The 57,671-nt window shown below is 70.4% G+C and carries 41 protein-coding genes (1 of these 41 only partly in view); 16 read left to right on the top strand and 25 right to left on the bottom strand.

The window, feature by feature from the left end:
- The 7 genes from ACWEKR_RS25835 to mftA all read right to left on the bottom strand — a co-directional run.
- A protein-coding gene (locus ACWEKR_RS25835) for a non-ribosomal peptide synthase/polyketide synthase (protein WP_452356658.1) crosses the window boundary here: on the bottom strand, positions 1 to 13,973 show its 5' portion. Its footprint begins 11,323 nt before the window's first position; the window shows 13,973 of its 25,296 coding nt (coding positions 1-13,973); its start codon is at positions 13,971 to 13,973; its stop codon lies beyond the left edge, outside the window.
- A complete protein-coding gene (locus ACWEKR_RS25830; RefSeq protein ID WP_452356657.1) occupies positions 13,973 to 17,416 on the bottom strand; it encodes an amino acid adenylation domain-containing protein in 3,444 nt (1,147 codons plus the stop codon). The genes ACWEKR_RS25835 and ACWEKR_RS25830 overlap by 1 nt, the downstream gene beginning before the upstream one ends.
- 967 nt (positions 17,417 to 18,383) lie before the next feature.
- Positions 18,384 to 18,824: a GAF domain-containing protein gene (locus ACWEKR_RS25825; protein WP_452356656.1), complete on the bottom strand. Its 441-nt coding sequence runs from the start codon at positions 18,822 to 18,824 to the stop codon at positions 18,384 to 18,386.
- A 484-nt stretch (positions 18,825 to 19,308) separates the two neighbouring features.
- Complete coding sequence (gene mftG, locus ACWEKR_RS25820; protein WP_452356655.1) at positions 19,309 to 20,760, bottom strand: mycofactocin dehydrogenase MftG; 1,452 nt, start codon at positions 20,758 to 20,760, stop codon at positions 19,309 to 19,311.
- Positions 20,761 to 20,857: 97 nt separating this feature from the next.
- Positions 20,858 to 22,258, bottom strand: a complete 1,401-nt coding sequence (gene mftF / locus ACWEKR_RS25815) for a mycofactocin biosynthesis glycosyltransferase MftF (RefSeq protein ID WP_452356654.1) — start codon at positions 22,256 to 22,258, stop codon at positions 20,858 to 20,860.
- A gap of 231 nt (positions 22,259 to 22,489) precedes the next feature.
- Entirely contained in the window at positions 22,490 to 24,031 is a 1,542-nt protein-coding gene (mftC, locus tag ACWEKR_RS25810) for a mycofactocin radical SAM maturase (RefSeq protein ID WP_452356653.1), read from the bottom strand.
- A gap of 16 nt (positions 24,032 to 24,047) precedes the next feature.
- Entirely contained in the window at positions 24,048 to 24,146 is a 99-nt protein-coding gene (gene mftA, locus ACWEKR_RS25805) for a mycofactocin precursor MftA (protein ID WP_452356685.1), read from the bottom strand.
- 397 nt (positions 24,147 to 24,543) lie between these two features.
- Here mftA and mftR2 point away from each other — a divergent pair, with 397 nt between their 5' ends.
- Both mftR2 and ACWEKR_RS25795 read left to right on the top strand, forming a co-directional pair.
- Entirely contained in the window at positions 24,544 to 25,182 is a 639-nt protein-coding gene (gene mftR2, locus ACWEKR_RS25800) for a mycofactocin system transcriptional regulator MftR2 (RefSeq protein ID WP_195085619.1), read from the top strand.
- A 61-nt stretch (positions 25,183 to 25,243) separates the two neighbouring features.
- Positions 25,244 to 26,299, top strand: coding sequence for a 2Fe-2S iron-sulfur cluster-binding protein (locus tag ACWEKR_RS25795; protein WP_452356652.1), 1,056 nt, complete (start codon positions 25,244 to 25,246; stop codon positions 26,297 to 26,299).
- Between the two features lie 70 nt (positions 26,300 to 26,369).
- Here the strand turns inward: ACWEKR_RS25795 and ACWEKR_RS25790 are convergent, their stop codons facing one another.
- From ACWEKR_RS25790 to ACWEKR_RS25780, 3 genes are all read right to left on the bottom strand, one after another.
- Positions 26,370 to 27,107, bottom strand: coding sequence for a DNA alkylation repair protein (locus ACWEKR_RS25790; protein ID WP_452356651.1), 738 nt, complete (start codon positions 27,105 to 27,107; stop codon positions 26,370 to 26,372).
- Positions 27,108 to 27,479: 372 nt separating this feature from the next.
- A complete protein-coding gene (locus ACWEKR_RS25785; protein ID WP_452356650.1) occupies positions 27,480 to 28,241 on the bottom strand; it encodes a glutamate racemase in 762 nt (253 codons plus the stop codon).
- 258 nt (positions 28,242 to 28,499) lie between these two features.
- A complete protein-coding gene (locus ACWEKR_RS25780; protein ID WP_452356649.1) occupies positions 28,500 to 29,696 on the bottom strand; it encodes an NAD(P)/FAD-dependent oxidoreductase in 1,197 nt (398 codons plus the stop codon).
- A 217-nt stretch (positions 29,697 to 29,913) separates the two neighbouring features.
- Here ACWEKR_RS25780 and ACWEKR_RS25775 point away from each other — a divergent pair, with 217 nt between their 5' ends.
- From ACWEKR_RS25775 to ACWEKR_RS25755, 5 genes are all read left to right on the top strand, one after another.
- Positions 29,914 to 30,270 carry an SPW repeat domain-containing protein gene (locus ACWEKR_RS25775; RefSeq protein ID WP_195085624.1) on the top strand — a complete coding sequence of 119 codons (357 nt, stop codon included), beginning with the start codon at positions 29,914 to 29,916 and terminating at the stop codon, positions 30,268 to 30,270.
- Between the two features lie 5 nt (positions 30,271 to 30,275).
- Positions 30,276 to 30,899, top strand: a complete 624-nt coding sequence (locus ACWEKR_RS25770) for a TetR/AcrR family transcriptional regulator (protein ID WP_452356648.1) — start codon at positions 30,276 to 30,278, stop codon at positions 30,897 to 30,899.
- Positions 30,900 to 30,987: 88 nt separating this feature from the next.
- Positions 30,988 to 31,941 carry a type IV toxin-antitoxin system AbiEi family antitoxin domain-containing protein gene (locus ACWEKR_RS25765; RefSeq protein ID WP_452356647.1) on the top strand — a complete coding sequence of 318 codons (954 nt, stop codon included), beginning with the start codon at positions 30,988 to 30,990 and terminating at the stop codon, positions 31,939 to 31,941.
- A gap of 286 nt (positions 31,942 to 32,227) precedes the next feature.
- Entirely contained in the window at positions 32,228 to 33,238 is a 1,011-nt protein-coding gene (locus ACWEKR_RS25760) for an adenylate/guanylate cyclase domain-containing protein (RefSeq protein WP_195085627.1), read from the top strand.
- A gap of 38 nt (positions 33,239 to 33,276) precedes the next feature.
- Positions 33,277 to 34,044, top strand: coding sequence for an RluA family pseudouridine synthase (locus ACWEKR_RS25755; RefSeq protein WP_452356646.1), 768 nt, complete (start codon positions 33,277 to 33,279; stop codon positions 34,042 to 34,044).
- Between the two features lie 63 nt (positions 34,045 to 34,107).
- Here ACWEKR_RS25755 and ACWEKR_RS25750 read toward each other — a convergent pair whose 3' ends face one another.
- Positions 34,108 to 34,272 carry a hypothetical protein gene (locus tag ACWEKR_RS25750; RefSeq protein WP_452356645.1) on the bottom strand — a complete coding sequence of 55 codons (165 nt, stop codon included), beginning with the start codon at positions 34,270 to 34,272 and terminating at the stop codon, positions 34,108 to 34,110.
- Between the two features lie 369 nt (positions 34,273 to 34,641).
- On the bottom strand, positions 34,642 to 35,241 hold the full coding sequence (locus ACWEKR_RS25745; protein ID WP_452356644.1) for a TIGR03086 family metal-binding protein: 600 nt from the start codon (positions 35,239 to 35,241) through the stop codon (positions 34,642 to 34,644).
- A 51-nt stretch (positions 35,242 to 35,292) separates the two neighbouring features.
- Between ACWEKR_RS25745 and ACWEKR_RS25740 the strand changes: the two genes are divergently transcribed.
- From ACWEKR_RS25740 to ACWEKR_RS25730, 3 genes are all read left to right on the top strand, one after another.
- Positions 35,293 to 35,730 carry a MarR family winged helix-turn-helix transcriptional regulator gene (locus ACWEKR_RS25740; RefSeq protein ID WP_195085630.1) on the top strand — a complete coding sequence of 146 codons (438 nt, stop codon included), beginning with the start codon at positions 35,293 to 35,295 and terminating at the stop codon, positions 35,728 to 35,730.
- Between the two features lie 168 nt (positions 35,731 to 35,898).
- On the top strand, positions 35,899 to 36,684 hold the full coding sequence (locus ACWEKR_RS25735) for a metallophosphoesterase (RefSeq protein ID WP_452356643.1): 786 nt from the start codon (positions 35,899 to 35,901) through the stop codon (positions 36,682 to 36,684).
- Between the two features lie 66 nt (positions 36,685 to 36,750).
- Entirely contained in the window at positions 36,751 to 37,428 is a 678-nt protein-coding gene (locus ACWEKR_RS25730; RefSeq protein ID WP_159843374.1) for a phosphodiesterase, read from the top strand.
- Here ACWEKR_RS25730 and ACWEKR_RS25725 read toward each other — a convergent pair.
- Entirely contained in the window at positions 37,425 to 38,486 is a 1,062-nt protein-coding gene (locus ACWEKR_RS25725) for an AraC family transcriptional regulator (RefSeq protein ID WP_452356642.1), read from the bottom strand. The two genes, ACWEKR_RS25730 and ACWEKR_RS25725, sit on opposite strands and share 4 nt — an antisense overlap.
- An 84-nt stretch (positions 38,487 to 38,570) precedes the next feature.
- Here ACWEKR_RS25725 and ACWEKR_RS25720 point away from each other — a divergent pair, with 84 nt between their 5' ends.
- The 4 genes from ACWEKR_RS25720 (at position 38,571) to ACWEKR_RS25705 (ending at position 44,242) form a co-directional block, all read left to right on the top strand.
- Positions 38,571 to 40,037: a flavin-containing monooxygenase gene (locus ACWEKR_RS25720; RefSeq protein WP_452356641.1), complete on the top strand. Its 1,467-nt coding sequence runs from the start codon at positions 38,571 to 38,573 to the stop codon at positions 40,035 to 40,037.
- A 75-nt stretch (positions 40,038 to 40,112) separates the two neighbouring features.
- A complete protein-coding gene (locus tag ACWEKR_RS25715) occupies positions 40,113 to 42,230 on the top strand; it encodes an ATP-binding cassette domain-containing protein (RefSeq protein WP_452356640.1) in 2,118 nt (705 codons plus the stop codon).
- Positions 42,230 to 42,967 (top strand): energy-coupling factor transporter transmembrane component T family protein, encoded by a 738-nt coding sequence (locus ACWEKR_RS25710; RefSeq protein ID WP_452356639.1) that lies wholly within the window; start codon positions 42,230 to 42,232, stop codon positions 42,965 to 42,967. The genes ACWEKR_RS25715 and ACWEKR_RS25710 overlap by 1 nt, the downstream gene beginning before the upstream one ends.
- Positions 42,968 to 43,588: 621 nt before the next feature.
- Entirely contained in the window at positions 43,589 to 44,242 is a 654-nt protein-coding gene (locus tag ACWEKR_RS25705; protein ID WP_195085632.1) for an ammonium transporter, read from the top strand.
- A gap of 234 nt (positions 44,243 to 44,476) precedes the next feature.
- Here the strand turns inward: ACWEKR_RS25705 and ACWEKR_RS25700 are convergent, their stop codons facing one another.
- Positions 44,477 to 45,733, bottom strand: coding sequence for a lipase family protein (locus ACWEKR_RS25700; RefSeq protein ID WP_452356638.1), 1,257 nt, complete (start codon positions 45,731 to 45,733; stop codon positions 44,477 to 44,479).
- Between the two features lie 245 nt (positions 45,734 to 45,978).
- Between ACWEKR_RS25700 and ACWEKR_RS25695 the strand changes: the two genes are divergently transcribed.
- Positions 45,979 to 46,623, top strand: a complete 645-nt coding sequence (locus ACWEKR_RS25695; protein ID WP_195085634.1) for a cysteine hydrolase family protein — start codon at positions 45,979 to 45,981, stop codon at positions 46,621 to 46,623.
- Positions 46,624 to 46,662: 39 nt separating this feature from the next.
- Here the strand turns inward: ACWEKR_RS25695 and ACWEKR_RS25690 are convergent, their stop codons facing one another.
- Genes ACWEKR_RS25690 through ACWEKR_RS25670 form a run of 5 tightly spaced genes read right to left on the bottom strand, consistent with a single transcriptional unit; the run spans position 46,663 to position 51,343 of the window.
- Complete coding sequence (locus tag ACWEKR_RS25690) at positions 46,663 to 46,839, bottom strand: antitoxin (protein WP_452356637.1); 177 nt, start codon at positions 46,837 to 46,839, stop codon at positions 46,663 to 46,665.
- A gap of 43 nt (positions 46,840 to 46,882) precedes the next feature.
- On the bottom strand, positions 46,883 to 49,180 hold the full coding sequence (locus tag ACWEKR_RS25685; protein ID WP_452356636.1) for an ATP-dependent DNA ligase: 2,298 nt from the start codon (positions 49,178 to 49,180) through the stop codon (positions 46,883 to 46,885).
- Between the two features lie 47 nt (positions 49,181 to 49,227).
- Positions 49,228 to 49,434, bottom strand: coding sequence for an antitoxin (locus ACWEKR_RS25680; protein ID WP_063024726.1), 207 nt, complete (start codon positions 49,432 to 49,434; stop codon positions 49,228 to 49,230).
- Positions 49,435 to 49,472: 38 nt separating this feature from the next.
- Positions 49,473 to 50,615 carry an MBL fold metallo-hydrolase gene (locus ACWEKR_RS25675; RefSeq protein ID WP_452356635.1) on the bottom strand — a complete coding sequence of 381 codons (1,143 nt, stop codon included), beginning with the start codon at positions 50,613 to 50,615 and terminating at the stop codon, positions 49,473 to 49,475.
- Positions 50,615 to 51,343, bottom strand: a complete 729-nt coding sequence (locus ACWEKR_RS25670) for an enoyl-CoA hydratase (RefSeq protein ID WP_452356634.1) — start codon at positions 51,341 to 51,343, stop codon at positions 50,615 to 50,617. The genes ACWEKR_RS25675 and ACWEKR_RS25670 overlap by 1 nt, the downstream gene beginning before the upstream one ends.
- A gap of 89 nt (positions 51,344 to 51,432) precedes the next feature.
- On the opposite strand from ACWEKR_RS25670, the gene ACWEKR_RS25665 reads away from it, so the two are divergent.
- Entirely contained in the window at positions 51,433 to 52,536 is a 1,104-nt protein-coding gene (locus tag ACWEKR_RS25665; RefSeq protein ID WP_452356633.1) for an NAD(P)-binding domain-containing protein, read from the top strand.
- A 19-nt stretch (positions 52,537 to 52,555) separates the two neighbouring features.
- Here the strand turns inward: ACWEKR_RS25665 and ACWEKR_RS25660 are convergent, their stop codons facing one another.
- The 6 genes from ACWEKR_RS25660 to ACWEKR_RS25635 form a co-directional block, all read right to left on the bottom strand.
- The gene (locus ACWEKR_RS25660; RefSeq protein WP_452356632.1) at positions 52,556 to 53,413 is read right to left on the bottom strand and encodes an aldo/keto reductase; all 858 of its coding nucleotides are present in this window, start codon (positions 53,411 to 53,413) and stop codon (positions 52,556 to 52,558) included.
- 100 nt (positions 53,414 to 53,513) lie between these two features.
- Entirely contained in the window at positions 53,514 to 55,106 is a 1,593-nt protein-coding gene (locus tag ACWEKR_RS25655; protein ID WP_452356631.1) for a carboxyl transferase domain-containing protein, read from the bottom strand.
- Between the two features lie 51 nt (positions 55,107 to 55,157).
- Positions 55,158 to 55,760, bottom strand: a complete 603-nt coding sequence (locus ACWEKR_RS25650; protein WP_174186021.1) for a GTP-binding protein — start codon at positions 55,758 to 55,760, stop codon at positions 55,158 to 55,160.
- Positions 55,741 to 56,115, bottom strand: coding sequence for a DUF742 domain-containing protein (locus ACWEKR_RS25645; protein ID WP_014981573.1), 375 nt, complete (start codon positions 56,113 to 56,115; stop codon positions 55,741 to 55,743). The genes ACWEKR_RS25650 and ACWEKR_RS25645 overlap by 20 nt, the downstream gene beginning before the upstream one ends.
- Before the next feature lie 7 nt (positions 56,116 to 56,122).
- The gene (locus ACWEKR_RS25640; protein WP_011207200.1) at positions 56,123 to 56,536 is read right to left on the bottom strand and encodes a roadblock/LC7 domain-containing protein; all 414 of its coding nucleotides are present in this window, start codon (positions 56,534 to 56,536) and stop codon (positions 56,123 to 56,125) included.
- A complete protein-coding gene (locus ACWEKR_RS25635; RefSeq protein WP_452356630.1) occupies positions 56,533 to 57,513 on the bottom strand; it encodes a hypothetical protein in 981 nt (326 codons plus the stop codon). Before ACWEKR_RS25635 ends, ACWEKR_RS25640 begins: the two co-directional genes overlap by 4 nt.
- Between the last annotated feature and the right edge of the window lie 158 nt (positions 57,514 to 57,671).

The following is a 57,671-nucleotide window of genomic DNA, read 5'->3' as shown; positions in this document are numbered from 1 at the left end:
GTGTGTGCCTCGGCCAAGAAAACACCCAGCATGGCGGGTACGAAGTGCACCGTGGTGACACGTTGCCCCGCGATCAGCCGGGCCAGATACCGGGGGTCGCGATGTCCATCTGGACGTGCGACCACCAAGCGCGCGCCGAATGCCAACGGCCAGAAAAGCTCCCAGACGGAAACGTCGAAGGTGGCCGGGGTCTTCTGCAGCACCACGTCGTCCGTGGCCAGCGGATACGCCGACTGCATACAGGTGAGCCGATTCACAATCGCCGCATGGGTGACCGCGACTCCCTTCGGACGGCCGGTCGACCCCGAGGTGAAGATCACATACGCGGTGTGGCCGGGGGCAGGCGAACCGAGCCGGTCCAGGGCGGTCAACGGAGTGGCGGCGTAGCCGGCCAAGTCGAGCCGGTCGACGCGAACCTGCCGCGCCGCGCCCGCGTCCAGATCCGCACCCGAGGTGAGCACGCACACCGGCCGGACCGTCGACAAGACGTACTCCAGCCGCTCGGCCGGATGGTCGGGGTCGAGCGGGACGTACGCGCCGCCCGCGAGGGTGACCGCGTAGATGCCGACCACCAGCTCCAGCGACCGCCGCATGCCGAGCGCGACCGGCGCGTCCGGGCCGACGCCCTGCCCGCACAGCCAGCGCGCCAGCCGCCGCGCCCGTCCGGCGAATTCGGCATAGGACAAAGTGCGTCCCTCGACGGTGACCGCGGGCGCGTCCGGGGTCTTGGCCACCTGCGCCTCGAACAGCGAGATCAGCGTGGCCGCCGGGTCGATGGGGACGGCGGTGTCGTTCCACCGGTCGAGCACCAGCGCTCGCTCCGCGTCGTCCAGGAGCTCGAGGTCGCCGACCCGCGCCGACGGATCGGACACCACGGCCCGCAGCACGCGCACGAACCGAGCGCCGAACGTCTCGACGGTGGCCCGGTCGAACAGGTCGGTGGCGTAGCGCAGCACGCCGCGCAGCGCGTAATCGGTCTCCGCGCGATACTCGGTCAGCTCCACGGCCAGGTCGAACTGGGCGACGCGGTTGTCCAGCGGGTAGACCGACACGGTGAGGCCGGGCAGGCGCAGCACGGTGTCGTCGTGCTGCTCGAAGGTGAGCAGCGTCTGCACGATGGGCGAATGCGCCTGCGAGCGGACGGGGTTCAGCTCCTCGACCAAAAGCTCGAACGGCAGGTCGGCGTGGGAGAAGGCGCGCACGTCGACCTCGCGCACGCGGCCGAGCAGTCCGGCGAAGGACGCCTCCGGCGCGATCGGCGTGCGCAGCACGAGGGTGTTGACGAACATGCCGACCACGTCGTCCAGCGCTTGCTCGCCGCGGCCCGCGACCGGCGTGCCGATGGCGACGTCGTCCACTCCGGTGAGCCGGGCCAGCAGCGCGGCGTAAGCGGCATGCAGCACCATGAACATCGAGACGCCGCGCCGCCGAGCGAGATCGGCGATGGCGCCGGTGAGGTCGGCGGGAACCGCGAATTCGACGGTGGCTCCGCGTCCGGAGGCCACCGCGGGGCGGGAACGGTCGGCGGGCAGCTCCAGCACCGGCGCGAGTCCGTCGAGTTCGGCGCGCCAGTAGGCGATCTGGCGCGACAGCGGCGAGTCCGGATCGTTCGCGGAACCCAGCGTCGCGCGCTGCCAGAGGGTGAAGTCCGCGTACTGCACCGGCAGCGGCCGCCACGACGGCGCCTGCCCGGCGGCGCGCGCGGTGTAGGCCGTCATCAGGTCGCGGGCCAGCGGCGCGGTGGAGACGCCGTCGGCGGCGATGTGGTGGATCACCACGGCGAGCACGTGGTCCTCCGGCGCGACGCGGAACAGACTCGCCCGCAACGGAATATCGGTGCGCAGATCGAAGCTGCCCGCGACCGCCGCCAGCACCGCGGCACGCAGTTCCGGCTCGGGCACGTCGATCGGAGCCAGGGGCGGTTCCGGCACGTCGGTCTCGGCCAGCACCACCTGGGTGGGGCCTTCGGCATCCGCAGGGAAGACGGTGCGCAGCGATTCGTGCCGATGGATCACGTCGCGCACGGCCGCCCGCAACGCCGCCGCGTCCAGTGCGCCGGTGAGCCGGATGGTGATCGGGATGTGGTACACCGGCGAGTCCGGATCCAGCCGGTGCAGCAGCCACATCCGGGTCTGCGCCGGCGACAACGGGATTCGCGCCGGACGCGGCGCCGGGGCGAGCGCGGGCCGAGCGACGTCGGGCGGCTCCGCCCCCGCGATGCGCAGGGCGAGCCCGGCCACGGTCGGCGCCTCGAACACCTCACGCACGGTCAGCGCGCAGCCGAAGGCGGCGTCGACCCGGGCGACCAGCCGCATGGCCAGCAGCGAATTGCCGCCGCGGGCGAAGAAGTCGTCGTCCGCACCGATCCGCGCCGCGCCGGTCAAGTCGGCGATCAACGTGGCGAGCACCGCCTCGGTCCCCTCCCGCGGCGCGCGGAATTCCGCGGCCGCGCCGGGGAGCGCGACGGCGGGCAGCGCCGCGCGATCGAGCTTGCCCACGGTGGTCAGCGGCATCTCGTCGAGCACGACGACGTGGGCGGGCACCATGTAGGCGGGCAACTGGGCACGCGCCGCGCTGAGCACTGCCGAAGGCGTCAGGCCCGCTCCGGTGACGTAGCCGACCAGGCATTCTCCTCCCGCGTGGTCGCGGGCCACCAGCACGGCCGCGCTGGTCACGCCCGGCGCGGCGGCGAGGACGGCCTCGATCTCGCCCAGCTCGATCCGCTGGCCACGCAGTTCGACCTGGGAATCGTTGCGGCCCAGATACACCAGATTGCCGTCGCGATTCCAGCGCACCAGATCACCGGTCCGGTACATGGAGCGGCCGGGCACGCCGAAGGGGTCGGCGACGAACCGCTCGGCGGTCAGCGCGGGACGGGCGTGATAGCCGCGCGCCAGCTGATCGCCCGCGAGATACAGCTCGCCCGTAACGCCGATCGGCACCGGGCGCAGCCGGGGGTCAAGCACATAGGCCCTGGTGTTCCAGCACGGGCGGCCGATGGCCACGTCCCGCCCGGGTGCGGCGTCGCCGTCGGTGAATTCGTGATAGACCGCCGAGATCGCCGCCTCGGTCGGGCCGTAGGCGTTGTGCACCGCGCCGTCGACGCTGCCGCGCAGCGCGGCGAGCAGGTCGGGCGTGATCGCCTCGCCGCCGCAGTGCAGGTGCCGGAACGAGCGCAGCGCGTCGCCCATGCCCTCGCCGATCAGCGCCGCCGGCACCGAGGGCACGTACTCGGCGATGGTGATCCGGTGCTCGCGCAGCAGACCCGCGAAATAGGCCAGGTCCAGATGCCCGCCGGGACGGGCGATCACCAGCGGCGCGCCGACGGCGATCGGCAGGAAGCACTCCCACACCGACACGTCGAAGGTCAGCGGCGCGCGTTGCAGGATGCGGTCGGACGCGGTGACCTCGTAGCGGGACTCCAGCCACCGCAACTGGTTCATGATCGCGCGGTGGCTGACGGCCACGCCCTTCGGACGTCCGGTGGAGCCGGAGGTGAACAGCACGTAGGCGGTGTTGTCCGGCCGCAGCGCGGCGCGGCGCTCGGCATCGGTGACCGGTCCGTCGGCGATGCCGTCGAGATCGAGCTCGGCGAGGTCGAGCACCGGCACACCGGGCGGGACGGGCGGCGTCGCTCCGCCCGCGGTCAGCATCAGCCGTGGCGCGGCATCGGCGAGGACCTGGGCCAGGCGCTCGGCCGGGTGCGCCGGATCGATCGGCAGATACGCCGCGCCCGCACGCACGATCGCGTACATCGCCACGAGCATGTCGATCGAGCGTGCCGCCGCCAGCCCGACGATGTCCTCCGGGCCCGCACCCGCGTCGATCAGCCTGCGAGCCAGCCGGTTCACCCGGGAGGCGAACTCGGCGTAGGTCACCGCCGTGTCCTCGTAACGCACGCCGACGCGGTCCGGGCTCGCCGCGACGCGGGCGGTGAGCAGGTCGTCCAGCGTCTCGGCCGGCAGCGCGTGCGCGGTGGCGTTGCGGTCCGACAGCAGCAGGCCGCGTTCGGTCACCGACATCAGTTCGACCGCGCCCACCTCGGTGCGGGCGTCGCGCACCATGGCGCGCAGCACGCGTTCGAAGGCGGCGAGGAACCCGGACACGGTCGGCTCGTCGAACAGATCGAGGGCGTAATGCAGGTGCACGTCGATGCCGTCCGGCGCGCCGTCGGTGGTGTAGCGGTCGGTCAGCGTCCAGTCCAGGTCGAGCTGGATCGGCGCCGCGCCGACCTCGAGCGCGGCGATGGCCAGCCGATGCAGCCGGAATTCCGGCGCGGCCTGATTCTGCAAAGTCAGCGCGACCTGGTACAGCGGGGCGTGCGCCTGCGAGCGGACCGGGTTCAGCACCTCGACCAATTGCTCGAACGGCACCGCGGCGTGATCGAAGGCGGCCAGGTCCGCGTCCCGCACGGAGGTCAGCAGTTCGGCCAGGGTCGCGTCCGGGCGAACCTCGGTGCGCAGCACCAACGTGTTGACGAACATGCCGACCAATTCGTCCAGCGCTTCCTCGCCGCGACCGGCGACCGGTGCGCCGAGCACCACGTCCCGGTCCGCGCCGTAGCGGCTCAGGAGCACGGCGAGTGCGGTGTGCAGCACCATGAACGGCGTCGCCCGGTGCGCGGCGGCGAGCTCGCGGATCTGCTCGTGCAGGTCGGCGTCCAACCGGCCGGTCAGCGCGGCGCCGCGGTTGGTGGCGACCGCGGGCCGGGGCCGGTCGGACGGGAGCGTCAGCACCTGGGGCAACCCGGCCAGCCGATCGGTCCAGTAGGCCAGCTGCCGCGACAGCACCGAAGCCGGGTCATCGGCGGAGCCGAGCGCGGCGCGCTGCCAGATGGCGAAGTCGGCGTACTGCACCGGCAGCGATCCCGGCGCGGGCGCCATGCCCGCGCACCGCGCGACGTACGCGTTGGCCAGGTCCCGGGTCAGCGGTGCGAAAGACCAGCCGTCGGCGGCGATGTGGTGCACGACGAACAACAGGATGTGTTCCCGCGGCCCGCCCGGCCGCTCGTCGTCCTCGACGCGCAGCAAGCGGACGCGCAGCGGCACCTCGGCGGTCACGTCGAATCCGGCGCGCGCCGCGGCGGCGACCAGTTCGGGCACTTGCGTCACGGGCACCGGCCGTGCCACCAGCTCGACCAGTTTCGTCCCGGCGGGCAGCACCAGCTGGGTCGCTTCGCCGTCGTGCTCGGGGTAGATCGTGCGCAGCGTTTGGTGCCGGGCGATCACGTCGGCGATCGCCGCCTCCAGGGCGGGCACGTTCAGCGCGCCGGTGAGGCGCAGCGCGAACGAGATGTTGTACGCGCCGCTGGCGGTGTCGAAACGGTTCAGGAACCACATGCGCTGCTGGGCGATCGACAGCGGGATCGGCTCGCCGCGCTCCTGCGGCGTGAGCGGCGGCAACGCGACGGGTCCGGTCGCGGCCGGGCCGTCGACGGTGAGCCGCCGCGCCAGTCCGCGCACCGTGGGCGCGTCGAAGATCGTGCGCACCGCCACCTCGGCGCCGGTGGCTTTGCCCAGCCGCGCGGCGAGCTGGGTGGCGCTGAGCGAGTTGCCGCCGAGGGCGAAGAAATCGTCCTCGGCGCCGACCTCGGTCACCCCTAGCAAGGCCGTGAACGTCTCGGCGACCAGCTTCTCCGCCTCCCCCTGGGGAGCCTCGAACACCGCCGGAGCGATCGCGGGCGCGGGCAGCGCCGATCGGTCCAGCTTCCCGGACGCGTTCACCGGGAACCGGTCCAGCACCACGAACGCCTGCGGCACCATGTAGCCGGGCAGCCGCTCGGCCACCGCGTCGCGTACCGCGGCGATCTCCACCGGCGCGTCCGCCACCAGGTAGGCGACCAGGTGCTCCCCCGCGCCGCGATCGTCGCGGACCACGACGGCGGCCTGGGCGACCGCGGGCGTCGCGAGCAGCACCGACTCGATCTCGCCGAGTTCGATGCGCAACCCGCGGAGTTTGACCTGGAAGTCGGTGCGGCCCAAGTATTCCAGCTCGCCCGTGCGGGTCCACCGCACCAGGTCGCCGGTGCGGTACATTCGTTCGCCGGGCGGGCCGAAGGGGTCGGCGACGAACCGGTCTGCGGTGAGGTCGGGGCGGCCCAGATAGCCGCGCGCCAGTTGCGCGCCCGCGAGATACAGCTCGCCCGGCACACCCTCCGGCACCGGCCGCAGCCGCGCGTCGAGCACGTAGGTCCGGGTGTTCCAGATCGGCTTGCCCATGGGCACGGTCTCGAAGTCGGTGTCGCACACCGTATGGAAGGTCACTTCCACGGCGGCCTCGGTGGGCCCGTAGCCGTTGTGCACGCGCGCCCCGGTGAGTTCGCGCATCCGCTGGGCGACGCCGACGGGCAGCGCCTCACCGGAGCAGAAGACTTCCCGCAGTGCGGGCACGTCGTACTCGCCCGCGAGGAAGACGGCCAGCATGGACGGCACGAAGTGCGCCGCGGTGACGCCTTCGGCGCGGATCAGGCGGGCCAGGTACGCCGGATCCCGATGACCGTCCGGCCGCGCCAGCACCATGCGCGCGCCGACCTGCAACGGCCAGAAGAACTCCGGCACCGACACGTCGAAAGTGGCGGGCGTCTTCTGCAACAGCACATCCCCCGGCCCGAGCGCGACGTGCGCGGACTGCATCCAGCGCAGCCGGTTGACGATGCCGCGGTGACTCATCGCCACGCCTTTGGGCGCGCCGGTGGAGCCGGAGGTGAACAGCACGTAGGCGGTGTTCGCCGGGCGCAGCGGCGCGCGCCGGTCGGCGTCGGTGAGCGGGGTGTCCGGGTAGCCGGACAGGTCCAGCCGATCGATCCGCGTCTCGGGCAGACCGCAGTGCAGGTCCGCGCCCGCGGTCAGCACGCATACCGGCGCTGCCGTGGCGAGGATGTGGGCGGTGCGCTCGGCCGGGTGGTCCGGATCGATCGGCAGGTAGCCGCCGCCCGCGGCGACGACCGCGTACATGCCCACCACCAGATCGACGGACCGGCGCATGCCCAGCGCCACCAGCGTTTCCGGGCCGACGCCACGACTGACGAGCCACCGTGCCAGCCGGTTGACCCGGCCGGCGAGTTCGGCATAGCTCAGCGTCGCGGACGGAGTGCCGGGCGACGGTCGGGCCGGGGCCGTCGAGAGACTATCGGGTGCCGTGGCGAGGCGCGCCGCAAGCTGGTCGGCCGCGGCCTGCGGCGGTCTCGTCGCCTCGAAGGTGACCGCGGGCGCGTCCGGCGTGCGTTCGACTTGCGCGGCGAACAACGAAGCGAGCGTGTCCGATTCGGCGACCGGGTGCGCGGTGGCGTTCCATTCCCCCAGCATCCGCCCGCGTTCGGCGTCGGACAGCAGCTCGATGTCACCGATCCGCGTCCCGGGATCCACCGCCGCGGCGACGAGCATCCGCCGGAAGCGGTCGGCGTACGACTCGGCCGTCGCGGGGTCGAACAGATCGGTGGCGTAGCGCAAGGTGGCCGACAGTCCCGCCGATCCCGGCCGCTCCGCCACCACCAGGTGCAGATCGAATTTCGCCCCGTCATCGGGGATTTCGACCGGACGCACCGACAACCACGGCACCTCCACGGCCTTCCCGTCCAAGGCGGGCGTCGCGGTCTCGAAGCTGAACATCACCTGGAACAGCGGGTGCGCACCGGCGGAGCGATCCACCGCCATGGCGTCCACCAGCCGCTCGAACGGCAGATCGGCGTTCGCGAACGCGGCCAGGTCGGCGTCGCGCACCTCGCTCAGCAGAGTGGCGAACGAGGCGTCGGCGGCGACTCGCGTGCGTAGGGCGAGGGTGTTGACGAACATGCCGACGAGGGGGTCGAGCGCCCGTTCGCCGCGTCCGCCGACCGGCGAGCCGATCACGATGTCGGCGCTGCCGCTCATCCTGGCCAAGGTGGCGGCGAAGGCCGCGTGCAGCGTCATGAACAGCGTCGCGCCGGTGCGCCGGGCCAGCGCGCGCAGGCCCGCGGACACCTCGGGCTCGATCACGAAGTCGACGGCGGCTCCTTCGTGCGACGCGACGGCGGGGCGCGGCCGATCGGCCGGGAGCGGCAGCTGCGCGGGGGCGCCGTCCAGTACGGCGCGCCAGAAGCGCAGTTGCCGGTAGGCGAGGTCACCCGGGACGTCCTCCGCGCCGAGCAGCTCCCGGTGCCACAGGCTGTAGTCGGCGTACTGCACCGGCAGCGGCTCCCAGTCCGGCCGTCGGCCGGTCAGGCGGGCGAGGTAGGCGCGGACCAGATCGGTGACCAGCGGCGCCATCGAGAGAGCGTCGGCGGCGATGTGGTGCACGACGAAGACCAGCACGTATTCGTCGCCGGTGACGCCGCGCGCCTCGTCCACCCGGTCGACCGACAGCAAAGCGACCCGGCACGGCAACTCGTCGGTCACGTCGAATCCGGCGCGGACGATCCCGGCCACGGCGTCCCGCACCGCGCGTCGGTCGATCGGTACCGGATGCAGGCTCAGCCCGATGTCGGCGGCGGCGAGCACGGATTGGCAAGGGCCGCTGTCGGTGTCGGGATATGTGGTGCGCAGTGTCTCGTGCCGGGCCAGCACGTCGAGCACTGCGCGCTCCAAGGCGGTCACGTCGAGGCGGCCGGTCAGCCACAGCACGATCGGCAGGTTGTAGACGCTGTCGGCGCCGTCCTGGGTCTCGACGCGATTGAGGAACCACAGCCGCTGCTGCGCGGGCGAGAGCGGCACCCGCGCGGGCCGCTTCCGGCGGACCAGCGGGAGCCGCTCGGCCCCCGCCGCGCCGAGCCCCTCGACCGCGGCGGCGAAGCCCTCCACCGTGGGTGCGTCGAACAGCGCGCGCACCGGCACGCGCACCCCCGCGGCCTCGCCCGTGCGGGCGGTGACCTGGGTGGCGTCGAGGGAACTGCCGCCGAGGGCGAAGAAGTCGTCGTCCAGCCCGACCCGCTCGGCCCGCAGCACCTCCGCGAAGACCGCCGCGACCAGCCGTTGCGCGGCGCGCACGGGCGGACGGAAGCGCTCGGCCGCGAGCTCGGGGACCGGCAGGGCCGCGCGGTCCAGCTTGCCGCTGGTGTTCCGGGGGAATTCGGGCAGCTCCACTACCGCCGTGGGCACCATGTAAGCGGGAAGGCGCTGCGCCACGTACGCTTTCACCGAGCCGGGATCGATAGTCGAGCCGGGCGCGGCGATCACGTAGCCCTCCAGGAACTCCCCCGCCGGTCCGGAGACCAGCCGCGCCGCGGCCTGGCCCACCTCGGGCGCCGCCAGCAGTGCCGCCTCGATCTCGGCGAGCTCGATGCGCTGACCGCGGAACTTCACCTGGAAATCGGTGCGGCCCAGGTAGACCAGTTCGCCGTCGCGGCTCCACCGCACCAGGTCACCGGTGCGGTACATGCGAGCGCCCGGCGCGCCGAACGGGTTGGCGACAAAACGGTCGGCCGTCAGGTCGACGCGACCGTGATAGCCGCGCGCCAGCTGCGCGCCCGCCAGGTACAGCTCGCCGGGCACGCCGATCGGCGCGGGCCGCAACCGGCCGTCCAGCACGTAGACCTGCGCATTCCACTCCGGCTCGCCGATCGGGACGTACGGTGCGTCCACCTCGGTGACCGCACGGTTGGTGATGGACACCGCCGCCTCGGTCGGGCCGTAGAGGTTGTGCAGGCCCGCGTCGCACACCTGCCGGAACGCGGCGACCGTCGCCGGCGGCAGCGGCTCGCCGATGACGAAAACCTCGCGCAGCGAGTCGAGTTCGCCCGGTTGCGCGTGCGCGGCGAACGCCGCGAGCATCGACGGCACGAAGTCGGTGAGCGTCACGCCCTCGCGGGCGATTGTTTCGGCGAGGTAGCGCGGATCGCGATGCCCGTCCGGCGCCGCCAGCACCAGGGTGGCGCCCGCCCGCAGCGGCAGGAAGTAGCCCCACAGCGAGACGTCGAAGGTGCTCGCGGTCTTCTGCAGATACACGTCGCCGGGGCGCGGACGGTATTCCGCGTGCATCCAGGCCAGCTGGTTGGCGATGGCCTGGTGGCTCACCGCCACGCCCTTCGGCTTGCCGGTGGACCCGGAGGTGAAGATCACGTAGGCGGGATGCGATGGGTGCAGCGCGCCGTGGCGCTCGCGGTCGCCGATCTTGCCCGAGGGATACGCGGACAGATCGAGTTCGTCCAGGTGGTAGACCGGCGCGGATGCGTTGCCCGCAGCGAATTCGGCCGCCCTGCTGGTCAGGATCGCGTGCGGTCGCGCGGTGTCGAGAACGTGACCCGTGCGTTCGGCCGGATGCTCCGGATCCACCGGAACGTACGCGCCACCCGCCCGCGCCACCGCGTACATGGCCACGACCAGCTCGACCGAACGCGGCAAGGCCAGCACGACCAGCGCTTCCGGGCCGACCCCGATCCCGATCAGCATCCTGGCCAGCCGGTCGGCCCGGTCGGACAGTTCGGCGTAGCTCGACCGCTCGGTGCCGGCGATGAGCGCCACGGCATCCGGGGTGCGGCGTACCTGCGCGTCGAATCCCTCGTGCAGGAAGCGGTCCGGCACTCGGTGCCCGCTGGCGTTCCAGCTCGCGGTGAGGTAGTCCAGTTCCCCCGCGTCGAGCAGCGGAAGGTCCCCGACCGGCACGTCCGGGTCGTCCACCGCCGCACGCAGCAGCCGGACGAACTTCGCCGCGAATTCGCGCACCGTCGACGCGTCGAACAGGTCGGTGGCGTAGGTGAATTCGGCGCGATAGCCGTCGGCGGCGTCGGAGACCGTGAGCTGGAGATCGAACTTCGCGAAGCCGGGATCGACATCGACCGGCTCGGTGTCCAGACCGGGCATGGCCGGCGCGATCGGTCCGATGTTCTGCATGAACAGCGCGACCTGGAACAGCGGATGCCGAGCGGCCGACCGGGCCGGGTTCAGCGCCTCCACCAGTTGCTCGAACGGGAGGTCGGCGTGCGCGAACGCGCGCAGGTCGCGGTCGGCGGCATGCGCGACCAGGTCGGCGAAGCCGCGCGCGGCGTCCACTTCGGTGCGCAGCACGAGCGTGTTGACGAACATGCCGACCAGATCGTCCAGGGCGGCCTCGCCGCGGCCCGCGATCGGCGTGCCGATCGCGATGTCGACGGTCCCCGACAACCGCGCCAGCAGGGCCGCCAGGGCCGCGTGCAGCACCATGAACGGCGTGGCGCGAACGCGCGCCGCGAACGCCGCCACGTCGGCGCGCAGGGCGGGGTCGAGGGCGAACTCGTGGGTGGCGCCCCGGAACGAGGCCGCGGCCGGACGGGGTCGATCGGCGGGCAGATCCAGTTGCGCGGGCAATTCGGCCAATTCGTTTCGCCAGAAGGCGAGTTGGCGCGCGGCCAGGGAATCGGCGTCGGTCTCCACGCCGAGCACCCGCTGCTGCCACAGCGCGTAGTCCGCGTACTGCACCGGCAGGGGGGCCCATTCCGGGGCCCGGCCCTCGCGGCGCGCGGCGTAGGCGGTGGCCAAGTCGCGCATCAGCGGACCGAGCGAGAAACCGTCGGCCGCGATGTGGTGGACGACGAGCACCAGCGTGTGGTCCTCGGGCCCGCAGCGCAGCAGGCGCACCCGAACCGGGATCTCCTCGGCGACGTCGAAACCCTGGCTCGCCGCCCTACGGATCGCCGCGCCCAGCCGGTCTTCCGGCACATCGACGGGCGTCAGGTCGAACACCGCGTGCACCCGCCGCACCGATTGCGCGGGTCCGGCGGCCGTCTGGGGGTACACGGTGCGCAGCACTTCGTGCCTGGCCACCAGATCGGTGATCGCCGCCGACAGCGCGGCCACCTCCAGCGGGCCGCGCAGGCGCAGCGCCACCGGAATGTTGTCCACAGCGGCCGCGCCGAGGTCGCGGGCCTGCTCGGCGTCGGCGTCGAACCGATTGAGGAACCACATGCGCCGCTGCGCGGGTGAGAGCGGCACGTGGTCCGGGCGTGGACCGGCCACCAGCTGCGGGCGCGGCGCGACCGGGCGCGCCGGCGCGGCCACCGCGGCCACGGTCGGGCGGTCGAAGAAGTCGCGCACGTCCACGGTCGCGCCGAGGGCGGCGGCTATCCGGGCGAGAGCACGGGTGGCGAGCAGCGAATTGCCGCCGAGCGCGAAGAAATCGTCATCGGCGCCCACGCGCGCCACGCCGAGCAGCTCGGCGAAAACAGCGGCCACCGCCGTTTCCGCCTCGGTTTCCGGCGCGCGAAACACTGGTGCGCCGGAGCCGAATTCGGGTTCCGGCAGCGCCCGGCGATCCAGCTTGCCGTTGGCGTTCAGCGGCAGCGCGTCCAGCGGGACGAGCAGCGCGGGGACCATGTACTCGGGCAGCTCGCGCCGGAGGCGGTCGAGCACCTCGGCGACATTTATCGAGTCGCCGACGACGTAGCCCACCAGGTGATCGCCGTTCGCCCGCCGGTGCAGCGCCGCCGCCGCCCGGGTCACCCGCGGGTGCCGCAGCAGTGCGGTCTCGACCTCACCGAGTTCGATCCGCAGGCCGCGCAGTTTCACCTGGAAGTCGGTGCGGCCCAGGTATTCCAGTTCGTCCGGTCCGCCCTCCACCCCAGGGGTCCAGCGCACCAGGTCACCGGTGCGATACATCCGTTCCCCCGCCGGGCCTTCCGGATCGGCCACGAACCGCTCGGCGGTCAGGCCGGGCCGTGCGACATAGCCGCGGGCCAACTGCACGCCCGCCAGGTACAACTCGCCGACCACCCCGCGCGCGACCGGGCGCAAACTGTCGTCCAGTACCAGCAGCTCGGTGTCGTCGGCGGCCACGCCGATCGGGACCGCGGCCACGTCCGCGCCGGTCACCTCGTGCGCGGTCACGTCGACCGCGGCCTCGGTGGGCCCGTACAGGTTGTGCAACGTCGCGCCGCAGATGTCGCGGAAGGCCGCGGCGGTGGCGGCGGGCAGCGCCTCGCCCGAGGCGAAGACCAACCGCAGCGAATCCACCGCGGCCGCCCGCGGCTCGGCGACGAAGACGGCGAGCATGGACGGCACGAAATGCGCCACCGTGACGCCGCGCTCCCCGATCAGCCGCGCCAAGTACGCCGGGTCCCGATGACCGTCCGGCTCCGCGACGACCAGGCGCGCGCCGACCTGCAACGGCCAGAAGAACTCCCACACCGACACGTCGAAGGTGAACGGCGTCTTCTGCACCACCGCGTCGTCGGCGCGCAGCCGGTACATCCGCTGCCGCCAGCGCAGGTTCGCCACGATCGCGCGATGCGACACGGCGACGCCCTTCGGCCGGCCGGTGGAGCCGGAGGTGAAGATCACGTAGGCGGTGTGATCGGCCGAGCGGGCGACCGTGGGCGCGTCCGCGGTGGGCGGGCTCGCGAATTCGTCGATCCGCAGCGTGGCGACCGCAGGCCCGAAGCCGGGCTCGTCGGACGTGGTGGTCAGCACGACCACCGGCGCGGCGACCGCGAGCACATAAGCGATGCGGTCGGCCGGATGGTCCGGATCGATCGGCAGGTACGCGCCGCCCGCCTTGAGGATCGCGTACATGCCGACCACCAGGTCGATCGAGCGGCGGACGGCCAGACCCACCGGCCTGTCCGGCCGGACGCCGAGTCCGACCAGGTGGTGGGCCAGCGCGTTGACGCGGCCGTCGAATTCGGCGTAGGTCAGGGTGGCCCCCGCGTAGTCGAGCGCGATCGCGTCCGGGGTGCGCCGCACCTGCTCCTCGAACACGCTCACCAGCGTCTCCACCGGCACGGCGGCGACGGGGGCGGCCGGCGCGGCCGCGAGCGCATCGTCGAGCAGCGCGTCCAGCACCGCGCCGAGCGCGCCGTCACCGGAGTCGAGCAGCGCGGGCAGCCGCCCGGACACCACCACCGGGACCAGCGCGTCCGCGCCCATGACGGCGGACAGAGCCGCGATGTCCGCGGCCAGTTCCGCGTAGGTGACGGTCTGCTCCCCGTGGCGCAGCGCCACCCGCTGCGGCTCCCGTCCGGCGACGGTCGCGACGAGGCCGGGCAGGTCGTCGATGCCGTAGCCGCGGCGCACGGCGTCTGCGTGGGTCATCAGCGGTTTCCTTCCGAATCGAGGGCCGCCGCCGGGTCGGCGAGCACCGCCTCCGCGGCGGCGGGCAAGGTCCGCAGCAAGGCCGCGAGGCCGTTGCCGCCGAGCACCGCGACCGCGCCCGGCGTGCGTCGCATCTGTGCCTCGACGGCGGTGAGCAGCGTCTCCGCCGGGTCCTGGACGCCGACGGGAGCCTGCCCTGCCGTAAGAGCGCGCGCTCGCCCGTCGTGGTCGAGCAGGGGCAGATCGCGCACCGCGATCCCGGGATCGGCGGTGATGGCGTCCAGGAAGCCGATCAGCGCACCGGCGTAGCCCGCGACGGTGGCCGAGTCGAACAGATCCGTGGCGTAAGTGAATTCGGCGGGAACCCCCGCCGGTGCCGAACCTTCCCCGAGTCCGGCGCCGGCGGAGTTCTCGGTGACCGTGAGCTGGAGATCGAGCTTGGTCACTCCGGTCTCCAGGGTACTGGTGGCGACCGACAGTTCGGGCAGTTCGACGGCGATTGCCTCGGCGTTGTCGAAGGCGAGCAGCACTTGGAACAACGGATGGCGGGCCTGCGAGCGCGGCGGATCCAGCGCCGCGACCACCTGCTCGAACGGCAGCGCGGCGTGGCCGAAGGCGGCGAGATCCCGCTCGCGCACGTGGGCGAGCAGCTCGGTGAACGGCGCGGCGGCGTCCACCCGGGTGCGCAGGGCCAGGGTGTTGACGAACATGCCGATGAGTTCGTCGAGCGCGCGGTCGCCCCGGCCCGCGACCGGGGTACCGATCACGATGTCCGCGCTGCCGGACAGGCGCGACAACAGCGCGGCCAGTGCGGCGTGCGTCAGCATGAAGATCGAAACGCCCTGTGCACGGGCGAGTTGGCCCATGCGCGAGATCACTTCGCCGGGCAGCTCGAAGCCGAATGTCGCGCCCCGGCCGGAGGCGACCGCCGGGCGGGGCCGGTCGGCGGGCAGGTCGAGCTGGTCGGGCGCGCCCGCCAGCGCTCCGGTCCAGAACGACAGTTGGGCGGCGGCGAACGGATCGCTCGCGGAGCCGAGCAGTTCGAGCTGCCAGAGGCTGTAGTCGGCGTACTGGACCGGCAGCGGGGCCCACGCGGGCGCGACACCGCCGCGACGCGCCCCGTAGGCGGTCATCACGTCGCGGGCGAGCACCCGCAGCGACAACCCGTCGGCGGCGATGTGGTGCAGGACGAGAGCCAAGGCGTGGCTGCCGTCGTCCACCGCGAAGATCCGGGCCCGGATCGGGATCTCGCGCTCCAGGTCGAAGCCGCGCGCGGCGAACGCGCGCAGACACGCGCCGAGCTCGTCGGCGGCGATCGCCTCCGGTGCGCCTGCCACCTCGGCCACCGACAGCACGACCTGCTGTGCGGCCGGGCCGCCGCGGTCGCCGGGCGGCAGCGCGGGGAAGATCGTGCGCAGCACCTCGTGCCGGATGACCACGTCCGCGAGCGCCTGACGCAGGGCCGTCGCGTCCACCACGCCGCGCAGCCGCACCACGAACGGCATGTTGTAGTTCGCGCCGGAGCGCTCGAACCGGTTGAGGAACCAGATGCGCTGCTGCGCCGGGGAAAGCGGAACCAGCGGCGGCCGTGGCCGTGCCCGCAGCTGCGCGACCAAGGACGCGCCGCCGGATCCACCGGCCCGCTCGACGACTCCGGCGAGTTCGGCCACCGTGCAGGCGGCGAACACGTCGCGGACCCCGAGCGGGCAGTTCAGGTCGGCGGACAGCCGGGCGGCGACCTGCGTGGCCACCAGACTGTTTCCGCCGAGTGCGAAGAAGTCGTCGTTACGACCGACCTGCTCGTTACCGAGCACTTCGCCGAACACCCGCGCGACCGCCCGCTCCACCGCGTCCACCCGGGCCAGCACGGCCTCGATCTCGCCGAGTTCGATGCGCAGGCCACGCAGCTCGCCCTGGAAATCGGTGCGTCCGAGGTACTCCAGTTCGCCGTGTGTGGTCCAGCGCACGAGGTCACCGGTGCGATACATCCGGTCTCCCGCCCGTGCGGGCCCGTTCGGTCCGCCGAACGGGTCGGCCACGAAACGCGCCGCGGTCAGGTCCGGGCGCGCGACATAGCCCCGGGCGAGCTGTACCCCCGACAGATACAGCTCACCCGGCGCCCCGACCGGCACCGGCCGCAGCCGCGAATCGAGGACGTAGAGCCGGGTGTTGAACACCGGCGCGCCGATCGGCACCGAGAGGGTATCGGTGTCGGTGACTTCGTGAAAGGTGACGTCGACCGCTGCTTCCGTCGGACCATACAGATTGTGCAGGCGAACGCCGGTCAGGACGCGCAGCCGCTGGGCGAGCGCGGCGGGCAGCGCCTCCCCGGAGGCGAACACCGTGCGCAGCGGCGTACGGAGCACGGCGTCCTGATCGGCGAGGAACGACTCGAGCATCGACGGCACGAAGTGCGCTGTGGTGACTCGGTATTCGTCGATGACGCGGCGCAGATAAGCGGGATCGCGGTGCCCGTCCGGCTGGGCGAGCACCAGCGTCGCGCCGATCTGCGGCGGCCAGAAGAATGCCCACACCGACACGTCGAACGTGGCCGGGGTCTTCTGCAGCACAACGTCTTCCGTGGATAGTCGAAAGGTCTGCTGCATCCACACCAGCCGGTTCACGATGGCGCGGTGGGTGATCGCGACGCCCTTGGGCAGACCGGTCGATCCGGAGGTGAAGATCACATACGCAGGATGCTCCGGCCGCAGGGCCGCGACGCGTTCCCGGTCCCAGATCGGCCCCGCTGCGACCGTCCCGTCGGCCTGGTCCACCCGCACCGCGGGCAGACCCGACAGCTCCTGCGGCTGGTCGGGCCCAACGGTCAGCACGCAGGCCGGGCGGGCCGTGGCCAGGATGTGCGCGGTGCGCTCCGGCGGATGGTCCGGATCCAGCGGCAGGTAGGCGCCGCCCGCCGCGAGCACCGCGTACATGGCGATCACCAATTCCGGCGACCGCGGCAGGCGCAGCGCGACCAGTGTCTCGGGTCCGACGCCGAGCGCGATCAGCCGCCGGGCGAGCCGGTTGCTGCGCGCGGCGAGTTCACCGTAGGTCAGGTCCGGCGCGCTCGCGTCGGCGCGCATCCAGGCGTGCGCGGCCGCCACCGGGTCCCCCTGGTCGCGCAGGTCGATCAGCGGGATGTCGACGGACAGCCCGGAGTCGACGCACTGGTGCGGGACGCCGCCGGATTCCCCGAGCCGCACCGGCACCGACTCGTACTCGCGCGCCGCCTCGACCGAGACTTCCTGCAGCAGCGCGGCGTTCAGCTCGCCGCGCACGTCCACGTACTGGGCGACATTGATCGGCACGTCCGGCTGGAGCAGCTGCGCGTACCAGACGCCGAGTTGCGCGGGCGCCAGGGCGAACGGCTCGGGTGCGTCCTGGGAGGGCTGTGCGGAACGCTGCGGCAACGCGCTGAACCCACCCAACTCCGTATCGTGCACCAGAGCCTCCTACCCGGCGGAACAACGGCTGTCGCCAATGCTTTTGGGCAGCACGAAGAAGCCGCCACACCCGGCTGCCCAGGCCGGGCGCATGGCGTCGCCCACCACGTGCGATTCGATGAGAGCGCGAGCGGTGCGAAGCGCACTCGCGCGAAAGCCGCCAATCCTCCAACGTCATCGCCGTGGAGCGGGCGCCACGGCTATGTCAGCTACGTCACACGGTCCTCATCCGTGCAGTGCGAACATTAGGCGCTTCATTAATAAAAGGGAACCATTTGCACTAAAAACTTCTGGACGGTCGTCCAACGCGGCTACCAGGGCCGGAAGTCGGAGGCACACCGCTCGGCGCGATCGGCACACGATCGCGGCGACGCGATGCCACGCCGATGGCTGTGCAGATTATGAGCCGAAACGTTGCATTCGCGTTGCATCGGCGCCCAGGCGGCGGTCCAGCACCCGGATCTTGGCCTCGATCTGCGCATACAGCGGCGAATCCCGGTCCACCGTAGCTCGATAGGCGCCCACGCGGCGGCGTCGTCGCGCGCCTCCGGACCCGCCGTCCATCGGCGCAGCCCCGCGGTGTCTCCCGACGCCAGCACCGCGGTGCGCAATCGGACTCGGAGCTCGTCGCGAATGTCGATGACGCCCGGCGCGGTCGAGCGCGGCAGCACCGGCCCGGCATAAAGGCGCAATGCGGAATCGACATCGCCGGAATCGAGCGCGGCGCGCAACGCCTCCACATCGGTTGCGACCGGAACGCACAGACGGTAAGGCCGCGAGCCGAAGACACTCGGGCCCACCACCGCCCGCAGCCGGGACACGGCCGCGCGGATGGTGCCGTTGTCCAGATCGGTGTCGTCGAGCAGCAGGGCGAGATGATCGGCGCCGAGCCCTTCGGGGTGTTCGGCCAGCAGCAGGAGGATCTCGGCGTGCCGCTGGGACAACGGCACCCGATCGTCCGCGACGCTCAACTGCGGCTGCCCGAGACCCAGCACGTCGAGCCCGAGCCGGCCCGCAGGATGCGGCTGGGCGGCGTCGCGCCGCCCGTGACCGTCGGTTCCGCGCTCCCCGGCGCGCATGGCGCTGAGCAGCAAGTCCATTTCCGCGGCTGTGGCGTCGCTTTGACCAGCGCGAGGATTTCCGGCTTCGCCACACGGACACCGCCCGCGATCATCAGCACCCCGACCAGCCTGCCGTCCGGATCGTGCACCGGCGCCGCGGCACCGGTGAGCTGGTGCATCCGATGCAGGAAGTGCTCCGGGCCGTGAATCCACGCGGCGCGCCCGGTGCGCACCACCAGGCCGACCGCGTTCGTGCCGATGCGTCGTTCACTGAGGTCGTCGCCGGCGCGCAGGCCGATCGCCGCGGCGGCGGCGACCTGCTCGGCTCCGCCGTGCACCGAGAGCACCGGCCGAACTGATCGGCGGTCACGACGATCAAACCCGTTCGGGCCGTGTCCTGTACGAGCAATTTGTCGATCAGTGGCATCAGCGCGGCGATCGGATGGGCCTGCAGATAGCGCTGCAGATCGGCGCCGCGCAGACCGCGCCCGTCGATCGCGTCCATCGGGTCGACGCCGCCGCGCAGGCTACGCAGCCAGGACTCCAGTACGGCAGGGCGCAGCGAACCGGCGAGCCGGGCAAGTTGATCGCCGCCCGCACTGAGATATCCGTGCGCCTGCGCGGCGTAGGCTTCGAGCGCACCGAGTTGGGCGCCCGGCTCGACGCCCGGCCGTGGGGGTCGCCCACCTGCGATGTTGCTGACCATTTGCCTTTCTTTCCGCCCCAAACTGTACCGGCGCCGATAGGGCGGTAACGACCGATGTTCGGCTTTGTCCGCCAGGTCACACCCGGTGCGCATCCCGGAATAACGTGACCGACTCTTCTTTCACTTCACTCGGTCAGGTGTGCGGCTGCCTTTTCCGCGATCATCATGGTCGTGGCCTGCGGTCCGCGGCTCAATGGCACAGGCACGATGGACAGATCCACCACAGACAACCCGGTGACGCCGTGCACCCGGCACAACTCGTCCACCACGGCCGCCGGATCGTTCTCCCGGCCCATCCGGCAGGTTCCGGACAGATGTTGCGACGTGGCGAGATTCGCGCGTAACCACGCGTCGAGTTCCCCGGGCTGCGGTATCGGGTCCACCGGCCGCGCGTTCATTCGTCGCAGCAACCCGCCCGCGGTCGCCACCGTGTCGCGCAGCCGCGCGCGATCCGGCTCGGCGGTGAGATAGCGGTAATCGATCAGCGGCGCGACGTCCGGTTCGGCCGATCGCAATCGGAGCACTCCGGCCGACCACGGGCGCATCAGCGTGACGCCCAACCTGTGCACGCCGGGGGTGAACGACACGGCGTACGGACGTATTTCGACGTCGTCGAGCTCGAGCACGGCCTCCAGTGGGACGGCGGGCGGCTCGGCCAGTTCGAGCAGGTAGGAGATCCCCACTTCCGGATGGTCGCCGAGCCAGGCGCCGACCGGGGCGGCGTGCACCACCGGGACGCCCAACGGGCGAAGCTGCCCCGGGTCGCCGATGCCCGAGCGCAACAGCAACGCGGCCGACTCGATCGCCCCGGCGCACAGCACGATGCGATCGGCCCACTCGACGCCGCTCTCGCCGTCGCGCACGCACTCCACGCCGACCGCCCGGGTGCCGTCGAAGCGAATGCGTGTGACGAACGTATCGCCGGCGACGGTCAGGTTCGGGCGGGTCAGCGCGGGCAGCAGATAGCCGATCGACGGCCCGATCCGTCTTCCTCCGTCGCAATTGCACGGCACGAGGCCGACCCCTTCCCCGCTGTCCGGGGCATTGAGATCGGACACCTCGGCGAACCCGGCGGCGCGGCAGGCGTCCATGAACGCCGCGCTGACCGGAGCGGGAGTCGAAGTGCGCGCCACGGGAATCGGGCCGTGCGCACCGTGCCAGGGCCGATCGCCGAAGTCCAGGTCACGTTCGACCCGGCAGTAGTACGGGAGCACCGACTCGAACGACCAGCTGTCCGAGCCGCCGAGCACCCGCCCCCAGGCGTCGAAATCCGCCGCCGGGGCGCGGACGAAGTAGCCGCCGTTGACCGCCCCCGAGCCGCCGATCAGCTTGCCGCGCACGATCGTGCCCGGCACCGGCGGATCCTCGGCGAGGACGACCTCGTAGCGCCACAGCCACCCCGCCTCCGGGCCGATCGGCAGTGCCGCCGCGTCCAGCAACTCGGCGGGCATCGCGTCGAGGCCGGTCCACAGCGGGCCCGCCTCGAGCACCCGCACCGTCTGCGCCGGATCGGCGCTCAGCCGCTCCGCCAGGACACACCCGGCGGTACCGCCCCCGACGATGAGCGTGTCGGCCATTCGGACTCCCGTTCAGTGTCTCGGCCCGGTCCGCCGCGCCGGGCGGCTGGGCGAGGGGGCGGGCAAGATCCAGGTCATCGTGGACGGTCCAGGTCGATCAGCGCGACGGTGTGGTGGGTTTCAGCGCTTCCACGCTGCGCGCTCGGTACGCGCCGAGCCACAGGCCGGTGCCATAGGCGATGTCGTCGAGGCGCTTGTAGACCACATAGCGCACCGGATCCAGACCGCCCGCGTCGCGGTGGGTGAACCAGTCGGCCAAGCCGTCCGCCACGGCCATGGTGATGGCGATGCGGCGGACGCGCCGCGAGAAGATCATCGCCAGCAGTGTGATCGGCCAGTAGTGCCTGCACATCGCCGAGGCCACGCGCCAGAGCCCTGCGAAGAAACCGCGGGCCAGATAGATCGCGGCGATCCGGGTGGGGTTGTCGAGCCCGGCGAAGACGCGGCGCAACCGGGCCAACGCGGTGATCAAAGTGACGATGCCGCCGAACAGTCCCCACTTGGTGAGCGTGGCGAACAGGAACGTGGCCAGCAGCGTCCAGGACGGCACCGACAGGGGTGACACCGTGCCCGCGTGCCGTTCACCCAGCGGCGCGGCCCCGGTGCCGTAGAAGAGCTTTCGGCCGAACCAGGCGCGGAAGCAGACCCGATGATCGTGCGCCACGTGTGCCGCGGGCTCGTAGCGCAGCCGCCACCCCGCCCGCTCCAGCCGCCAGCACAGGTCGACGTCCTCGGCGACATGCATGGAGTCGTCGAAGCCGCCTTGTTCCAGCAGCGCCCTGCGCCGCGCCAGCAGCGCCGCGCTCGGCACGTAGGACACCAGTCCGCGCGAGTGCACGGCGGCCTCCCGCCTGCCCAGATCGAGCGAGGAGCGGGTGTGCTCGTAGCGCGCCAGCGCGGTGGACTCCGGGTCCAGCGCGACGATGCGCGGGGCGACCAGGGCCACCCCCGGATCGCTGAAGTGACCGAGCATCACTTCCAGCCATCCGCTGCGCGGCACCACATCGGAGTCCAGGAAGGCGACGAAGTCGGTTGTCGCCGCCCGTAAACCGGCGTTGCGGGCGGCAGCGGGGCCTTGTTTGCGGTCGTGCCGCAGCACGGTCACCCGGCACCGGGTGCCGCGGTTGCGGGGGATCCGCACCGGCTGGTCGGACCCGTCGTCGACCACGATGACGTTGTGCCCGCGCAGCGCGGCCAGCAGCCGCGCCAGCCCCTCGGCGTTGTTGTGCAGCGGCACGATGACGGTGACGTCCTCCGGCGAGGGCAGCAGCCGCGGGCGGGGATTGGCCACTCCGGAGTCGAGCAGCCGTCTGGCAACGACGGCAGACTTCGGGCCGGTCACCTCGAGGTACCCGTCGCCGATCATCTCGGCGGCCTCCGGGGCAAGTCGCAGCAACCTGGTCGGCGAACCGCCGATCAGGACCCGCCCGCCGGAGTATGCGCGTACCCGAGGATCGATCCGCACCCCGAATCCGTCGGGCAGGCGATCATGGCGCATTCCTGGCATGCTAGGCGGACTTTCGCGGGTAGACATCAACAGTCCGGAAAAAACGGCAGATTTCCGGGCGAAACCGGCCCGGCACCGGAAGCGACGCGCGCCGCACCGGATGCCGGGAGTTCGCCCGGTACCGATCCCCAGCATCCGGCAACGCAACGGCTACCACCCGGTCGGCGAACGGACAACGCCCACTTCCGCACAATCAGCACACTTTTGGCAAACTATGTGGCGTCATGCCAGCGGACTCTCGTCGCAGGCTCGCGCCGGGCGGCGCTCGGGCGTGAATCCGGCCGGGCGCGTCGCGCTCAAGATCAACGGGACCGGCCCGCTCCCGCGTCCGCCCGCCCGCGGCGTGACCCGTCGGGAGTGGTCGACCGACGAACGCGGGATCAGCCGCTCGGAGTCGGCCAGCGCCGCCTCGCCGTAGCCCTGCACGCACTCCGGGTCCGGACCGTCGGCGGGCAGCCCGGTGAAGAATTTCGCCGCCATGCAGCCGCCCCGGCAGGCGTCGTAGTGGCTGCACGACGCGCACGCGCCGCCGCCGCTGGGCTCGCGCAGCTCGCCGAACAGCTCCGAGGAGCGCCAGACCGTCTCGAAACCACCATCGGTCACCACGTTTCCGGCACGGAACCGGTCGTGGATGGCGAACGGGCAGGCGTAGACATCGCCCACCGGGTCGACCAGGCAGACCACCCTGCCCGCGCCGCACATGTTCAGGCCGGGCAGCGCCTGGCCGAATGCCGACAGATGGAAGAAGGAGTCGCCGGTGAGCACGCCCTCGCCGTTGCGCAGCAGCCAGTCGTAGAGCACGCGCTGCTGGTCGGGCGTCGGATGCAACTCGTCCCATACGTCCGCGCCCCGCCCCGAGGGCCGCAGCCTGGTCAACCGCAAGGTGGCGCCGTACCTCTCTGCGATGGCGCGGAACTGGTCGAGCTGCCCGATGTTGTGCCTGGTCGCCACGACCGAGAGTTTCGCGTCCCGGAAACCCGCCGCCGCGAGGTTCTCCAGCGCTCGGATGGCCATGGCGTAGGAGCCGGGGCCGCGCACGGCGTCGTTGACCGCGGCGTCGGCGCCGTCCAGCGACACCTGGACATCGACGTAGTCACTGGCCGCCAGCTTGGCCGCGACCTCGGGCGTGATGCGAACCCCGTTGGTGGAGAACTTCACGCCCACGTGGTGGGCGGTCGCGTAGTCGACCAGCTCCCAGAAGTCCGGGCGCACCGTGGGTTCGCCGCCGCCGATGTTCACGTAGAACACCTGCATGCGCTCGAACTCGTCGATCAGCGCCTTGCACTGCTCGGTGCTCAGCTCGCGCGGATCCCGGCGACCCGAGGAGGACAGGCAGTGCACGCAGGACAGGTTGCAGGCGTAGGTGAGCTCCCAGGTCAGGCAGATCGGCGCGGCGAGGCCGGACTCGAAGCGATCCACCAGGCGCACGGCCGCGTCCGACGGCGCGACCGCCGACGCCCGGGGCTCGCGCGGCCCGGCAGCCGGTGCAGGCGCACCGGCGGGCGCGCCGACGATCATGTCCGAATCGGCGAGCTGGGTCAGCGCTTTCAGATACACGCCTGCACTGGCCTCCGGTACGCCCGCGGCGCGCAGGGCGGTGCGGGCCGACGCGTGCTCCGGCAGCGACCGGACGATCTCGACGATCCGCGGATTCTTCAGGAAGGACAGCTTGCGCGTGCCGAAGTGGTAGAGCAGCGCGCCGAACGGCTCCGGACGCAGCGCCACGCGCGGGTGCAGCTGCCAGCGGGTATCGAGATCGAACATCGTCGTCGACCGCCCGTCAGTAGACGCCGCACATGCCGTCGATGGACACCTCTTCGATGAGGGTCTCCTCGATCAGCGGCGCCTCTTCGGCCGACCGCGCGGCGGCGGTCTCCATCCGTCCGGTGTTGTCGGTTTCCGCGTGCCCGATGGACCCGTATTCCGGCATGGCTACCTCCGCGAGGACGATCCGTGTGCGGACTGCACGGCGCAGTCCGTGCCCACACAATAACGTCATCAACTGACAAAAGAACAGGTTTCAGCCATCGAATCGGTGGCCCGCAGGTCCGGCGGCCGCACGGCGCGCTCGACCGGGTGTTCGGCAGCGAGCCGAGTGCAACAGGCGGCGACGGCACCGATACCCGGCGCTCTAGACTGCGCATTGCAAGCAGCTGAACAGAATGTGACGGGCAGCACACGCCCGCGGTGGTCGAGGTGGCATGGGAGTCGGACGAATGCAGGCGAACGGGGGCGGCAACGCACGCGGTGCGAGCGCCAGGCCCGGAGGCGGAAGCTTGCGTAACCACGGAGGGCCCGCGAGCACCACGAATCGAACCCTGTCGGAGTCCGAGATCGTCGAGGCCGCACTGCGGGTGGTGCGGGAGGACGGCGTGGAGAAACTGTCGATGCGGCGACTGTCCCGCGAACTCGGCGTCTCCCCCATGGCGCCCTACTACTACGTCGCCGACAAACGGGAGCTGCTCGACCTCGTCGCCAGCGCCGCGCTGACCGGAGTGCGCACTCCACCAGCGGAATCGGGACCATGGCAACACCGGCTGCGCGATCTCGTCGACCAGATCGACGAGAAGCTGCGCAAGTATCCCGGCCTCGGTGACATCCTCATCGAGCAGATGCTCGGCAAACAGCTCGATCTGATCGCCGCGATCATGGACATCCTCGACGAGGCCGGTTTCGGGGACCGAAACATACTGGCCGCCTACGCGACCATCCACACCTACTTGTTCGGCCGCAGCCGGGTGAATCCACGCGACCGCTCGGCGCCGGCCGATGTCACGCTGCCCCCCGTGGTCGAGCGGGCCACGCGGTACATCGGCGACCTGCGCGGACGGTACTCCTACGACTTCGGCATGGAGGTGCTGATCGCCGGTCTGGAGGCTCAGCTTGTCCGCCAGGCGACGCCCGACGTACGATGAAACTGAAACACGTTCTAGTTTTTGCGTCGCGGCTCGCCCGTGCCAGGTTCGAGAGGACGACATGACCACTGTCGAGGTTCCCCACGGCTCGCGCTCGGTCGTGCTGCGGGTGTCCGCGGTCATCACCGAGACGGCCGACACCCGTTCGCTGGTCTTCGACGTTCCCGACGAGCTGGCCGAGAAGTTCCGCTACCAACCCGGGCAATTCCTCACCCTGCGCATCCCCAGCGAGCGGACCGGCTCGGTGGCACGGTGCTACTCGCTGGCCAGCTCGCCCCACACCGACGACCGCCCCAAGGTGACCGTCAAGCGGACCGAGGGCGGCTACGGGTCGAACTGGGTGTGCGACAACGTCAAAGCGGGCGACCGGATCGAGGTGCTGCCGCCCTCGGGCGTCTTCACCCCGAAGGATCTGGACGAGGACCTGCTGCTGTTCGGCGCGGGCAGCGGCATCACGCCGGTCATGTCCATCCTCAAATCGGCGCTGGCCCGCGGCACCGGCCGCATCGTGCTGGTCTACGCCAACCGGGACCACGAGTCGGTGATCTTCGCCGGTGAGCTGCGCGAGCTGGCCGACAAGCATCCGCAGCGTCTCACCGTGATCCACTGGCTGGAGTATCTGCAGGGCCTGCCCACGGCCGACGCGCTGGCCACTCTCGTCGCCCCGTATCGCGGCTATGACGCGTTCATGTGCGGTCCGAAGCCATTCATGGACCGGGTGCACGACGCGCTCGCACAATTGGGCGTCCCCCGCTCGCGCACGCACGCGGAGGTGTTCAACTCCTTGGCGGGCGATCCGTTCGCCGATCAGGCGCCGGTGGAGGTCTCCGACGAAGAGGCGGCCGACGCGGCGACCGTCGAGGTCGAACTCGACGGCGAGGTGCACGAGCTGAAGTGGCCGCGCAAGCAGACGCTGGTGGACATCATGCTGGCGAAGGGCTTGGACGTGCCCTATTCCTGCCAGGAAGGCGAATGCGGCTCGTGCGCCTGCACGGTGCTGGAGGGCAAGGTCGAAATGGACAACGCCGAAATCCTCGACCCGGAGGATATCGAGAACGGCTACATCCTCGGCTGCCAGGCACATCCGGTGACCGACCACCTGAAGATCCAGTTCTGAGCGAACCGGCATTTCGATCGCAATTGTGCGTTCGCCCAATTCGCGCCATTAGCGGATCGATTGCGGTGACTTATCGCGCGCGGTAGTCGGCGCGAATCTCCGGCGGCAGATGCTCGGTCGCGTAGCTCAACGCGGTACGCCCCATGGCCGGAGCGTGCCGGTCGAGGAACTCGGTCAGCAGGCTGCGGCCGACGCGCTTGCCGACTTCGCGCAGCATCCAGCCCACCGCTTTCTGGATCAGATCGCGGCGGTCGCCGAGCAGCAGTTCGCTCAGCGCGAAGGTGGTCGAGGCGTCGCCCGCCTTGATGAACGCGAAAGTGGACAGCAGCGCGACCCGCCGCTCCCAGAGCGACTCGGCCCGCGCCAGCTGGAACAACAGGTCACGCGGCTTGTCCAGCAGCCAGGGGCCGACGACGTTCTCCGCGGACACGTCCACGAGATCCCAGTTGTTCACCCGGCCGCGACGCACGGCCGCCAGATACAGCTCCACCATGGCCGCGCGGGCGGCGTCGTCGAAGGAGCGTGGCCGGGACGCGGCGGCGAAGCGCGCGTTCAGGATCACCAGCGCGGTGAAGCGGTCCTCGTGCACGTCACTGTCGAGCAGCCGGTCGATCTCGTCGAGCGGGAGCGCCGCACAGCGTTTCGCGACACCGCGGCTCGCCGGGACCCGGACCCCGAGAAACACGTCACCCTCGGCGTACTCGCCCGGTCCGGTCTTGAAGAACCGCTGCAGGTTCGCCGCATCGGCCGGATTCGCCAGCTCCCGCAGCGCGGCCTGCACATCGGCAGCGGTCACCGAGTCGCTCATCGAACCACGCTCCTGTTCCGGTCTGCGCTGCGCGCGAGAGGAATGATGTCACCAGGACTGGCGCCGCGCCGGGCCCGGTCGCGACGGATACCTCTGTCGAGGCGATTACGACGGACGGTACCGGCGGGCTACGACATCTCGGCGAGACCGGTCCACACCCGGAAGTGACGCGGAAAGCCGCCGCCGCACGGCCGGATCAGGCGGAGTCCTCCCGCGGCCGCCCGCGCGCCGACGGCCTCGGCTGCGCAGCAGCGGGCACCGGCCGCTACGGCGCTCACTTCGGCGTCTCGCGCTTCGACATCCCATCGTCCCGGCACGACCGTCGGCGTGGCGCGGATCCGCAGCGACGCGAACGCGATACCGGGCAGCGCATCAGCCCAGCGCGCCGAGGACCCGTCCCGACTCGAAGGCGGCCGCACTGGCGGGCAGCGCACCGGGGCGTCCGCCGTTCAGGACCCTGACCTCGCCGTTGCCGGTGCTCCGGCGCCCCAGTGCCTCGATGCGCCGAATGGTCTGCGCGGCAACGGCTTGCGCGCTGTCGAACAGTCGGACGCCGTTCGGCAGCGCTGCCACGATCGCGTCGGTCACCAGGGGGTAGTGCGTGCAGCCGAGCACCACGCCTTCCACGTCCGGCGGCGTTCGCTCCGCGGCGTCTGCGATCGCTTCGTGGGCGGCGGCCAGATCACCGCGGTCGATCGCGTCCGCCAATCCGTGGCAAGCCACTCCCACCACGTCGGCGTCCCCGCCGAACTTCGCGATCAGGTCGGCCTGATACCGGCTCGCCGTGGTCGCCGCGGTGGCCCAGACCGCCACCGACCGGCAGACGGCCGCCGCGGGCTTGATGGCGGGCACGGTGCCGATCACCGGCACGTCGGGCCCGACGTCGGCGCGCACGTGCTCCAACGCCGTGACGCTGGCGGTGTTGCACGGCAGGACGATCACCTCGGCGCCCGACCGGAGCGAGGTCCGCGCGGCGTTCACCACGCGCTCGACCACCCAGTCCTCCGGCTTCGGCCCCCACGGCGCGCCCTCCGGGTCCAGTTGCAGCAGCAGATCCACATCGGGCCGCAACTTGCGCAACCAAGCGGCGGTGGGCAGCAACCCCAGACCCGAGTCGATGAGCGCGACGATCACCGCACCACCGTATTACAGCCGCATGACGCCCCCGCATACCGTGCACGCCCCGGGCGCACGCTCCGCAACAGCCGCGGGCACGCCTGCCGCACGCCCCGGCGCGGAGTTCCCACTGCCGCAGTGCGACGGGAGGCCAGTGCCCCCGAACAAGCGATCGTCCATGTTCACCCGACGGCTTCGGTGCTCGATCGCAGATCTATTTGCTTCTCGGCACCCGACCGCACCGGTCCGAGTGTCCGCGCCGTCCCCGGCACGCGGTCAGCTGGGCGCGAGCAATTCGGTCACCGGAGCGTTCGCCGCGATCTTGGCGCGCGCCTTCATCACCTGGGCGGTCATGCCCGCGCCGACGACGCCGGTGAGGTTGCCGCTCTGGGAGTAGTAGGCCAGGAACTTGCGACCGTCGTCGGCGGCGATGTGCACCTCGTCGGTCGCGCCCGGGGTACCGAGGGCCTGGATCTTGACGTCGTACTGGTCGCTCCAGACGTACGGGACGCGAGCAGCCGTGGGCGGTTGCGCCCCCAGCAGCGCGCAGGCCACCAATTTGGCCTGCTCCCCCGCGTTGGTCCAGTGCTCGACACGCTTGCGCAAACCGGTTTCGTGCAGCCAGGCCGCCACGTCGCCGACCGCCCACACGCCTTCGGCGGAGGTCCGGCCCACCTCGTCGGCGAGCACGCCGCCGCCGGCCGACGGTTCGGCGAGCGCGATCGCGGATTCGCTCAGCCATTCGGTCACCGGCCGCGAGCCGACCCCGATCACGACGAGATCGGCGGCCACCTCCGCGCCGTCGGACAGGCGTGCGCCGCGCACCCGCCCCGCGTCGTCACCGAGGAGGGTGTCCACGCCGACGCCGCAGCGCAGATCGACCCCTTCCGCCCGGTGCATCCGCGCGACCAATTCGCCCACCTCCGCGCCGAGCACCGAGGCCAGCGGCGTCGCCTGCGGTTCGACCAGCACGACGTCCACTCCCTGCGCCCGGAAACTCGCGGCGAGCTCGCAACCGATGAAGCCCGCGCCGACGACGAGCGCCGTCGCGGCGGCGGCCAGATCAGCGCGCAGGGCGACGGCGTCGGCATGGCCGCGCAGCACGTGCACGCCGCTGAACTCGGGCAGGCCGGGCAAGCGGCGCGGGCGCAGGCCGGTGGCGATGATCAGCTGGTCGTAGTCCAGAGTCGTGCCGTCGGCGAGGCGGAGGCGGCGGGCGGCGGTGTCCACCCCGACGGCTTCGGTGCTCAATCGCAGATCGATCTGCTTCTCGGCGTAGAACTCGCTCGGACGCAGCGTGGTGTCGTCGGTTTCGCCGCGCACGAATTGCTTGGACAGCGGCGGCCGGTCGTACGGCAACCGCGACTCGTCACCGAGGAGCACGAGTTCACCGGCATAGCCCGCGCGGCGCAATTCCTCCGCGGTGCGCAGGCCGGCGAGGCCGGCTCCGACGATCACGATCGGCGCGGTCATCCGGCCATCCCTTCTCTGGAACCCAGCGGCCGATTCCACGGAACCGGCGGCGCGACGAAAGCCCACCCTAACCTCTGCTTGGTCTATTCCTCTGTGACAGCAATCACGCCGAAGCGGGACAGCAACAGCCGCGCAATCGTATTCATTTCGATATTGATCGGGCGGTCAATCAGGGTTATACCGAGGACAGCAACACTCACAGCCTGAGGAGGTACCCATGTTCACCGAGAGCCGCGCGCAGGATTTCCTCGCTGTCGTGCTCGGAGCCTTCGCCGCGCTGTCCCCCCTCTGGGTGGACACCAACGACAACGCCATGTGGTCGCTGATCGTGCTCGGCGTGCTCATCGCGCTCACCGGTCTGGCCCAGATGGCCCGCCCCGAGATGGCGGCGGCGGACTACGCGATGGGCCTGTTCGGCGTCCTGCTGTTCCTTTCCCCGTGGGTCATGGACTTCACGGAGTACCGCAGCGCATCCTGGACCGCATGGGTAGTCGGGGTGGTGACGGCGGTGGTCGCGGTGGCGGCGCTGCCGACCGTGTCGGGACGTCTGCACGACATGGCTCCGCATCACTGATGCAGATGCCGAAAACCCGCCGCGCCGGGCGTCGCCGCAGCGCGAAAGCCGACGGTGACGCCCGGCAGCTCATTCTCGACGCCGCGGAGCAGCTCTTCGCGGCACAGGGATACGACGCCACCGCGACGGCGGCCATCGCCGCCGCGGCCCGGGTCCCCAAAGGACTCGTCTTCTACTACTTCCCCACCAAGGAGGCGATCCTGTCCGCCTTGATGTCCGAGCGGATTCCCGCCCAGCCGATCGACGACATCGGCACGGTGGTGGCCCCGGGCGACCCGGCGGCGAGCCTGGTCAACCTCGACGCCGCGTTGAACCTGCGCGACCACCACTCGTCGGTGCTGCGGGTGATCCTGTGGCGGGAGGCCGATACCCATCCGGACGTGCGACGACAGTTGCGCCGCCTGCGCGACCAGTTGCTGGAGGTCACGGCCAAGGTGCTGCAGGCCAGCGCCCCGGCCCCGGTCCGGCCGGGAACCCTGCGCGCGTGCGCCGCGGCCTGGGTCTCGGCGATGTTCGCCATCGCCAGCACCGACCGGCTGCACGCGCTCGACGGCGTGCCGCTGCCCACCGCCGACGAAGTGCTGAACGTGGCCCAGGTGGTCGCGGCCGGGATGACCCAACTGGGCTGACCCCGCGAGTTCTGCACAGCCCACGGGTTGTGCACATACGCTGCCCGGCCGGGTGTCTCGCGGCCGCCGGTCGATCACGATCGTCGGTATGGAAACACCGCAACTGATCTCGCGCAGGCAAGCGCTGGCCTCCGGACTGTCCGACAAGGCATTGCGCGGGCTGTGCAACTCCGGGCAATGGCAGCGGCTGCGCGCCGGGCACTATCTGAACGCGCCCGGCTCCGCGCTCGGCGCCACCGGCCGGCATCTGCTGATGACGCTGGCGACCGCCGAATCCACGTCCGACTCCGCCATCACGAGCCACTGTTCGGCGGCGGTGCTGCACGGGATGACCACCTGGGGCATTGCGCTCGACCGCGTCCATCTCACCAGGAATCGGATCAACGGCGGGCGGCTGAGCAGACGGGTCGTGGTCCATTCGGCCCAGGTCGAACCGGACGAGGTCACCCTGGTCGATGACATTCGAGTGACCACTCCGGCTCGGACGGTGCTCGACATCGCCCGCTCTGAGGGGTTCGACCAATCGGTCGCACTCGGGGACTCCGCCTTGCGCCAGGGCCTGACCACCACCGCCGAATTGCGGGAACACCTCCGCCGGGCCCGGCACCGTCCCGGATGTCGCCGGGCCGCCCTCGTCCTCGATCTCCTCGACGGCCGCAGCACGAGCGCAGGCGCGTCGCGCAGCCGGATCCTGCTGCACCGAGCCGGTTTCCCCGCCCCGCAGGTACAAGCACGGGTCTTCTCCGACGACCAAATCTGCGTCGGCCGCGTCGATTTCCTGTTCCCCGAGCTCGGCGTGATCGGTGAGTTCGGCACGCGGAGCGACCGTCGAACCGGTTCCCGCGCATTCTCCGTCGAAAGGGTGGTCGCGGCGGAGAAGGAGCGCGAAGACCGGCTCCGCGCCCTCGGCTGGGCGGTCGTCCGGTGGACCGGCGACGACCTCGCCGCTCCCGCCCGCCTGGTCGCACGCTTACACGCGGCCGTCCGCGCCGCCGCCGACAACCAACGCTCCGGCTACTGGACCCCAACGCCCAAGCCATGACTCTGCGCACCGACCCGGTGAAGCCGAAAACCGGTCGTCGCCGCACCGTGTGGTCACTCCGGACGCGGAGGGGGATGGAGCAAGAGGCGACGAGATCCCGCTGGGCACCGGAGTGCGAGCGTGGGCGAACGCACCGAACCGGGACCGGCCTGCGGCGGCGCCCCGAACGGGTCGCGGGGGCTGGGCGCCTGCGGTGCGGTACCGGAATCGACATGGGATGCGCGAAGGTATGTGAACCCTCCCAATGGAAGCCGAGCGGCCGGATCCGGCCCGTAAGGTACGGATCATGGTGCCTACCGATAGGTCCGAATTGGTGCGCTCGGTCGTCGAGTCCTATCTGCTCGCCGGAGCGCGGCGGTACAACCGCACCGAGGTCGCCGAGCAGTCGGGGACGACGACGGCGCTCACGCGGCGATTGTGGACGGCGCTCGGTTTCCCGTCGAGCATCGGTGACGACGCGGTCGACTATGCCGATGCCGACGTCACGGCGGTACGCAACTTCGAGCAGTTGACCGTGTTGTCCTCGGCCGACACCCGGCAGCAGTCGGCGACCGCCCGCACGCTCGGCCAGGGCATGGCGCGCCTGGCGGAATGGCAGGTCGACCTGGTGCTGGCGGAGATCGAGGAGCGCATCGCCCGGGCCGACCCGGGAGCCGACCCCGAGGAGACGGTGCGCACCGCCACCGAAGGCGCCATCGCCACCCTGGAGGAGCTGAACACCTATGCGTGGCGGCGCCATCTCGCCGCGGCGCTGTCACGCTCGCTCGACCCGGGGACCAGCGCGGGTGAGTCCGTGCGCGAACTGGCCATCGGTTTCGCCGACATGGTCGGTTACACCAGGCTGACCCGGCATCTGCATCCGGACGAGCTGTCCATGCTGCTGGAGGCGTTCGAATCCACCACCACCGCCGCCATCACCGAGAACGGCGGTTGGGTGATCAAGAACGTGGGCGACGAAGTCATGTTTGCCACGGAGACCGCCACCGAGGCCGCGCGCATCGCGCTGGCCATCCAGGAGTCGACCATGATGGTCGGCGGTACCCCGGACCTGCGCGTCGCACTCGCCTACGGCCCGGTACTGCAACGCTTCGGCGACCTGTACGGCTCGGTCGTGAACATCGCCTCCCGGCTCACCGGCGTCGCGCGACCGGGCACCGTCCTGATCGATGACGGAGCCGCCGCCGCCCTGGAGGGCGACCCGGCCTTCACCATCAAGCACCTGCGCAGCGTGCGCGTGCGCGGCTTCAACCGCCTGCGCCCGCATCTGCTGCGCCGCAACGGCAAGAACGGCAGGTAGCCGACACCGCCCGCCACCCGCCGCCCTAGGCTCGTCCGGTGGACAAGGATTGGTCACAGTTGCGCGCAGGTTGCCTGGTCGAGGAGGACGCGGCGATCCTGGCCCTGCGCAAACCCCCCGGCATCTCCGTCACCGGTGAGCGGCACGACACCGATCTCGTCGAACTGGCGGCCGCCGCGGGGGAAACACTGTATCCGGTGCACCGGATCGACAAGGTGACCTCCGGCTTGATCCTGTTCGCGAAGGAACTGCCCGCCCACGGCGAGCTGACCAGGCAGTTCAACAAGCAGACGGCGGACAAGGCGTACCTGGCCGTCGTCGCCGCCACCGGCCTGCCCGATACCGGCGTATTCGATCTGCCGCTCAGCGTGGGACGCAAGAACCGGGTGCGGATCGCGGCGCCGCGAGAACGCATCCGGCACGAGGGGGGCCGCTGGTTCGTCGATGACGCCGACCTGCTGCCCGCCAAGAACTACCCGTCGCTCACCCGTTTCGTCACGGTGCTGCGCGGCCCCGCGCACACCGTGCTCGCCCTGCGCCCGGTTACCGGCCGTCGCCACCAGATTCGCGTCCACCTGGCCTGGACCGGGCATCCGATCGTCGGCGATCCCTTGTTCGACCGCTCCGGCGCCGAACCGCGCGCCTACCTGCACTCCTGGCGGCTGGGCCTGACCGCATCGTGGCGCACCCCGCCCGAACTCATGCTGACCGCCGAGCCGGACGCCGACTTCTGGCGCCCGCTGGACGCATCCGCCGAACCGGCCGCCCTCCACCACGCCGCCGACGTGCTGCGAACCCTCGGCTAGCGCGTTCCCCACCGCCCCGGGTCGTCTCCGCATCTGCGAACGGGGTCGGTGTGCCGAGAGCGCCTACCGCCTCCGGGTGGTCTCGGCTGTGGACGACGCACCGGATGCGGTTCGACGGCCGCCGTGCTCGAGTTCGCGCCGGATCGAGTCGGCGCTGGTGCGCACCTTGCCGCGGAATCGCGCGATCTCCTCCGCGTCGGGGACATCGGCGCGCCGCTGCCCGCGCATCGAGTTCAGCGCCTTCCGGCGGGGAATCGACGGCCAGCCGGCCGATACCCGACGGTGCCGATCCCTCAGTGCGCTTTCGGTAGCCCACCGGCCGGCACCCTTGGCTCGCGACCGGACCGAGGGAACCTCCGGCGCGCATTCGAAGTCGCTGCCCGCCAACCGGTGCGTAGCGCCTGGACCGAACCGGGCGGCGGGCCGGGTCACGACGCACCGAGGTCGCGGCAACCCGCCGCTTCGCCCGGCTGTCGCCCCTGCGCAGCGTGAGGAACCGGAGCGGTGAACATCGGCTCGCGAATCGTCCACAGTCGTCCCCAGGCAGATCACCGAGGGCGCATGGCCGGTAGCACAGCCGTGCGGAGACAACCGTAATCAGTTCGGCCAGTTCGGGGAGCGACCGAGAAGCAGCAGGATCTGGTCGAGGGTCGGCGCTCGGTCCGGGACGGACAGCGCCGGGGCGAAAGCCGCGCCGGGGGCCGAGCGCTCGGGGCCGTCGGGAACGGCGAGGGAGATTGCCAGCGCCGCGGCGGCCACGTCGGGGTCGACGGTGACGGTCTCTCCGATCGATCGGGCGACGTCCCAGGCGTGCACGACGCTGTCCACGAGGTGGAAGCCGATCACCCGCGTGGCGGGAATCCGCTGATCGGTCACTTCGGGCAGCAGGAGCTCGCGCTCGAAGACGTCCTCGGCGGCGAAGGCGGCGAGGACGTCGTCGGCCGAAGCGCGGTAGTCGGCGACCGGATCCGCGGAGGCGAGGACGCTCCAGACCTCGGTGTCCTCGCTGCCGCGCGCGGCGGCGGCGAACCCGTGGTTCTGCGCGATCATGTGTTCCAGCAGGTCACGAAGACGCCAACCGGCGCAGGGGGTTTCGGCGTCCAGCCGATCGGCGCGCACGCGGGAGACGGCGTCCACGCTCAGCCGAACAGAACGGGCATGTCGGTCGCGCAAATCTTCCAGGGAATTAGTAATCATTTGCATATCATAGGATCGAGCTTACTATTTGCCAAGCAGTATCGTTGACCCATGCCGTCCGCCCGCCCCGATCTCGCCGCGATGATCGCACCGCTCGGGCGGGCGCTCATCGCCGCCGAATTGCCCATCCTGGAGCGCCACGAATTGTCGATGTGGGGCTACGTCGTGCTGCTCGGCCTCGGCGGCGAGCCCGTCTATACCCAGGCGGCGCTGGCCAAGGCGATCGGCGCCGACAAGACCCGAATCATCGGCGTGCTCGACGAACTCCAGCGCCGCGGCTTGATCACCCGCGAACCGGATCCGGCGGACCGGCGGGTCAACCTGGTCTCGCTCACCGACGCGGGCCGCGACCTGCGCGACCGAGCCCAGCGTGACATCCAGGCCGGCGAGGAGCGGCTGCTGGAGCGGCTCCCCGCAGCGGACCGCCGTGTCTTCCTGCGCGCCTTGCGCACGCTCTCCGACTCGGTGGCCGAACGCTCCGAATTCTGACCCGCAATCCGATCGCATTGTGACTTAGGGCACAAATCGATCAGTGCCCTCCGCCCGGTGGCGAGCGTCATGGCGACGCGGTATACGCAGGTCAACTAGCCTGATGACGTGCGGCGGACGCGACCCGCGCACCCTCTGACGCAATGCAGCGAACCCTAGCGAAAGCGAATGCCGATGATCCTGGTTGCTCAGGTCAGCGACACCCATTTCGATCTCGGCGCCCGCAACGCCGAGCGGGTACGACGGGTGATGGACTACTTCGCCGGATTGCGCCGCAGGCCCGACGCCATCCTGGTGACCGGCGACATCACCGATTCCGGCAAACCCGAGCAGTACGCAGAGGCCAAGCTCGCATTCGACACCGACATCCCGGTGTACGCCCTCCCCGGCAACCACGACGACCGTGCGGGCTTCCGTACCGCCCTGCTCGGCGAGCCATCCTCCGGCGCCCCCATCAACCAAGTGCGCCGCATCGGCGATCTCACCGTCGCACTGCTGGATTCGAGCGTTCCCGGGGAGCCGGGCGGACGCTTGTCCGACGAGACCTACCACTGGCTGCGCGAGGTGCTCGGCGGGGCGCCGACGGGTAAGCCGATCCTGCTCGCGCTGCACCACCCGCCCGCACACCTGTTCAGCCCGATCGTCGACGGGATCTCCCTCGCCGATCCGCAGCGGCTCGCCGACCTGGTGGCGAGTGACGACCGAATCGCCGCCGTGCTCACCGGGCACGCGCATTCCGCCGCGACCACCACATTCGGCGGCCGCCCGCTGCTGGTGGCTCCCAGCACCGCGTCGGTCCTGAGCGGGGAATGGGAACTCGACCCGCCCGATCACGTCATGGACTACGCGCCGGACCCGGCGGTCGCGCTGCACGTCTTCGCTGACGACTACCGCTTGACCACCCATTTCCGGACGGTTCCGATGGGCGGCCGGATCGGCGTGCAACCGGCCTGAGCGCGGTTTACCCGGTGCGAGCCGGGGCAATCGGGAGGCACACGACGCCTACCCGGGAGGACCACCATGGTCGACCTACCAGCCGCAGTGGTGAGGACCGCGTTCGCGACCGGTGCGCGGATCCGGCATGCGCGGGTTTTCCATCCTGCGGGCCTGCACCTGGCCGGTCGTCTGCATGCCGAGCCCGAGTTCGAGCCGCTGTTCGGGGGCGGTGATCGCGCGGTGATCGCGCGGGTGTCCAAGGGCATCGGCCTGCCCGACGGCCTGCCCGACGTGCTCGGCCTGGCGTTCCGCGTGCTCGACCGAGACGATCAGCCTTGGGATTTCGCGCTGGCCACCACCGGCCGGGGACCGCTGGGCCGGTTGGTGATCACCCCGGCGCGCGGCTGGGCCAGTGCCCGATACGGCTGCCTGATGCCCTACCGAATCGGCAATTCCGCGCCGACCTGGTTCTTCGCCGAGCCGGACAGCGTCCAGCCCTCGTCCGCGTCGCTCGAGGCGATGCAAGCTCACCTGGACGAGGACTTGGTCAGCTTCACACTCACCGCGGGCCGCCTCGGCGGGCCGACTTGGCGGGTCGCCGAACTCACGCTGCGGCTCGCCGAAACCGCCGAGTACCGCACGGATTACTTCGACCCGATGCTCAACCACCCGGCCGAGGTGGAATTGTTTCCCAAGGCCATCGGCAAAATCCGCGAGCTGGCCTATACCGGCAGCAGGAGCGGTCGGGGCGAGGAGACCTAACGCCGGACGGCGCGTTCACGGCGGTAGGCCGCCGGGGTGTTACCGGTCCACCGCTTGAACGCGAAGATGAAGGTCGAAGCTTCGGCATAGCCGAGACGGATCGCGACATCGCTCACCGATAGCGGTGTCGCCGTGAGCATTTCCTCCGCCAAAGCGCGCCGCACTTCATCCAGCAATGCGCGATAGCTGGTCCCCGCGGCATCGAGGTGCCGCCGTAGCGTGCGAGTGCTCATGTTGAGATCGTTCGCCACGGCGTCGATGCCGGGCGGGGCGGCGAATCCGTCCGCTCCGCCGCGCGGCACCAGACGTTCGCGCACCTCGGCCGCGATGCCGGTGCGGGCCCTGCGCCGGTGCACCAGCTCCCGGCACTGCGCCAGGCACATGGCCCAAGTGTGCTCGTTGGCCTGCGGCAGCGGTTTCTCCAACAGCATGGGCTCGATGGCGAACAGGTTGCGCAGCATGCCGAAACCCGGCGGCACGAGCGTGACCTCCGCGATCCGCTCGGCGTAAGCGGGCTCGGGGAAACGGAATTCGGCCCTGGTCAAGGGCAGGCGCGTGCCGAGCAGGTCGCTCATCACCTGATGCATCGCGGTGACGTCGCGTTCGACCAGGAACTGGCGCACGTCCGTCGGCACCGACTCGTCGTGTACCACCGCGACGAACTCGCTTTCGCCCCATTCGGCCACCGGTATGCAGAAGGTGAAGCTGAGATCGAGGTAGCGCAGCGCGAAACTGATCGCCTCCCCGAGTGTCGGGCTGCTGACGCAGGCGAAGCCGAAGATGCCGAAGGTGGTGATCCGGTAGCGGCGGCCGACCTCCACGCCCAGCGCGGGCCGGTCGCCGAGTTCGCGGACGAGATTGCGGATGACCGCCAGTTCGGTGTGCGCGTCGATCTGCGCGTCCGGATCGCGCAATTGCTGCTCGCCGAGCGCGGTGCCGTGCAGCATCCGCGCCGCGGGCACGCCGTGTTCGGCCGCGTAGCCGACCATCAGCGCCACGCTGGCCACGCCGCGCGGAAAATTCCAATCGCGGATATCCGGATCCTGCACCCGTTCCACGCGGACATTATGGCCGAATTTCTCTATGCGATGACACGGCGGCTCTACAGTGGAGTCATCTACGGTCGGAGTGAGGAGTCTCACATGACAGGGCGCGATCGGCCGTCGATCCTCGTCATCGGCGCGGGCTTCGGCGGTATCGGCATGGCGATCGAGCTGCGGCGCAACGGCTTCGACGACATCACCATCCTGGAGCGGGCCGCCGACCTCGGCGGGGTGTGGCGGGAGAACACCTACCCCGGCGCGGCCTGCGACGTCCCGTCCCCGCTGTACTCGTATTCGTTCGAACCCAAGCCGGACTGGCCGCAGCGATACTCCGGCCGCGCCGCCATCCACGCCTACCTGCGCGGTGTCGCCGAACGCCACGGCATCCTGTCGGCGATCCGTTTCGGCACCAGCGTCACCGACGCCGAATTCGACGACGCCACCGGCCGATGGACCGTCCGCACCGCCGACGGGGACAGCCGGATCGCGGACGTGCTGATCTCGGCGGTGGGCCAGCTGTCGCGTCCGTCCTTGCCCGCCATACCCGGCATCGACACCTTCGCGGGCCCGTCGTTCCACTCCGCCGAGTGGGACCACGACGTCGACCTGCGGGGCAAACGCGTCGCCTGCGTCGGCACCGGGGCCAGCGCCGTCCAGTACATCCCGGAGATCCAGCCCGAAGTCGCCCACCTCACGCTGTTCCAGCGCACACCGGCCTGGGTGATCCCCAAGTTCGACACCGACTACTCGCCGATCCAGCACAACCTGTTCGCACGGGTGCCGGGCGCGCTGCTGGCCGAACGGTTCGGGTGGTGGTCGATCGCGGAATTCGTCTCCCTCGGGCTGGTCGAGGTCCCCGCCATCGCCCGCTGGGTGGCCCGCATCGCCTCCCGGCACCTGGCCGAGCAGGTCGAGGATCCGCAGCTGCGCGCGAAACTCACCCCGGACTACCCGATCGGGTGCAAACGCGCGCTGTTCTCCAACGACTACTATCCCGCGCTCACCCAACCGAACGTACGGGTGGAGACGGCCGCGATCAGCGAGATCACGCCGCAGGGCGTGCGCACCGCCGACGGCGCGACGCACGAGGTGGACGTGATCATCTACGGCACCGGTTTCAAGGGCACGGAGTTCCTCTGGCCGATGGAGATCCGGGGCCGCGGCGGCCGCAGGCTGGCCGACGCCTGGGCCGACGGCGCGCATGCGTATTACGGCATCACGGTGCCGGACTTCCCGAACCTCTTCCTGGTCTACGGGCCGAACACCAATCTCGGCGTCGGCTCGATCATCTACATGATCGAGTCGCAGACCCGCTACATCCGTCAAGCCGTGCAGTGGCTGGCCGACCACCCCCGCCACTGTGTCGAGGTCCGCGCGGAGTCGGAGGAGGACTACAACACCGCGCTCCAGCGCCGCTTGGCCCGCACCCCGTGGAACTTCTGCTCGAGCTGGTACCGCAATGCCGCCGGTCGTATCACCAACAACTGGCCGGGCTCGCAGACCAGCTACCGTCGCCGCACCCGGCGCTTCGATCCAGGCCACTACACGATCACCCCCGTCGCGTGACCGATCGCACGGCTCGCGGGCCCGCTCGGATTCGCCTCCGCCCGGCATCACCCGCCGGGCTGGCAGACTTGTGCTGTGAATGAACTGGCCCGTCCGGGCGCATCGGCCGAACGCGGGCCGCTGCGGCCCCTCGAGTTGGCCACCGGCGCCGTGCTGGGCGGAGCCACCGTCGGGCTGGTGACCATCGGCTCGGTGGTTCCGTTCGCCGGCGCACTGCAGTTGGTCGCCGCGGTCCCGATCGGGCTGATCGCGCACCGCTTCCGAGCGCGAGCGCTGGTCACCGCGACCATCGCCGCCACGCTGGTCACCTTCGTCGCGGCCGGACTGGCTTCGGCGACGGTGCTGGTGGCCTCGGCCACCATGGGCGCCATCATCGGGACCGTCAAGCGGCGCGGCGGCGGCCTCGTCGCCGTGCTCGGCCTCTCGCTGCTGGCCGGACTGGCCTGGGCCGCGCTCGCCGTCGGGTCGCTGCTCGCGATGTCGAGTGCGCGCGAGTTGGTGTTCGACAACATCCGCAACGGCTCGCGCGGCTTGCAGGACCTCGCCGGCCGAGTGGGTCTGGCTTCGCTCGGGCAAGTCGTGGCAGACCTCGCCGACGCCGTGCTGCGCTCGTGGTGGCTCTGGGTGGGCGGCGGAATCGCGCTCGGCATGCTGGCCACCGGGGTGTGCTCCTGGTATGTCCTGGGCTCGGTGCTCGACCGGCTGGACTGGCTGCCCGGACAAGACCGGCTCGCAGCGCCGCCCGACGATCGGCCCATCGCGCCGCTGCCGGTCACGCTGAGCGATGCCGGATTCCGCTACCCCGGCGCCGCGCGCGACGCGCTCAGCGGCGTCGATCTGACCGTCGAGGTCGGGGAATTCGTCGCCGTGGTGGGCCACAACGGTTCGGGCAAATCGACGCTGACCCGTGTGCTGGCCGGGCTACCGCCCACCTCGGGCTCGGTGCGGCGCCCCGGCTCGGCCGGACTGGGACAACTCGGTGGCACGGCGCTGGTCTTGCAGCGACCGGAGAGCCAGACCCTCGGCGTGCTCGTCGCCGACGACGTCGTGTGGGGGCTGCCCGCGCACCTCGCCGCCGAGGTGGACGTCGAGGGCTTGCTGAGCGAGGTCGGTCTGGCCGGGATGGGCGGCAAGGAGACCGCCACGCTCTCCGGCGGACAGCAGCAGCGGCTGGCGGTCGCGGCAGCGCTGGCCCGGCGGCCCGCCCTGCTGATCGCCGACGAGGCGACCTCGATGATCGATCCGGACGGACGCCGGGAACTGGTGGAACTGCTCGCAGGCCTGCCGAAGCGGCATCCTATGGCCGTGGTCCTGGTGACCCACCACGAAGCCGACGCCGCGGCCGCGGACCGGGTCGTGCACCTGGCGGGGGGACGCTCGGTCGCGCACCTGCCCGCGTGGCCCCGCCCGGCGCGTGCCGCGCGCCGCAGGCCGATGGGCGAGCCGATCCTCGAACTGCGCGATGTCCGGCACACCTACAACCGCGCGACGCCGTGGGAAGCGCCCGCGCTGCACGGCGTCGACCTGTCCGTCCGCCAGGGCGAAGCGCTGCTGGTCGTCGGCGGGAACGGGTCGGGCAAGTCCACTCTGGCCTGGATCGTGGCGGGCTTGATCGAACCGATCTCCGGCCGATGCGAACTGCGCGGTAAGCCGGTCGGCAAGCAGATCGGCGCGGTCGGGCTGGCGTTCCAGCATTCCCGCCTGCAATTGCAGAAGCAGACCGTCGGCGCGGAGATCGGGGACTGGGGCGGGCGCGCCACGGGCTCCGGCGCGGTCGGGCGCGCGCTGGACGCGGTCGGGCTGGACCGGTCGCTGGCCGCGCGCTCGATCGAAGAACTCAGTGGCGGCCAGGCGAAACGGGTGGTGCTCGCCGCGATCGTGGCCAGCCATCCCCAAGTGGTCGTGCTCGACGAACCGCTGGCCGGTCTCGATCCGGAGGGCCGGGCCGACATCGTGGAATTGCTGGCGCGGCTGCGGGACGCAGGCTTGACGCTGATCGTCATCTCGCACGACGTGGCGGATATGGCGGCGGTGTGTGACCGCACGGTGCACCTGCGATCGGGCCGCATCCTGAGCGCGGAGTCCGCGTGGGCGCCAACGCCTGGGCCGAGCAGGGCGTCCGCGCAAGCCGATTCCGGAGCGCTGCGCGCGCCCGGTGAAGCGGCCTGGCGCTTCGATCACGGAGGTCGATGATGAGCACAGTGCTGCTGCGCCAGGTACCCGTCGGCAGTCCCGTGCACCGGCTGTGGGCGGGCACCAAGATGATCGGGGTGTTCCTGATCAGCCTGGTGCTGATGTTCCTGCCGTCCTGGCCGGTGCTCGGGGTGATGACGGCGTTCCTGGTGTTCGTGGGCGTCCTCGCGCGGCTGCCGCTGGGCACGCTGCCGCGACTGCCCTGGTGGTTCTGGGCGCTGTTCGTCCTCGGCGGCCTGCTCACGGCGCCCGTCGGCGGTGCGGCGGTGCTGCGCTACGCGCAGATCGCGACGTTCACACTGATCCTGGTGGCGGCCTCCTTCCTCATCGCGTGGACCACGCCGATGGGTGACATCGCACCCGCCCTCGCCAAGTTGGGCGCGCCGTTGCGCCGACTGCGGATGCCGGTGGACGAATGGGCGGTCGTCGTCGCACTGACCCTCCGCGGTCTGCCGTTGCTCATGGAGGAGATCCGGGTGCTGCGCGCCGCTCGGCGCCTGCGCCCCAAGGAGGGCGTGCTCGCCCGCGCCGCCGACAACCCGCTCATCGACCTCCTCACCGCGGCCATGGCGGTCGCCACCCGCAGGGCGGGCGAACTGGGTGAGGCGATCACCGCACGCGGCGGCACCGGACAGCTCACCGCCCATCCCAGCGCACCGGGCCTGCGCGACGCTCTGGCGCTCGTGCTGGTCGTCGGCGTCTGCCTCGGCTGCATCGCTCTGCACCTGCTGCTCTGAGCGCAGGCCCGCGAAGCGGTGTTTCCAGCCACATTTCGGCCGAGAAGATTTGCTGCCCGTTTGCAAAACGACTGATATCAGGTGAGATAACCTCCGATCGAAGACCTAGGCAGCGCGTGCTCGCTTCTACGCGTCGGACGGTAGCCGCCGACCCCGATCGCGCAGCCGTGCCACGGCGCACCACCTTCTTCGAGCGACCCGGCCCGTGGTTGACGCAGGCCGGGCGAACGCACCCGCCCACCGGATCCCGTCGCAAAACTCGCCAAAGCCATTGCTGGACTGCGGCTTACACTGGCCGCAGACCCATATCCGGGCACTTCGCAATCGATGTTTCGATTCGGGGGTTGCACCGCCCCGCTCCACGCAAAGGCCGACCGGTCCAACGGAAACGCCCGCGAGACCACACCGAAAATAGCCGTTGGCTATGAAAAGTTGGTAACAAAAGGCGGAAGATTACCCTCCGAATTCGTTTCCCAAACCTCTTCCGCCACAGTACAGTTATCACTCGGAAGTAGCTGTTCTTTGCATCACATCCCGGATGAGCACGCCGGTGGGGGAAGGAAATTCGGTGTGCGCCGCGTTCTCTATTGCTCGAAGCCTGATGAAGATTGGAAACCGAGAATGATTCTGCGGAAAGTCACTGCCGCTGTCGTGCCACTGGTCGCCGCGCTCACGGTAGGGTCCGGCGTCGCGCACGCGGAACCGGACGCGACAGCGGTCCCGGATATCGGCTATCGAGCCGAATTGATCGGAAACAAGGTCGTCACGACGCTCACCGCGGGCACGTTCGATCTGCGCGGTGACGCGGTCGACATCAAGGATGCGGCGGGCCACGTCGCGGTCACCCTGCCCCTCGCCTTCCGGCAGGACGGGCTCGAATACCCGATGGCCCACCTCGTGCGCGACGCGGGCCGAGTGCTGGAGCTGACCGTCGTCAAGGACGCGGCGCAGGCCCGCCCGGCGGCGACGCCGGTCGCCTCGCCGTTCGAGAACCAGCGCGCGATGGACGCCTTCCTGTCGCAGTTCGGCATCGCCACCGCGGTCGGCGGCTTCATCGGTACGGTCATCGGAGCGCTGGTCGGCCTGACGGGCATCATCGGAGGACCCATCGGTATCGCCACCGTGCTCGCGGGCGCCGGTATCGGCGGCATCATCGGCACCATCGTCGTCGGCGGACCGGCCCTGATCATCGCGGGTATCGATCTGATCAGCACGCTGGCCGCCCCGCCCGGCACCACCAAGTGGATGGACACCACCGGGCGTTCGCAGAACTGACCGGCGCCGCCGGGCACGACGCGCACCGAATCGTCCGCGATTCGGTGCGCTTTCGTCTGTCCGGACGGCCCACGGCCCGCCGGAGGTGAGCACCACGCATCGCGCACCCGCGCCCGTCGACGGATCCGGTGCCGCACCGACGATGACTTTCGAGACGAACGCCGCGCTCACACACTCACGCCCGTCGAGGACTCCGGTGTTCCGGACCGTCACCGACGCCAGGCGGTCGTCCACTTACCGCTCACGACACCCGGGGATCACCGGTAGACCCGCGAACCGATCGGCGAGGAAGTTCATCGCGCCCGGCGCCTCACCGATCGCCGCCGGGTTGTGGGTGGGCAGCATCGAGTGCACCGAGGTGATCGACGCTCCCTGCGCGCAGTACCGGCCGATCAGGTCGGTGAAGCCCGCGACGGGGATCACGTCGTCGGTCAGGCTGTGGTACAGGTACATCGGCGTCTCCGGCGCGCTGCCGCCGAGTTCCTGGGCGTCGGTCGCGGCGCGGAAAATCGGATGTCTCAGCAGGCCCGGGACGACGGCGAAGTCGTCGGCCCACGCGCCGACGTATTTCGGCACCAGGTCGGATCCGCACATGGTGGCATTCTCGGCCAGCGCCGCACGCCCCCGATCGTTGAGCAACTCCAGCACGCCGTTACCGGGATCGTTTCGGGCGAGCGCGAACACGATCAGCAACGCCAGCCCGGCCTGCACGGTGCCGTCCGCCTCGCGAGCGATGGCGGGCCAGTCCGCGGGAACGCCACCCGAGGTGATTCCCGCGAACCGGACGTCCGGGGCGTACTCCGGCTGCAACTGCGCGGCCCACAACGTGGCGAACGCACCGCCGGAGTAGCCCCAGGCGCCGATCGGCGTGGCGGGTCCGAGTCCGGCCTGCGGAAGATCACGCGCTGCACGGATGCCGTCCAGCACACCGCGTCCGGAGTTCACACCGTCCAGGAACCGGGATCGCGGCCCTTCGTAGTCACTGGCCACCACCGCCCACCCACGGCGTAGCGCCTCGGCCATGAACGGCGTATCGATCACCGTGTTCACCGCGCCGGTGTCCCAGCCGCCGCGCAGCGCGAACGACGGTGCGCACCGCGTGCCCAGACTGTCCTCGGGCACCTGATACGACAGCAGGGGCCGGGCGCCCGGGCCGAACCACGGCAGCATCGGCACCAGCACGGTCGCCACGTCGGCTACGGGATCGTCGCTCGCGTCGGTGGTGCGATACTTCACCTGCCACGCCGAAATCGGCAGCGGCAGTCCGAACAACGCGATGGGGCGGGAATCCAGCACGGCGCCGTTGCCATAGCGCGCGAGGTCGGCGGGAGCCGCGTAGAACGGGTCGTGGTCCGGCGGCGGTAGCTCGGCGTGTGCCGCTGGGACAGCGGCCAGGACGATCAACGCGGACAGCATGATCCCCAGGATCACCGTGCACACGGGGCGGTTGCTCGCCTGCGCGACGACAGGCGCTGCGTGAACATCCTTCATCAGGGCCTCCCCAGTCCCGGCGAGGCGGTGGGTCTCCCGGTGCGGCGGGGCTCACCTGACCTCCTGAACTCCACGGTACTGCCGGGCCGACCCACCCGGCAACGGTCGATCGCAGGTCACACCCACCGCCGCTGGTGTCCGCCCGGCTGGCTACAGTGTTGGCCAAAACGCCCCCAGCGCAATCGAATAGCTGTCCGGGGTCACCCCCCTCGCAGCGCGAGCGCAACGAACAGGAGTAGCCGAGCATGCGGCATGGCAACGGATTGGATATCCCCGAGGGACTCGCCGACGTGTGCGCCCCGGACCGAATGGCGGTGATCGTCTACGACATGCAGGTCGGCGTGCTCAGCCAGTTGCCGGACGGGCCGGAGATCATCGAGCGGGTGGTCGGCGTGGTCGACGCGGCGCGCTCGGGCGGCTACCCGGTAGTCTTCCTGCGCCATTTCTTCCTGCCCGAACGCCTGAGCGGAACCTTCGCGCTGCGCATGGCCATGAGCTGGCAGCAAGTGGATTCGGTGGACGAGGTGCGCTTCATCCTGCAGCGCGACACCCCGGCCTTCGAACTGGTTCCCGAGCTGCGCCCGCGCGCGGACGAGGTGGTGTTCGACAAGACGTCGATGTCGGCCTTCGAAGGGACTCCGCTGGCCTCGATGCTGCGCGACCTGCGCATCGGCGCCTACGCGATCGCGGGCGTCGCGCTGGAGATCGGCATCGCCCCCACGGTCACGCATTCCACCGATCTCGGCTTCGTGCCGGTGGTGATCAGCGACGCGGTGGGCGGCCGGGACAAGGAGGCCATGGCCCGGGCTTACGCCGACTTCGAGTTCCAGGGCCACGCGCTGGTGACCGACATCGCGACCATCACACCGCTGCTCGCCGGCGCCAACTGACCCGACGGGACCCGGCCACGGCCGGGTCCCGTTCGACGCTCACTGCTCCCGCAGGGCTTTCTTGGCCGCGCTCTGGGCGGCGTCGACCTGGCTTGCGAACTTCTTGCCCGTCTTCTCGTCGACGAGATCGCCCGCCTTGTCGATCACCGTGTCCAGCTTGTCCGCGTTCTTCCGGGCCAAGTCCATCGCCTTGCCGGCCAGGTTCTTGAAGTCCACCGTGCACTCCTCGTCTCGCGCTGAGAACCACCGCGAGACAACCCTACTCAGCACCGAGCCACGCCGGGTGCCACAACCGGCCCGTCTCGGTCCAGTTCATGAAGCGCACGGTGCCACCGAGTTTCGGCGTCACCCACACCGCTTCCTTGCGTTCCTCGGCGGTCAGGTCGTTGTCGAACGGCGATGTCTTGCGTTCCAGCGGGCGCAGCCGCGCGGCCAGCGCCCGCAGGTCCGAGTCGTCGAACCCGGTGCCGACCCGTCCGACGTAGACCAGCCGCCCGTCGTGCGGAATGCCGACCAGCAAGGACTTGAATTCCCGCGCCGAGCTGCGCCGCCATCCGCCGATCAGCACCCGCTGCGTGCGCCAGTTGCGTTGCTTCACCCAGGCATGCCCACGCTTGCCCGGTAGATACACCGAGTCCTTGCGCTTGGCGACCACACCTTCGAGCCCGTGCTGCTGGCTGTAGCGCAAGGCGTCGGCGCCCGAGCCGTCCAGGCGCGGGGGTACGACCAGCGACGGCGCGTTGGCGGCGAGCGCCTCCAGCACCCTGCGGCGGTCGGCGTAGCGTTTGCGCAGCAGCGAGGTGCCGTCCAGGTACAGCACGTCGAAGGCGACGAACACCGCCCGCGCCGCATCGGCCTGCAACAGACCGAGGTTCGCGACGCCGTGATCGTCGAAAACGACGGCCTCACCGTCCAGCACCACCTGATGTCCGGACAACTCCCGCCGCAACGCCGCGATGCCGGGATAGCGGTCGGTCACGACGTGGCCCGCCCGGCTGCGCAGCGTGATCGCGCCGGACTCGATCTCGGCGATCAGCCGGAAGCCGTCCCACTTGGTCTCGAAGCACCACTCGGCGGCGCCGAGTTCGGCGACGTCACCGTGCGTCGCGAGCATCGGTGACAGACCGCGCGGCAGCGGCGCGTGCCCGCGGGAGGGACGGATGATCCGGCCCTGCGGTTCGTCCGGCTCCTCCTCCTGCTGTTCGGCTCCGTTCTGCGCACGCATCAAATGCATCAGCCATTGGTTGCCGTTGGTCTGGATCAGCGCGTACCGGCCGGTGAGCCGCCTGCCGTGGAAGCGAACGATGACTTCGTCGTCGCGCCACTTCTCGGTCTCGTAGGTGCCGGAGTCCCAGATCGTCATCTCGCCTCCGCCGTACTCGCCCTTCGGGATGGCGCCGTGGAAGTGGAGGTACTCCATCGGATGGTCTTCGGTGTGCACGGCGAGGCGGTTCTGCTCGGGCGAGGTCGGTGGCCCCTTCGGCACCGCCCAGGACACCAGCACCCCATCGCGCTCCAGCCGCACATCCCAGTGCAGGCGCCGCGCGTGATGCTCTTGCACGACGTAGCGATTGTTCTCCCCCGGCGCGGGCGCCTGCGCCGGAACCGGCTCGGGTGTGCGGGACGGGTCGCGCATCGAGCGGTACTTCGTCAACGCGTCGGAAGCCGCCCCGGATGAATCATCCTGCGCGGGAGCGGTATCCAGTTCGGCGAGCAGATCGCCGTCGGAACGGTACCTGGCGAGCACCTCGTCGAACCGCAACTGCCGCAGCCTCGTGCGATTCTCGATCTCCTTCCAAGTGCGTGGCGCAGCGGCATTCGGCTCCGGCCGCCCCCGCATCGAGTAGGGCGCGATGGTGGTCTTCGCGGCGTTGTTCTGGCTCCAGTCCAGGAAGACCTTGCCGCCGCGCGCCGCCTTCGCCATCGTCGCCGTGACCAGGTCCGGACGCAGCCGTTGCAGATTCGTGGCCACCTGTTTCGCCACCGTGGACGCGCCGTCGGAGTTCAGCTCGCGATCCAACGGCACATACAGGTGGATGCCCTTGCTGCCACTGGTCACCGGGAAGGCGCGCAGGCCGATGCCCTCGACCATCTCGCGCACCGCGAGCGCCACCTCGGCGCATTCGGCGAGCCCGACCCCCTCCCCGGGATCCAGATCGAAGACCAGCCTGGTCGCGGGACCCATGTCGTCGCCGTCGAATCGCCACTGCGGCACATGGACTTCCAACGCGGCCTGCTGCGCCAGCCAAGCCAGTCCCGCCTCGGAATCGATCAGCGGGTAGACGACCTTGCGATCGGAATGCCGCAAGGCCCGCCGATCGATCCACGACGGGGCATGCGACGGGAGATTCTTCTCGAAGAAGGACGGTTCGTCGACGCCGTTCGGCCAGCGCTTGCGGGTCACCGCCCGCCCGGCGATGTGCGGCAGCATGGCGGGCGCGATCGCCGAATAATAGGCGATCACTTCGCCTTTCGTGGTTCCGGTGGCCGGGTACAGCACCTTGTCGAGGTTGCTCAGGTCAACCTCGATACCACCGAACTCGCGGCGGGCCGCCATATCCGAAGTGTAGCGGCGGAGACCCGGCTGAGGTCTCCGCCGCGGACTCAGGCGTGCGGCCCGGACTGATCGGGCGGAACCACCTTCTTGGCGGCCTCCTTGCCCTTGGCGATCTTGTCCGTGTACTTGCCGTGCGTCTTCTGATCGATGAAGTCACCGGCCTTGTCGACCGCGTGGTTGATCTTGTCGGCGTTCTTGGCCGCCGCGTCCTTCCCCTTGTCGACCAGGCCCTTGACCGTGTCCGCGAAACTCATCGCCGTGATCCTTCCTGTCGCCAACTATCCGGAGTGCTTCACCCGATATTCTCCCACCAAGAATCCGCAGGTGGGGTGCTCGACGGGTGCACGCGTTCGCCGGGCATCGGCACCGCGACACCCGTGCCCGCCGCCCGCGCCGCGGTCACCATCCGCGCGACCGGCTCCGACCAGCCGTGGAAGGCGAGATTGAAGGTGGCCCAGTGAATGGGCACCAGCAGTCCGTGACCGGGATTCCCGCCACACAGGTCGGCGTGTGCCCGGACCGCCTCCTCGGGGTTCATATGCACATCCGGCCATCGCTCGTCGTAGGCGCCGATCGGCAGCAGCGTCAGATCGAACGGGCCGAGCGCCGCGCCGGCCTCGGCGAACGCCTTCGTGAAGCCGGTGTCGCCGCCGAAGTACACCCGCCGGGTCGGGCCGACGATCGACCACGAGGCCCACAGCGTGGTGTTGCGCAGCAGGCCGCGTCCGGAGAAGTGCCGAGCCTCGGTGCAGGTGAGCACCAGATCGGCGCCGTCACGGCCCCGGCCGAGGTCGGTGAGCGACACCGAACCGCCCCAATCCAATTCGACGATACGTTCGTCCGGGACACCCCAGTGCCGCAAGTGAGCGCCGATGCCGATCGGAACGAGGAACGGCGTGTCCTGGCGTGCCACCAATTCCCGGACGGTCTCCTTGTCCAGGTGGTCGTAATGGTCGTGCGAGATGATCACCGCGTCGATCGGAGGCAGATCGGCCAGCGGCTGCGGCACCGGATGCATGCGCGCGGGCCCGACCAGCGGCGACGGCGAAACCCGCTCGCTCCATACCGGATCGGTGAGAATCCGGTACCCGTCGACCTCGACCAGCGTCGTGGCGTGGCCGTACCAGGTGACGGCCAGAGCGGCCGCCTCGGCCGGCTGCTGCGGGGTCCGCAGTGGGACCGGACCCCGCGGTCTGCCCGCGTTGCGCCGGGTCAGTGCCGAGACCAGCAGCGAGGGAGCCGAACCCGCCACCATCTGGCTACTGGGTTCGGTGTTGTGGAACTGGCGGTCGCGATAGGTGGCCGCGCCCACCGCGTACGGCTGGATGGCCGAGATCGAGGCGCCCATCGCCGACGGGATGTCCCACACCGCCCGGACCAGCCAGGTGATGCCGAGCGCGCCCGCCGCGGCGCCCGCGACGCGTCTGATGCCCATCATCGCCCCACAAACTTCGCCGGGCGCTTTTCCTGTCTGGCCAAACGACCCTCCTTGGCATCCTCGCTCGTCCACGCGGCCTCCAGGGCCGCGCGCTGCTGCGCGGTCTCCGGATCGCGCGTTCCGTCATCATTGAGCACCAGCTTCATGTGGCGCAGGGACAACGGGGCCAATGCCGCGATCTGCTTGGCCCAGGCCTGCGCGTCGGCCACCGTGCCGATCCGGTTGGCGAACCCGAAGCTATAGGCGTCCTCGGCCGGGATCTGCTCGGCGCCCAGCAACACCGTGCGCGCCGGACCGCCGCCGATCAGGGCGGCCAGCCTGCGCACGGTCCAGCGATCCACGCTGATGCCCAGTTTCGCCGCCGGCACCGCGATGTACGCCTCCGGGGCGATCACCCGCAGGTCCGAAGCGAGCGCCAACTGCACGCCCGCGCCGATCGCAGCGCCGTTGATCGCCGAAATCACCGGGATCGGCGCCGATTCGATCGTGTGCAGCGTTTCCAGCAACCCGGACAGGAAATCGTCGGAGTACACCCCGGACAGATCGGCGCCCGCACTGAACACCGGGCCGTGCCCGGTCAAGACGATGACGCGCGCCTGGTCGGCGACAGCGGCGAGCACGGCCTCGCGCAGCAGTGTCACGAGTTCGTGGTTGAGCGCGTTGCGGCGCTCCTCCCGCTGAAGTTCGATGGTGACCACGTCACCGTCCCGGCTGACCCCGAGCATGCGACCTCCCCGACTGAACGGTCCGTCTGATCTTTTCACTCTGCCACAGCGGACCGCCTGCTCCGCGCCGGGCGATACGATCACCGGCTGTGCCGACCGACTTCGACATCCTGGTGATCGGCGCTGGTCAGGCGGGACTGTCGGCCGGTTATCACCTCCAACGCCTCGGGTTGCGCCCCGAGCGGCACTTCCTGCTGGTCGACCGGTCTCCCGGTCCCGGCGGCGCGTGGCAGTTCCGCTGGCCCTCCCTCACCCTCGACACGGTCAACCGCGTGCACGATCTGCCCGGTATGTCGTTCGCCGAGACCTTGCCGCCGGGGTCGTCCTCCGTGCCCGCGGCCTCGGCGGTGCCGCACTACTACGAGCTGTACGAGAAGCGGTTCGACCTGCGGGTGCACCGGCAGGTCTCGGTCACCGTGGTCTGTGACCGCACGGAGGACGGCGCTGCGGCCGCACGCGGCACGGTGCTCGACGCGGAGACCGACGTGGCGGGCGCGTTCCGGGTACGCGGCCTGATCAACTGCACCGGCACCTGGGAGCATCCGTTCGTTCCGCACTATCCCGGAGCGCAGACCTTCGCGGGCCGCCAGCTGCACACCCGCGACTATCGCAATGCCGAGGAATTCGCGGGCGAGCACGTCGTGGTGGTCGGCGGCGGCATCTCGGCGGTCCAGCTGCTCGACGAGATTTCCCACGTCACCACCACGACCTGGGTCACGCGGACACCGCCGCGCTTCCGCGAAGGCGCCTTCACCGAGGAGGACGGGCGAGCCGCGGTGGCGATGGTCGAGGACCGGGTGCGGCGCGGGTTGCCGCCGGGATCGGTGGTCTCGGTCACCGGCCTGCCGCTCGACGACCGGTTACGCGCGGCGCGGGCTCGCGGCGTGCTCACCCGCCTGCCCATGTTCGAGCACATCGAGCCCGACGGCGTGCGCTGGGCCGACGGGAGCTTCCAACGGGCGGACGTGATCCTCTGGGCAACGGGGTTCCGCAGCGCGCTGGACCACCTGGCGCCACTGCGATTGCGTGGACCCGGCGGCGGGGTCACCATGTCGGGACGACTGGCCACCCAGGTGGCCGCCGATCCGCGCATCCATCTGATCGGCTACGGGCCGTCGGCCAGCACGGTCGGCGCCAATCGCGCGGGACGTGCGGCGGCGCTCGAACTCACCGGACATCTCGGACTGCGCTGACCCACGCCGACCGGAATCGTCAGTCGATCAGGCCCATGGTGAACGTGTCCGGATCTCCTCCGGTGCGCGAACCGGTGTCCAGCGCGGTGATCGCGTCCATCTGCGCCGCGGTCAGCTCGAAACCGAACACGTCGAAGTTCTCCGCGATCCGCGACGGCGTCACCGACTTCGGGATGACGACGTTGCCCAGTTGCAGGTGCCAGCGAATGATCACCTGCGCCGGAGTGCGGCCGACCTCGGCGGCCACCGCGGTGACGACGTTTTCGTCGAGTACCGTGCCCTGTCCGAGCGGGCTCCACGCCTCGGTGGCGATCGCGTTGGCGGCGTGGAATTCGCGCAACTCGGGTTGCGCCAGCCGCGGGTGCAGCTCGATCTGGTTCACCGCCGGGATCTCACCGGTCTCGGCGATGAGCCGCTGGAGATGCGCGACCGTGAAGTTCGAGACCCCGATCGAGCGCACCCGGCCCTGCGACTTCAGCGCTTGGAAGGCGCGGAAGGTGTCCACGAAGCGGTCGGCCGCGGCCACCGGCCAGTGGATGAGGTAGAGGTCGAGGTAGTCCAAGCCGAGCCGCCGCAGACTGGCATCGAACGCGCGCAGCGTGGAGTCGTAACCCTGGTCGGAATTCCACAGCTTGGTGGTGACGTAGATCTCATCACGGGGCAGGCCGAATTCCCGGATCGCATGGCCGGTGCCCTCTTCGTTTCCGTAGATCGCAGCGGTATCGATGCTGCGGTAGCCAACCTCGAGCGCGGTGGTGACGACCGGGAAGACGTCCTCGGCGGGTACCTGGAACACGCCGAAGCCGAGCTGCGGGATCACGTTCCCGTCGTTCAGCACGATCGAGGGAACGGTGCTGGTCTCGCTTTTGAAGGTCACATTCCGACGGTAGAAGTGCGGCGGCGAACCGTCAATCACGCCCTCGGGTGTGTTGGCTTGCAATTTGCTGGGAAAGGCTGGGTAAGGGCTGTGCCGCCAGTCAGCTGGTCGGGCCGGGCAAGCCGAGCCGCCGGTACCGCGCCTGTCGCGCCGCGAGCAACTCCGCGTCCGGCCGGGCGCGCAATGCCGCCAGTTCGTGCGCGATCGCGGCGACCATGCGGCGGGCGAAGTCGACCGGCTCGTCCGCCGCGTCGGGCAACTCCGGCACGATCCGGTCGACGATACCGTCGCGCAGTAAGTCGGCGGCGCTGATCCGTTGTGCCGCAGCTAGGGCGGCCGCATGATCGGTGTCGCGGAAGACGATGGCGCTCGCGCCCTCCGGCGGCAGCGGGGCCAGCCAGGCGTGCGTCGCGGCGAGCACCCGGTCAGCGGGCAGCAGCGCCAGCGCGCCACCACCGGTGCCCTGGCCGAGCAGCACCGAGACGGTCGGGGTATCCAGTGTCACCAGGTCCGCGATGCAACGGGCGATCTCAGGCGCCAGTCCGCGCTCTTCGGCTTCCTTCGACAGCGCCGCGCCCACCGTGTCGATGACCAACACCAGCGGCAGCCGCAACTCCTGAGCAAGCGCCATACTGCGCCGCGCCTCCCGTAGCGCGGCCGGGCCCATGGTGTTCTCGCCCTGTTGGCCACGCCGGTCGTGCCCGAACACCACGCACGGCTGCCCGCGGAAACGGCCGAGGGCGAGCACGGCAGTGCGATCGGATTCTCCCTGACCGGTGCCGCTGAGCGGAACCCGTTGCGTCACATGACGTAACAGATCTCGGATGCCCGGACGCTGCGGGCGGCGGGAGATCAGAACCGACCGCCACACCCGATCGGCCTCGGCGGCGATCCGCAGGTCGTCGAGCTGATTTCGTTCTGCTCCAGCGACATTCGCATCCGGGACGCGATCCACTACCGACGACTCAGGCGGCGTGGCGATGTGATCGGAATTCCGCTGTGTCGCAACGGTGTCGGGAAGTTCGACACCGCTGAACACACTCAACGCGCGATGGGCGATGCGGCGGAAGACCGGGATCGGGAGAACACCGTCGATAACGCCACGCCGATACAGGTTTTCCGCGGTCTGCACGCCTTCTGGGAAGGGCCTGCCGTACAAGGCCTGGTAGACCCGTGGACCGAGAAAGCCGATGAGCGCCCCGGGTTCGGCGAAAGTGATGTGGCCCAATGATCCCCACGACGCGAAGACGCCACCCATCGTGGGGTTGCGCAGGTAGACCACGTAGGGATGCCCCGCCGACTTGTGCGCCGCCACCGCGCCCGCGATCTTCACCATCTGCACGAAGGCGACGGTGCCCTCCTGCATTCTGGTCCCGCCGGAGGTCGGCGAGGCGACCAACGGCAGCCCGAGTTCGGTGGCGCGCTCCACCGCCGAGACGATCCGCTCCGCCGCCGCCACGCCGACCGAGCCGGCCAAGAAACCGAACTCGCAGGCGATCACGGCCACGCGCCGACCACGCAGCAACCCTTCGCCGGTCAGCACCGATTCGTCGGTGCCTGCCGCGACCGCCGCCTTCCGCAACGCATCGCGGTACTGCGGGGAGGCGGCCACCGTCACCGGTGGCCGGTCCCAGCTGACGAACGAGTCCGTGTCGAGTAATTGCTCCAGCAACTCTCGCGCCGAAGTGCGCACCGGTCGAGCCTATCCCGCTCTACCCGGCGCCCCGGCGAACCACGGGAGCACTCAGTAGCCCTGCATCACCTTGCGCAGCGCGTACTCGGTGAGCGCGACCAGCGCCTGCTTGGCCGGCTCACGACGACGAGCATCGATGGACAGGATCGGCACATCGGCGGGCACGGCGAGCGCCTGCCGGATGTCCTCGATCGGGTACCGCGGTGCGTCGTCGAACTCGTTGAGCGCCACCAAGAACGGTAGGCCGCGCGCTTCGAAGTAGTCGACGGCCGCGAAGCTGTCCTCCAGCCTGCGGGTGTCGACCAGGACGACGGCACCGATGGCGCCACGGATCAGGTCGTCCCACATGAACCAGAATCGATACTGGCCAGGCGTGCCGAACAGATACAACACCAGATCGTCGGCGAGACTGATCCGGCCGAAGTCCATCGCCACGGTGGTGGTCGACTTCATCGGGATGCCGGTCAGGTTGTCGATCCCGGCGCTGGCATTGGTGACCAATGCCTCGGTGCGCAGCGGAACGATCTCCGAGACAGCACCGACCAACGTGGTCTTCCCGACGCCGAAGCCACCGGCGACCACGATCTTCGCCGATGTTGGCTTGCTGGTACGAGTGTCGACCTGCGCCGTCGAATCAAATACGCCGGAGTCCACTGAGAACCCTTTCGATCAGCTCGCGACGCTCATCGTCGCTGGAATCGTCTTTCAAAGTCGCCGATACGCGCACGTGCCCGGCCTCGATCAAATCGGCCACGAGCACACGGGCCACCCCGATAGGGATACCCAATCGGGCTGCTACCTCGGCAACGGACGGCGATTCTCTGCACAACTCCACGATTGACGTCTCGATGTTGGTCAGTTCGAACTGCCGCTCCAGGGCGACCGGATGCGATGCGACGAGAGCCTCCAACGCCAACTCGACCGCGGGCCTGGTTCGGCCTGCGGTCAGCGAGTATGGGCGAACGAGGCTCGGCTCGGCGCTCCCCACGCGGTGATCTTCTATGTCCATCCCACCATCAGGAACCCATCGTGACGCGTGGTGTGGCCTGAACAGTCTGGCCAACCCGCTCGACCAACAGAGCCATCTCGTAGCCGACCTGACCGATGTCACACGAAGTGTTGGTCAGCACCGCGAGATAGGAACCGTCGCCGACAGCCATGAGTAGCAGGTAACCGTGCTCCATCTCGACGACGGACTGCAGCACGGTGCCACCCTCGAACAGGTTCGAGACGCCGACTGACAGGCTCGCCAGACCGGCCGTGACGGCCGAGAGCTGTTCGGCGCGGTCGACGGGCAGCTGGGCACTCGCGGCCATGAGTAGGCCGTCAGCCGAGACCAGGACGGCATGGGCTACGCCAGGAACCTCGTTGGCAAAGTTCGAAACCAGCCAATCCAGCTGACGATTCGTACCACCTAGATCGGGGTTCATCGGTCTCCTTTATCTCCGGTTAGGTTCATTGCTCTCATTGCGCGGCCATCCCGGACGCCCTGCTGGTGACGACTCAAGCTGGACCTGATCGTTTCTGGGTCACGGCGCGGCGCCCGATCCGCCGCACCGCTGACGCCGCCGGGGACAAGCCTTCCGCCCGGATTGCGTTGCGGCAAGCCCGCCGCCGTTTTCGTCTCGGGCTGGGCCTCGCTGGCGCGGCGAGCCGCTTGCCAACCTTCGTCACCCGGCGACTCGAAGGAGGCGGCCACCTGAGACCTATCCGCGTTGGGATCCGACAGCCACGCCGACATCATCTCGGCGAAGATCGGCGTTCCGCCCATCGACGCCCCCGGCTCCTCCGCCGGCTGCAGCCTGGTCTGGAAAAACGAGGCCGTCTTGGCCGGATTGGACCGGAAGCTGTGCTTACCGGGATCGCGGCCCGGCGGCGTGGCGGGCTGCTCTCCGCTCGCGGCGTGCTGGCCACCGCGATCACGCTGCGGCAGCGCGATGCCCGGCGGCACCGGCTGGCGCTGCGGCGCTTGGGCGCCCGGCTGCCGCTGCGGCAGACCGGTCAGACCGCTCTCGCGCTGCGGCGGACCCGACGGTGCGGGCGGACGCTGCGGTAGACCGTTCACGGCGCCGGGCTCGCGCTGCGGCAGGCCACCCGCGGCCGAGTCCCGTTGCGGCAGACCGTTGACGGCGGGCAGCGCGCCGGAGCCCGGCTCACGCTGCGGCAAGCCGTTCCCGGCCGCATGCTGCGGAAGATGGTGGGCGCCGGAATCCCGCTGCGGGAAACCACTACCCGGTTCACGCTGCGGCAGACCACCGGGTGCGGCGTCGCGCTGCGGGAGATTCGGCGCCGGCTGCCGCGGCGGCAGACCGGTGGAGCCCGGCTCACGCTGCGGCAAACCACCCAACGCCGACTCACGCGACGGCAAACCGGTCGAGCCCGGCTCACGCGACGGCAAACCACTCACGCCGGACTCACGCGACGGCAAACCACCCAACGCCGACTCACGCGACGGCAAACCGGTGGAACCCGGCTCACGCGACGGCAAACCACTCACGCCGGACTCACGCGACGGCAAACCACCCAACGCCGACTCACGCGACGGCAAACCGGTGGAACCCGGCA

The sequence above is a fragment of the Nocardia sp. NPDC004573 genome, from assembly GCF_053602135.1.
Note: the sequence above shows the minus strand (reverse complement) of the source record. Positions and strands in the feature narration are given on the sequence as shown.

Bases quoted from the DNA above. Each gene is read 5' to 3' on its own strand.
- mftG (WP_452356655.1), bottom strand. From the start codon at position 20,760: ATGGCCGACACGCTCATCGTCGGGGGCGGTACCGCCGGGTGTGTCCTG.
- mftF (WP_452356654.1), bottom strand. From the start codon at position 22,258: ATGCGCCATGATCGCCTGCCCGACGGATTCGGGGTGCGGATCGATCCT.
- mftC (WP_452356653.1), bottom strand. From the start codon at position 24,031: ATGTTCGATCTCGATACCCGCTGGCAGCTGCACCCGCGCGTGGCGCTG.
- mftA (WP_452356685.1), bottom strand. From the start codon at position 24,146: ATGGAGACCGCCGCCGCGCGGTCGGCCGAAGAGGCGCCGCTGATCGAG.
- ACWEKR_RS25795 (WP_452356652.1), top strand. From the start codon at position 25,244: ATGACCACTGTCGAGGTTCCCCACGGCTCGCGCTCGGTCGTGCTGCGG.
- ACWEKR_RS25790 (WP_452356651.1), bottom strand. From the start codon at position 27,107: ATGAGCGACTCGGTGACCGCTGCCGATGTGCAGGCCGCGCTGCGGGAG.
- ACWEKR_RS25780 (WP_452356649.1), bottom strand. From the start codon at position 29,696: ATGACCGCGCCGATCGTGATCGTCGGAGCCGGCCTCGCCGGCCTGCGC.
- ACWEKR_RS25775 (WP_195085624.1), top strand. From the start codon at position 29,914: ATGTTCACCGAGAGCCGCGCGCAGGATTTCCTCGCTGTCGTGCTCGGA.
- ACWEKR_RS25770 (WP_452356648.1), top strand. From the start codon at position 30,276: ATGCCGAAAACCCGCCGCGCCGGGCGTCGCCGCAGCGCGAAAGCCGAC.
- ACWEKR_RS25765 (WP_452356647.1), top strand. From the start codon at position 30,988: ATGGAAACACCGCAACTGATCTCGCGCAGGCAAGCGCTGGCCTCCGGA.
- ACWEKR_RS25760 (WP_195085627.1), top strand. From the start codon at position 32,228: ATGGTGCCTACCGATAGGTCCGAATTGGTGCGCTCGGTCGTCGAGTCC.
- ACWEKR_RS25750 (WP_452356645.1), bottom strand. From the start codon at position 34,272: ATGCGCGGGCAGCGGCGCGCCGATGTCCCCGACGCGGAGGAGATCGCG.
- ACWEKR_RS25745 (WP_452356644.1), bottom strand. From the start codon at position 35,241: ATGATTACTAATTCCCTGGAAGATTTGCGCGACCGACATGCCCGTTCT.
- ACWEKR_RS25740 (WP_195085630.1), top strand. From the start codon at position 35,293: ATGCCGTCCGCCCGCCCCGATCTCGCCGCGATGATCGCACCGCTCGGG.
- ACWEKR_RS25735 (WP_452356643.1), top strand. From the start codon at position 35,899: ATGCCGATGATCCTGGTTGCTCAGGTCAGCGACACCCATTTCGATCTC.
- ACWEKR_RS25730 (WP_159843374.1), top strand. From the start codon at position 36,751: ATGGTCGACCTACCAGCCGCAGTGGTGAGGACCGCGTTCGCGACCGGT.
- ACWEKR_RS25720 (WP_452356641.1), top strand. From the start codon at position 38,571: ATGACAGGGCGCGATCGGCCGTCGATCCTCGTCATCGGCGCGGGCTTC.
- ACWEKR_RS25710 (WP_452356639.1), top strand. From the start codon at position 42,230: ATGAGCACAGTGCTGCTGCGCCAGGTACCCGTCGGCAGTCCCGTGCAC.
- ACWEKR_RS25705 (WP_195085632.1), top strand. From the start codon at position 43,589: ATGATTCTGCGGAAAGTCACTGCCGCTGTCGTGCCACTGGTCGCCGCG.
- ACWEKR_RS25700 (WP_452356638.1), bottom strand. From the start codon at position 45,733: ATGAAGGATGTTCACGCAGCGCCTGTCGTCGCGCAGGCGAGCAACCGC.
- ACWEKR_RS25695 (WP_195085634.1), top strand. From the start codon at position 45,979: ATGCGGCATGGCAACGGATTGGATATCCCCGAGGGACTCGCCGACGTG.
- ACWEKR_RS25685 (WP_452356636.1), bottom strand. From the start codon at position 49,180: ATGGCGGCCCGCCGCGAGTTCGGTGGTATCGAGGTTGACCTGAGCAAC.
- ACWEKR_RS25680 (WP_063024726.1), bottom strand. From the start codon at position 49,434: ATGAGTTTCGCGGACACGGTCAAGGGCCTGGTCGACAAGGGGAAGGAC.
- ACWEKR_RS25675 (WP_452356635.1), bottom strand. From the start codon at position 50,615: ATGGGCATCAGACGCGTCGCGGGCGCCGCGGCGGGCGCGCTCGGCATC.
- ACWEKR_RS25670 (WP_452356634.1), bottom strand. From the start codon at position 51,343: ATGCTCGGGGTCAGCCGGGACGGTGACGTGGTCACCATCGAACTTCAG.
- ACWEKR_RS25645 (WP_014981573.1), bottom strand. From the start codon at position 56,115: ATGGACATAGAAGATCACCGCGTGGGGAGCGCCGAGCCGAGCCTCGTT.
- ACWEKR_RS25640 (WP_011207200.1), bottom strand. From the start codon at position 56,536: ATGAACCCCGATCTAGGTGGTACGAATCGTCAGCTGGATTGGCTGGTT.